Origin of the sequence: Rhizobium mulingense (assembly GCF_029194105.1) — a bacterium.
Taxonomy (GTDB): domain Bacteria; phylum Pseudomonadota; class Alphaproteobacteria; order Rhizobiales; family Rhizobiaceae; genus Rhizobium; species Rhizobium mulingense.
In genome coordinates this window covers 56038-112570 of record NZ_JARFVE010000015.1, presented here as the reverse complement: position 1 = coordinate 112570, position 56533 = coordinate 56038, and the positions used below count along the sequence as shown (strand labels likewise).

Genomic DNA, 56533 nt, shown 5'->3' with positions numbered 1-56533 from the left:
CTACTACGCCACGTCGAAGGGCGAGATGTATTCCTTCCCCTTCAACTCTTCGACCGCTCTGCTCTACTGGAACAAGGATGCCTTCACCAAGATCGGCAAGGATCATGCTCCGGCGACCTGGAAGGAAGCCGGTGAGGACTTCAAGGCTCTGAAGGACGCCGGCTATGCATGCCCGCTCGCCTTCGACATCTCCAACAACGAAGTCTGGCAGTACATCGAGCAGTTTGAAGCCATCAACGGCGAGCCGATCGCCACCAAGAAGAACGGCTTCGAAGGCCTCGACGCCGAGCTGGTCTTCAACAAGAACCCGCTTCTCGTCAGCTACATCAAGGACCTCAAGTCCTGGTACGACAACAAGCTCGCCGTCATCAAGAACAAGGCCGTCGGCCAGACCTTCGTCGAAGCCTTCGCTGCCGGCGACTGCCAGGTCATCCTGACTTCGGTCGGCGACCACGGCAATATCGGCCGCACCGCCAAGCAGGGCATGAACTGGGGCGTTGCCATGCTCCCGACCTACGGTGACGCAACCCGTCACAGCTCCTATGTCGGCGGCGCTTCGCTCTGGGTTCTGAAGGGCCATTCGGACGCCGAGTACAAGGCTGCCGCTGCATTCTTCAACTTCATCGCGAAGCCGGAAGAAGCTCTGACTTGGTCGACCGTTACTGGCTACATCCCGGTCCGCAACTCCGGCTTCGAATATCTGAAGAAGCAGGGCTTCTACGACAAAGCGCCTTACGCCGGCCGTGAACTCGCCATTCAGAGCCTGACCGCTTCCCCGGCTGGCGACGCAGCCGCAAAGGGCATCCGTCTCGGCGGACTGCTGCAGGTCCGCACCGAGATCGCCAACGGCCTGCAGGCGATCTTCGTCAACAATGCCGACGTCCAGGCCTCGCTCGACTCTGCTGCCGAACGCGGCAACCAGCTCCTGCGCCGCTTCCAGCAGACCTACAAGAACGTTCAGCTCCCCTGATTTGAGCTGCACCCGGCCCGCCTTGCGCGTGCCGGGTGCGTCTTTGTAAGTTCTCCCAATCAGTCGCGGATGCGCTGGAGCCCGCGCCTGAAGTCAAATCAGGGCGAAAACGACCACCCATGGAAAAGCGCGTCACTTTCTCCTCGACGACGATCGGCCTGCTTTTTGCATTCCCGATGCTGCTGCTGATCTTCGTCTTCTTCTACTGGCCAAGCGCGCAGGCGCTTTATTGGGCGTTCACGCTCGAGCAGCCATGGGGCGGCGGCAATGCCTGGGTCGGCCTAGACAATTTCAAACTGCTGCTCAGCGATCCGATCTATTGGGAATCGATCACCCGCAGCATAGTCTTCGGCTTCAGCTCGACGATCATTGCCATGGGCCTGGCGCTTATCCTGGCGCTTTTGACGGACCGCGAGCTGCGAGGCCACAAGATCTACCGGTCGGTCTTCATCTGGCCCTATGCGATCGCCGCGCCCGCTCTTGGGCTTGCCTTCCGCTTCATCCTGGCGCCGGAGGCCGGCCTTCTCTCGGTCATCAACCATGTCTGGCCCGGCCTCTGGAATCCCGCGCTTGACGGCAAGGACGCGATGATCGCCGTCATCGTCGCCTTCTCCTGGAAATATATCGGCTATAACTTCATCTTCTTCCTTTCGGCTCTGCAGGGCATTCCGCGCTCGCTGATCGAGGCAGCCGCCATGGACGGCTCCGGGCCGCTGCGCCGCATGTGGGATCTCCAGCTGCCGCTGCTGACGCCGACATTGTTCTTCCTGCTGGTGATCAACATCACTGAAAGCTTCCAGGATTCCTTCGGCATCGTCGACGTCATGACGCAGGGCGGCCCGGCCCGGGCGACGGAGCTGATGGTCTACAAGATCTATTTCGACGGCTTCCGGGGCCTCGATTATTCGGGCGCCGCGGCGCAATCGATCATCCTGATGCTGCTCGTCGTCATGCTCACCATCTTCCAGTTCCGCTTCATCGAGCGGCGCGTGCATTACAAGTGAGGTCGCGGACATGATCGAACGCACGCCGATATTCAATTTCATCTGCTATACGCTTCTGGCGCTCGGCATGGTCATCGCGCTCCTGCCTTTCGCCATCGTCATTATCGCCTCGACGCTGGATCTGGAGACGGTCAACCGTGTGCCGCTGCCGCTGACGCCGGGCTCGCATTTCTGGGACAACGCTCGGGAAGCCTGGGTCCGCGCCGATCTCGGCAACAAGCTGCTGCACAGCATCATTTTCGCCACGGCAGTCGCTACCGGCAAGGTCATCCTTTCCGCCATGGCAGCTTTCTCGATCGTCTACTTCCGCTTCCGCGGCCGCTATGTGATTTTCTGGATCATCTTCATCACGCTGATGCTGCCGCTCGAAGTCCGCATCGTGCCGACCTATTCGATTGCGGCCAATGCGCTGCAGCCATTCCAGACGATTCTCGATGTCACGGGCATCAGCTGGCTCGTGGCCCAGATTACGGGCATCCAGGTCAAGCTCGAATGGGGTCTGCTGAATTCCTACCCGGGCCTGGTTCTGCCGCTGGTCGCAACCGCGACCGGGACGTTCCTTTACCGGCAGTTCTACCTGACGGTTCCCGATGAGCTTGCCGAGGCTTCGAAGATGGATGGGTCGGGCCCGGTCCGGTTCTTCTGGGACATTCTACTGCCGCTGTCGCGGCCGAACATGATCGCGCTGTTCACCATCATGTTCGTCTGGGCATGGAACCAGTATCTCTGGCCGCTTCTAATCACCACCGATCCGAATTTCGGCATTGCGGTGACGCAGCTCAAAACCCTGATTCCATCCGAATTCGGCCTGCCTGACTGGAACGTCGCAATGGCGGGTACACTGATCATCATGTCGCCGCCGCTGGTCCTCGTCATCCTGATGCAGCGCTGGTTCGTGCGCGGCCTGATCTCCACCGAGAAATGAAGGAACAGTCCTGTGGCACCGATCTCAATCCGTGATGTAAAGAAGAGCTACGGCAAACATCCCGTGGTTCACGGCGTCGATCTGGAAATTAAATCCGGTGAATTCGTTGTCATCCTCGGCCCTTCCGGCTGCGGCAAGTCCACGCTCTTGCGCATGATCGCCGGCCTCGAGGAAATCAGCGGCGGTGAAATCGCGATTGACGGCCGCGTCGTCAACCAGCTGGAGCCGCGCGAGCGCGGCTGCGCGATGGTGTTCCAGAACTATGCGCTCTATCCGCATATGACCGTAGCCGAGAATATCGGTTATGCGTTGAAGGTGGCTGGCGTTGCGAAGGCTGAGCGTCAGCGACGCATCACCGAGGTCGCCAAGGCGCTTAGCCTCGAACCCTTCCTCGACCGCCGCCCGGCCGCTCTTTCCGGTGGCCAACGCCAGCGCGTCGCCATGGGCCGCGCGATGATCCGCGAGCCGAAAGTGTTCCTCTTCGACGAGCCGCTGTCGAACCTTGACGCCAAGCTGCGCATCGCCATGCGCGCCGAAATCCGCCGCCTGCACCGCCGCCTTGGCGCCACTTCGATCTTCGTCACCCATGATCAGACCGAGGCGATGACGCTGGCCGACCGGCTGGTGGTGATGAACGGCGGCAAGGTGGAGCAGGTCGGCACGCCGGAAGAGGTCTATCATCATCCGGCCTCGCGCTTCGTCGCCGGCTTCGTCGGCACGCCGGCGATGAACCTGCTCGAAGGCACGATCAACGATGAAGGTGTCTTCGTCTATGACCAGAGCCGCAAGATTGCGCTGCCGCGCGAACGCGCCGCGCCGCTGAAAGGCAAACGCGTCGTGCTCGGCATGCGCGCCGAGGCCGCCCGACTGGTGGCGCCGGATGCGCCCGGCGCCTTGATCGCGACGGCCGATTTCATCGAAGAGCTCGGCGCCAGCCGCGTCGTTCATGCCGATTTCGACGGGCTGCCTTTTGCCGTGGCGCTGACGGATGCCGTGAGAGTGAAATCCGGCGACCCGATCGGCATCGCGATCGACCACAACGCGATCCACCTCTATGCCGCCGATACCGGCCGGATCATCGAGAATTCTGCAATGAGCAGTGCCGGCGCCGTCCACGCCTGATTAATTCATCGCCGGTCGGCGTCAGCGATGGATCGGATCGATCCAGGGGACGTCTTCCGGCTTCTCGACCGGCTCGATATCGAGATTGACGACGACGGGCTCCTGGCCTGAGCGGACAAGCACGCATTCCAGCGTCTCGTCACGGCTGGCGTTGATCTCCTGATGGGGCACGTAGGGCGGGACATAGATGAAATCGCCGGGGCCGGCCTCGGCGGTAAATTCCAGATGCTCGCCCCAGCGCATGCGGGCCTTGCCCTTGACGACATAGATAATGCTTTCGAGATCGCCATGATGATGGGCACCGGTCTTGGCATTGGCATGGATCGTCACCGTGCCGGCCCAGATTTTCTCGGCGCCGGCACGCGCATTGTTGATCGCAGTTGCGCGGTTCATGCCCGGCGTCTGCGCCGTGTTGGGATCGAGCGAATTGCCGGGAATGACCTTGACGCCATGTTCCCGCCAGTCGATGTGAGAATGCTCGTGGTCGCCGCTCATGCCTTGTCTCCACCTTCGATGCAGACAATCTAGGTAGGCGCGACGCGACGGCCAAGCGGATTTATCTTCGCGCACCAGAAAGAGGCACCCGATGAGCTATCTGCCACAAATCGATTACGACACGGCTTCGGAGGAGATTCGGGCAGCGCATGACGAAGAAGTCAGGCTGCGCGGGCGGATGACCAACATGAAGCGGACGCTCTTACATTCGCCGGTCGCCCACCGCATCTATGCCGAATGGTTCACGCTGCGGGCGGAGCTGGATCCTGCCGTCAGCGACCGGGAGATCTGGGTCTTCTCGCATGCGATCTCGAAGGCGGCGAAATCGAAGATCGCCATCACCTTCTTTCGCCGGGCGCTGATCAACAAGGGCTTCAATCCCGATGCGCTGGAGCTTTCCCAGACGGAAGCGTTGCTCGACGCCTTCGGCAAGGCGATCGTCGCCGATTCCAACGCCGTTCCGGCCGAGCTATGGGCGCAGCTGAAGACGCGCTATGAGACAAAGGTGCTGGTTGATCTCGTCGCCTTCGCCGGCATCATGCTGGCGACCGCCCTCTTCAATAATGTCGTCAAAGTCGATTTCGACCCCGAACTTGAAGCCTTTGCCGAAGGTGCAAACTCGAGCTAGCCATCCAGCGAAGCAATCGCCGCCCTGATCGCGTCGGCGCCAGGTCTGATCGGCCGGTATTCGAGCCCGACGGCGCCGTCATAGCCGTTGCCGAAGATCCAGTTGAGGCGGTGGCCGAGATCGATGCCGCCGGAGCCCGGCTCGTTGCGGCCGGGATGATCGGCGACATGGACGTGGAAGACGCGGTCGAGACGGCCCTCCAGCACCTCTTCGGTGCGTTCGTCCATCACGGCCGAATGGTAGATGTCGTAGACGATGCCGATCTCGGGGCGGGCGACCTCATCGACGATATCTAGCCCTTCGCGGGTCGAAGCAAGGAAATAGCCGATATGGTCGATGCGGGTGTTGAGCGGCTCGACGCCGAGGCGCACGCCGCTGCCTTCGAGGACGTCGGCGCCGGCTTTCAGCGTTTCGGTGAGAGCCAGACGCTGCGCCTGCCGGGTGAAGCCGGGAAGATCGTCTCCCGCTTGGGCAATCAGCACCGGCGCGCCGAGACGTCTGGCGACGGCCGCGGATTCGGCCAGGCCCTCGAGCCAGGCGTGCCGGTTGGCGGCGTCGGTCAGCGCGATCATCGGTTCGGCAACGAGGCTGGTCACCGCAAGGCCGGTTTCATTAAGCACCGCCTCGATCGCACCCAGGTCCTTGTCGCTCCATCGCCAGAATTCGACCGCCGTCAGGCCGCCGGTATGGGCGCGACGGATGCGGTCGGGAAAGCGGTCGCCCGCTTCGGCAAACAGCCACTCTATGCAGGCCGAATAACGTCGCATGAAAACTCCTCCCCTGTGCGGGGCGCAGGCTGCGCCAGATCGGAGCCTGCCGCAAGGCTTGACGCCCGGATTCATTGACGGAACACTCCGCACATCAGGCCGGGATCGCCGGCGTTGCTGGAGGAAGATATGGATCTGGGATTGAAGGGAAAGACCGCGGTCATAACGGGCGCGTCGGTCGGCATCGGGCTGGCGATCGCCGAAGGGCTGGCGGCCGAGGGCGCCAGCCTCGTGCTCGCCGCGCGCGGCGGTGAGCGGCTGGAGGCGGAGGCTGCCCGTATCACTGGGAAATACGGTGTCAGCGCCACCGCCGTTGCTGCCGACGTTGCGAACGTTGCGGGAACGGAGGCGATTATTGCGGCCGCCGCGGAGAAGGGCGGCGCCGACATCCTCATCAACAATGCCGGAACCGGATCGAACGAGACGGTGATGGAGGCGCCGGACGAGAAGTGGCAGGCCTATTGGGACCTGCATGTGATGGCTGCCGTGCGGCTTGCCCGCGGTATCGCGCCGCAGATGAAGAGGCGCGGCGGCGGGGTCATCCTGCACAATGCCTCGATCTGCGCCGTCCAGCCGCTCTGGTACGAGCCGATCTACAATGTCAGCAAATCGGCGCTGATGATGTTTTCGAAGACGCTCTCGACCGAGCTCATCCCGGACAATATCCGCGTCAACTGCGTCAATGCCGGCCTGATCCTGACGCCGGACTGGATCAAGACCGCCAAGCAGCTGACGGCCGAAACCGGCGGCAACTGGGAAGGCTATCTGCAGAGCGTCGCCAATGAGCATGCTGCTTCCAAACGCTTCGGCACGCCGGAAGAACTGGCGAATGTCTTCGTCTTCCTAAGCTCGGAACGGGCAAGCTACTGCATCGGGTCGACCTATTTCGTTGACGGAGGCATGTTGAAAACAATCTGACGGATCAACGGCAAAGCGCGCTGGAGGCCGAGGACTGGCGGCACTTCTGCGGACGTTGCCGAGATAAGCTATAAATAATAGCTATTTTGTTGTATCTTCACGCTTTCGACGCTATTTGCCTGCTATTGGCAGGATAAGTATTGCGTTTTCGACAGGGCAAAGACGATGCTGACGAAAAAGGGAAAATATGGCCTGAAGGCGCTGGTCGATCTGGCGCGGCTGCCGCCGGGCGAGACCGCCTTCATCAATGACGTTGCCGCCCGCAACAATATCCCGAAGAAGTTTCTCGATACGATCCTCTTGGAGCTGCGCAATGTCGGCATCCTGCGTTCGAAGAAGGGACCCGGCGGCGGCTATTCCCTGTCGCGGCCGGCTTCCGAAATCCGCATCGGTCATGTCATCCGCACGCTCGACGGGCCCTTAGCGCCGATCCGCTGTGCCAGCCGTACGGCCTATGAGGCCTGCGACGATTGCGCCGATCCGGAAACCTGTCAGGTGCGGCGTTCGATGACCGATGTTCGGGACGCGATCGCCGCCATCCTCGACAATATGACCCTCGAGCAATTCGTTGCGGCCGGCGGCCATGTCGAGGGCGCTACGGAAGAATTTCCGATCTCTGCCGCCAGCTGAGATCTCTTCGTTTCCACATCGTCCCGCATAACGGCGGCGCCCTCTGCAATCTTTCAGTTCTCGACTTTCTGCGACACATACTCGCCTGCGCTGCGCAGCAGCCTATCCCGAGGCAGCGAAAGCGCGTGAATGCGGGCATTGCGCCAATGGCGGTCGAGATTGAGCCCGATACCGGCCGATGCCTGCCCTGCGAGTTCGAACAGCGCATTGGCGGTGGCGAGCGCCGTATCGCCGGCTATGATCGCGGCCGCCGAAGCGGAAAAATACGCGTCCGCCATCGCCGCCTCCACGGGATTGACCTGGGCAAAGTCGAGTTTTCTGCCAGCCCGTTCCAAGGCCGCCGCCGTCGCTTCGATGCCAACGGCATGTTTGCCGAGCTGAGAGAGGACGGCGGCGCGATCGCCGATCGCTTTCATCAGGTCGGCCCACGCGGCTCGCGCGATACCGAGGCTTACCCCGGCCTTGAGCAGCAGGCCAAGCGACACGCCGGTCGAATATCCAAGCGAAGGCGCCGGCACGATGGCATCGGCGTTAACATGGAGTGGACCGGCGATCGCCGTTGCCGATCCATTGGTGCGCTGGCCGAAGCCGTCCCAATCATCGACCACCTGCAGGTCTTCATCGCTGCCGGTGAGGTAGAAAGTCGCCGGGCGGTCGGGCGGAAGTGTGAGGGCGGCGGCGATCCAGTCGGCATAGAGGATACCGGCGGCCTGCCGAGTGCGGCCGCTGAGGCGATAGCCCGGGCCTTCGTCCGTCACCTCGCATCCCTCGGCGAAAGCGGCGGCCGCGAAGCGGTCGCCGAGCAGCACCCGGGCAAATAGCGAGGCCTTCAGATCCTCTCCGGCCTGAATGCGGAGTGTTTCCAGCGCGGAAAAATGACTTTCCAGAGTCTCGCCGATCGAGGCATCGGCCTCGGCAATGATCGCAACGATTTCGGCAAGTAGGGCATTCGGCACGTCGAGCCCTTCATGGTCGGGCGGAACAGTGATCGCCGTCAGTCCCGACATCGACAGCGCGTCGACTTCGGCAAACGGCAGAATGCGGTTGATATCGCGTTCGCTCGCCTCGCGCCGGAATGCGGTGGCGAGGTCACGGGCCGTGGAGATTGCCGCCTCTTCGCTCTCGATGCGCTGCGCTGGCGGTCTCAGGCGGTCACGAAACTGCGATATGGTTCCCATCGATCACTCTTTCCTCGACGGATAACAGGAGTGAGGGATTTCGCTCCGGATGATAAGAACGGTTTTTCTAGAAAAAACCGATGCTTCGAATTTTCTCACCAACTTGATCGCCTTGCCCTCGACGCTACTTATGGTTAACCGGGGCTTCCTTGATTGAGAAACATGATGAGCGACTCTCTTGCTCGCCGCAGCGAGGTTTCGAAAATGGCACGCGAGCCGAGACCGCGTCCGACGCTGGATATCGCCGATATACCAACCTATGCCATCGGCGACATTCACGGCCGGCGCGACCTGCTCGTGAAGGCCGAACAGGCTATCCTGCGCGATGCGGCACGGCTGCCCGGGCGCAAGCTGATCGTGACGCTCGGCGATTATATCGACCGCGGCCCGGAATCGGCGCAGGTCATCGCTCACCTCATGGATCCGCCGCCGCAAGGTTTCGATCGGATCTGCCTTGCCGGCAACCACGAGATCGCCATGCTCGATTATATCGACGGCTGGCTTTCCTATGACGACTGGATGCGGATGGGATCGGCGCACTCGCTGAAATCCTATGGGCTCGATCCGGAACATCTGCCGCTGGTCTTTCCCTCCGGTGCACAGCTTGACGCCTTCCTCCGTCATTCGCTGCCGCACACGCATATCGATTTCATGCGGGCGATGCCGATCATGCTGGACACGCCGAGCGTATTGTTCGTCCATGCCGGCATCGATCCGGCGCGGCCAATCGCGGCGCAGACCGACGAGGATCTGGTGCTCATCCGCCACCGATTTCTCGAAAGCAGGATCCCTTTGCCGAAACTCGTCGTCCATGGTCATACGCCGAACGACGAGCCGGAGGTTCGCGCGGGGCGGCTCAATCTCGATACGCGCGCCTATCGCAGCGGCAGGCTGACCGTCGCCCGTCTGTGGCAGGGCCAGGTGCATCTGTTTTCCACCTGACAGGCATTGTCACTGGAGTGATCAAACCGTCTCCCTTTCGGTCGGGACCGCTTCGACCGGCCTGTCAGCTGAGCGGTTGCGACGCCGGCCGCGCAGCACGACGTAGAAAACCGGCGTCAGGAACAGGCCGAAGATCGTCACGCCGAGCATGCCCGAGAAGACGGCAGTGCCGAGCGACTGGCGCATTTCGGCGCCGGGGCCGGTGGCGATGGCAAGCGGCAGCACGCCGAAGATGAAGGCGAAAGCCGTCATCAGGATCGGGCGCAGGCGAAGATGGCTGGCCTCGATCGCCGCCTCGACCGGCGATTTGCCTTCTTCTTCCGCTTGTCGCGCGAACTCGACGATCAGAATGGCGTTCTTGGCCGCAAGGCCGATCAGCACGATCAGGCCGATCTGCGTCAGGACATTGTTGTCCATGCCGCGGAGCGAGACCCCGATCAGCGCCGCCAGCACCGCGAGCGGCACGATGAGGATGATCGCCAGCGGCAGAACCCAGCTTTCATATTGCGCCGCCAGCGCCAGGAATACGAAGATCACCGACAGGGCGAAGATATAGACGGCGGTGTTGCCGGTATGGGTCTCCTGATAGGCGAGTTCCGTCCATTCGAAGGTCGTTCCCTGCGGCAGGATCTTCGCCGCCAGCGCCTCCATCTTCGCGATGGCGTCGCCCGTTGACGTGCCTGGCGTCGGATTGCCCTGAAGCGGCACCGAGACATACATGTTGTAACGCTGGACAAGCGCCGGGCCGCTGGCATCCTGAATGTCCATCAGGGTTCCAAGCGGAACCAGCGCGCCGGTCGCCGATCGAACCTTCAGGGCGAGGATATCTTCCCTATCCATGCGATACTGCCGGTCGGCCTGGGCGCGAACCTGGTAGACGCGGCCGAACGCGTTGAAATCGTTGACGTAAGCGACGCCAAGATTGATGGAGAGCGCGTTGAAGATATTGGGGATCGGCACATTGAGGAAGCGCGCCTTGTCACGGTCGATCGCCAGGAAATATTGCGGGCTTGCATCGGAGAATGTCGTAAAGACGCCGGTCAATCCCTCCGTCGTCGCTGCCGCACCCATCATCTGGCGGGCGAGGGCGAGCACCCGCGTCATATCGGCGTTTTCAAGGTCGGAAATCTGCATCTTGAAGCCGCCGGAATTGCCGACACCCCGCACGGATGGCGGCGGTATGGCGATGATGAAGGCTTCCTGGATGCTTTGCAGCTTGCCGAAAAGCTCGCCGATGATCTTGTTGGCGTTGTCTCCGCCTTCTTCGCGTTCGGCGAAGGATTTGAACGGGACGAAGACGACGCCGGCATTCGAGGCATTGGTGAATGTCGCCCCGCTGAAGCCGGCAAACTGCACGGCATTGCCGACGCCCGGCACGGTACGGGCGATATCGCCCACCTGCTTGACGACGGCGTCGGTACGCGCAAGCGAGGCGCCGTCAGGAAGTTGTATGACGATGATCGCGTAGCCTTGGTCCATGGTCGGGATGAAACCCGAGGGAACGCGCGTGCCCATGTACCAGGTTGCCCCCAGCAGGCAGACGAAGGCGACCATGGCAGCGCTCAAGCCGACCCAGCTGCTGACCAGGTGCCGAACGGTCCATGAATAGCCGGAACTCATCCGATCGAATCCACGGTTGAAGCCATCGGCAAGGCCGCGCCCCAGGCGTGTAGCCATATTGACGCGCCTGGTTTCGTGGTCATGGGGCTTGAGCAATATGCCGGCCAGGGCGGGCGAAAGCGTCAGCGAGTTCAACGCGGATATCGCGGTGGTGACGGCGATGGTGACCGCGAACTGCCGGTAGAACTGTCCCGAGATGCCTGGAATGAAGGCTGTCGGCACGAAGACGGCGATCAACACCAGCGAGATGGCGATGACGGCGGTTCCGACTTCGTCCATCGTGACGTGGGAGGCCTGTTTCGGCGTCATGCCGCGGGCGAGATTGCGCTCGACATTTTCCACCACCACGATCGCATCGTCGACGACGATGCCGATCGCCAGCACCAGGCCAAACAGGGTGAGCATGTTGAGCGAGAAGCCGAAGGCCAAGAGGACGGCGAAGGTGCCGATGAGCGAGACGGGGATGGCAATGATCGGAATGATCGCGGTTCGCCAGGATTGCAGGAAGACGAGCACGACGATCGCCACCAGGATGGCCGCCTCGACGATGGTTCGATACACTTCGGAGATCGAATCCGAGATGAATTCGGTCGTGTCGTAGACGATGCGATATTCCAGCCCTTGCGGGAAATTCTGCGACAGGTCCTTCATGATCGCCTGGACCTGATGGGCGGTATCCAGGGCATTGGTCCCCGGCCGGGCGAAGATGCCGAGCGCGACCGCGGGATCGTTGTTGAGATAGCTGTTGGTGACGTAGTCCTGTGCGCCGAGTTCGATGCGGGCGACGTCCTGCAATTGCACGAGCCGGCCGCTATCCGTCGATTTGACGATGACGTAGCGGAACTCGCGCACGTCGGAGAAGCGTCCGTCCGTCCGCACCGTATATTCGAACGCGTTCTTGCCGGTCACCGGCGGCGCGCCGATCTTGCCGCCCGACACCTGAACGTTCTGGTCTCTGAGGGCGGCGACGACGTCATCGGATGTCATGCCGTAAGCAGAGAGCTTTTCCGGGTCCAGCCAGATTCGCATCGAATACTGGCGCTCGCCGAACAGCTGCACGTCGCCGACGCCATCCAGGCGAACGAGAACGTCGCGGATGCGGTTGCGGGCGTAGTTGGAGACGTAAAGCTGGTCATAACGGTGCGTCGGCGACAGCAGGTGCACGACCATCATCAGATCCGGCGAACTTTTGTCGGTTGTCACGCCGAGCCGCTGGACTTCCTCGGGAAGGCGGGGGAGGGCGATGGAGACGCGGTTCTGGACAAGCACCTGGACCTTATCGAGGTCGGTGCCGAGCTTGAAGGTAATCGTCAGCGACATGGCGCCGTCGGCACTCGAATAGGAAGACATGTAAAGCATGTCTTCGACGCCGTTGATCTGCTGTTCGAGCGGCGTCGAAACCGTGTCGGCGATGGTCTGCGGATCGGCGCCCGGATAGGAGGTGCGCACGACGATCGTCGGCGGCGCGATCTCCGGATATTGTGATACTGGCAGCTGCGTATAGGCGATGCCGCCGACGACGAGCAGGACGATCGAGATCACGGCCGCAAAGATCGGCCGGTCCACGAAAAAATGAGCGAATCTCATTGTCCGCTCTCCGCGCCGGCGGTTTCGGGCGCCGTGTCCTGCCGCTCTTTCGGCAGTTCGGTCATCTGGGGCGTGATCTTCGAGCCGGGACGGGCGCGGATTACGCCGTTGACGACGATCGTCTCGGTGCCGTCGAGACCCTCGCGTATCACGCGGTAGCCGTAGAGCCGCGGTCCAGGTCTCACGGGCTTGGTCGAAACCGTGCCGTCGTCGGCAACGACATAGACGACGCGCTCGTTCTGATCCGAGCCGATTGCCTCGTCGGGGACAAGAATGGCCTGATAAGTGTTGGAAGCTTCGACCTGTATGCGGCCGAAGAGGCCGGGCTGCAGGACAAGGTCAGGGTTGGGGAAACGGGCCCGCAAACGAATGGTGCCACTCTGGTTGTCGACCCGGTTCTCGGCGAAATCGAGCTTTCCTTTGAAAGGTTTGGCATTGGGATCCGAGATCGTGACGGAGACATCCAGTCCGCCGCCGCCCTGCTGGAGATCCTTGCCCAATTTGCGGGCCGTGTCGGCAAAATTCAGCAGGCGGCGTTCGTCGACGTCGAAATAGAAATCGATCGGGTCGAGAGAAACGATTGTCGTGAGCACGGTCTGGTCGGTCTGCACGAGATTGCCGGCCGAGATCAGCCGGCGGTCGATACGGCCGCTGAGCGGCGCCTTGATTTCCGTATATTCCATGTCGAGCGACGCACGGTCGGCAGCGGCCCGCGCGCCGCGGACATTGGCCTCGGCCGAATCGAATTCGCGGCGGCGATCATCCAGCGTCTGCGCCGACTGACTGCCGCTCGAGGCAAGGGACTGGGCGCGCTTGTACTGCGCGTCGGCAAAGACCAGGGTGGATTGTGACGCTTCGAGGGTCGCCTTTGCCTGGTTAAGCGCCGTTATGAAGGGTCTCTGGTCGATGACGAAGAGCAGATCGCCCTGCTTGACCAGGGCGCCGTCCTGGAAATGGATTTCCTGCAGGTAACCGCCGACGCGCGAGCGAACGGAGACTTCGTCGACCGGTTCGAAGCGACCGATGAACTCGTCGCTGTCGACGACGTCACGAACAACCGGCTTGGCGACGGTGACGGGCGGGGGCGGCGGGGCGTTTTGAGCCAGCGCGGCCAGAGGCATCAACGCCGCCATGCAGCCAAACACCGCGATCTGTCGAAGCGCGTAAGTCATACCGGTCCTCCAATCTCGGCGCGCGCTTTTTGCTGCCGCCAAACCTAATATGAAGTGATGTCGTTCATGTCTTGCTGCTTGATCGGAGGCGTTCGCCCCCTTGATTTCTCCGGCGTCCAATACCCTGGAAAGGAAGGCCGGCAGGCATGCAGATCAGAAAAATCGTAACGCTATGGAATTGGACTATAAACGGCAGCGGCGAAAAATTGCAAATGCCAATTGGCGGCGCTTCCTGAATCCACAGAGACGTCGCGGAAGGGCGTCAGCTCTCGACGATTTCGTCTCTGCCGGGCGGAAGCGCGCCGAGTTCGGCCCAGTCAAGTTCCTGTTCCAGCATATGAAAGACATCGTCGTCGATCTCATCGGAGCGGCGCATCGCTGCCAGCTTGGCGCGTTTTGCGACGATGACATTGCGGCGCTGCTTATCGAGCCTGCTGACCTCGCGTGGATGTTTCCCGTCCGCGGCGATCTTGCGCTCCGAAGTGTAGACATCGCGCAGGATGCGGGTGGATTCGTCCTCGCCGCCTGTAAGCTCGGCCAGCGCTGCATCGATCAACGCCACGCGGGCTCTGGCGAGATCGCGCTCCAGGGACGTGTCCGGATCGAATTTTAGAAAACGGATCAGCGGGCCGAGCGTCAGTCCCTGGACGATAAGCGTCCCGAGGACGACGGCGAGCGCGCTGAGCAGGATGATGTCGCGATCGGGAAAGTCGATCGGCAGGGCGAGTGCCGTCGCCAGGGTGACGAGGCCCCGCATGCCGCACCAGCCGGCAAGCAGGCTGGCTGCAAACGTCGGAGCGGCCTGTATCGTGCGTCTGCGCGCTGCGAGAAATTTGATCGCCCGGTTGTAGAAGAGCACCCAGGCGAGACGGACGACGACGACGGTTCCGAAGACCGCGGCGGCGAAGCCGATCGCGAAACTCAGTCGGCCGGGATCGAGGTCGAGGACGATCTGGCGGGCCTGCAGGCCCATCAGCAGAAAGGCGAGCACATTGAGCAGGAAGACCGCAGCCTCCCACACAGAATAGGAGTGGATGCGGTGGCGGGCCGTCTGTCGTTCCGGCATGTAGCGGGCAATCACCATCGCGTAGACGACGATGGCCAGAATCGCCGAAAAATGCAGCCGCTCGGCGATTATCCACGTGCCGAAGGTGGCGACGAATTCGAGTAGCGTGCCGCCGAGCGTGCCGGCGAGCCTCAGGCCGACGACCATGTAGAGACGGCCCATGAGATAGCCGAAGACGAGGCCACCGGGGACGGCGAGAGCCAGTTCCGCCAGGGCGCCGGAAAAGAAGGCCGGACTCGCCGCGGCAGAAACCGCAGCGCTGAAGATCAGAAGCGCGACGGCATCGTTCAAAAGGCTCTCGCCCTTCAGGACGACATAGGTCTGGCGCGGCAGGGCGAAGCGATCGAGCATGGCGGTGGCGGCGGCGGCATCCGGCGGCGCGACGATGGCCCCGAGCGCGACGGCCGCGGCCAGCGGCAGGCCGGCCATTGTCACCCCGACGACGGCTACGGCTGCAGCTGTCAGGATCACGGCGATCGCGGCGAGCGAAAAGAGCGGCAGCCAGTTGCGCCTCAATGTTCTCGGCGGCAGATCATAAGCGGCGTCGAAGAGCACGGGCGCGACCAGCAACGCCAATGCAAGGTCGGGATCAATGGCAACCTCGGGAGCCCAGGGCACAGCCGCAACGATGACGCCGGCGATCGACAGCATTGTCGGATACGGAATTCGAAACTTCCTGGAGAATTGCAGAAAGACAATCGCCACCAGCAGGAGGGTCAGCATGCTTTCGAAGAACGCCATCAAGCTCCCCAAATACGCGCCTCGTGCGGAGGCGTTCCTGCCGCAGAATTAGGGCGGCGCAAGCCCGCGGCCACTGTCAAACGGGCTTGAGCCCAAGCTGCGGCATTTCAGCCGACGTTGCGGAATCTGCCGTCTGCGTCCTTGTGCTGACGGCAAGCTCAATATACATACCCATATTATAAGTATGCTTATAAATTCGGTCGCAGGTTTTCATGAGCTCTACGCCCACACTCGGTTTCCTTCTCCATGACGTTGCGCGGCTGCTGCGCAAGCGGTTCGAGCAGCGCGCGAAGTGCCTTGGGCTGACCCGGTCGCAATGGCAGACGCTTGCCTATCTCTCCAACAATGAAGGCATCCATCAGAGCGGCCTTGCCGAAATTCTCGAAGTCGAGCCGATCACGCTGGTGCGCATCCTCGACAAGCTCGCCGAACGCGGGCTGATCGAGCGCCGCCAGCACCCGACCGACCGGCGCATCTGGCTGCTCTACATGCGCGAAGCAGCCCATCCGCTGCTCGCCGAAATGCGCGAGCTCGGCGATGTGACCCGCGCCGAAGCGCTGGACGGCGTTTCGGCCGCGCAGCGCGAGCAGCTCTACCAAATCTTGTCCGCAATGAAGACGAACCTGGTGCAGGCTTGCCGAACACCAGTTGAAGAGAATGAGATGAACGATGGCTGATCAACCCAACCTCCGCGTCGTTGCCGACGCCAAGACATCTGACGAAAACGAAATCAAACAGCAGGAAACGGTAGCCGAAGCGCCTTCATCCAGTTCAGCGCCGGCTGCCGCCGTGGCTGCGCCTGGCGGCAACAAGGTCCGCCGCCGGCGCAGTCTCACACGGCCCGTCCTGTTCGCCCTGCTGCCGGTGTCGCTCGTTGTCGGCGGTTATTGTTACGTCAATGGCGGCCAGGTGATGTCGACCGACAACGCCTATATCCAGGCCGATATGGTCGGGGTCACCACCGATGTCTCGGGCATCGTCGAGCAAATCAATGTGCATGAGAACGAGGCGGTCAAGGCGGGGCAGGTGCTCTTCAGCCTCAAATCCGATTCCTTCAAGATTGCGCTCGATGGCGCCAAGGCGCAGCTCGGCGCGCAGCGCAATCAGATCATGAACCTCAAGGCAAGTTATCAGCAGTCGCTCGCCGAGATCACGCAGGCGGAAGCCGATCTGCCCTATTACCAGGATCAGTTCGATCGGCAGCAGAGCCTTGTCAACAACGGCAGCGCGACGCAATCTGCCTATGACGAGGCCAAGCACAATCTCGAGGCCGCGCGGCAGAAGGTTGCCGTCGCCAAGGCCGAAGCGGCAACGACGCTCGCCGAGCTCGGCGGCAGTGCTGACCAGCCGGTCGAGGAAAACCCGCTCTATCTGCAGGCCAAATCCCAGGTTGACAATGCGCAGCGCGAGCTTGACCACAGCGTCGTCAAGGCGCCGTTCGATGGCATCGTCACCAATGTCAACGCCTTGCAGGTGGGCTCTTATCTTCAGGCGTCGCAGCAGGCCTTCTCGCTTGTCGCCACCGACCATCTGTGGATCGCCGCCAGCCCGAAGGAGACCGAGCTGACCTACGTCAAGCCCGGGCAGACGGCGGAGATCTACGTCGACACCTATCCCGGCATGATGTGGAAGGGCAAGGTCGAGAGCATCAGTCCGGCCTCCGGCTCCAGCTTCTCGCTGCTGCCGGCGCAGAACACCACCGGCAACTGGGTGAAGGTCGTCCAGCGCATTCCGATGCGCGTCAGCATTGAGGACGCCGGAGGCAAGCCGCCGCTTCGCGTTGGCATGAGCACGGTCGTCGATGTCGAAACCGGCCATGCCCGCGGATTGCCCGACTTCGTCAACAAGCTTCTGGGCCGGTCTCAGGGCAAGGATCATGAGTAACGCTCCCGCATCTCCGGCGATCCCCGTTGCCAATCGCGGTGCGATCACCGCCTGCGTCATTCTCGCCGTCATCATGCAGGCGCTGGATACGACGATCGCCAACGTGGCGCTGCCTTATATTCAAGGCAGCGTGTCGGCCTCTGCCGACCAAATCAACTGGGTGCTGACGTCCTACATCGTCGCGGCGGCGATCATGACGCCGCCCTCCGGTTTCCTTGCCGCCAAGTTCGGCCGCAAGCGCGTGCTGCTCGTCGCCATATCAGGCTTCGTCGGCGCCTCGGTGCTCTGCGGCCTGGCGCAGTCGCTGAACCAGATCGTCGCCTTCCGCCTGCTCCAGGGCCTGTTCGGCGCATCGCTGGTGCCGCTTTCCCAGGGCATCCTGCTCGACATCTACACGGTCGAGGAGCGCGGTTCGGCCATGGCGCTCTTCGGCGTCTCGGTCATGGTCGGGCCGGTGCTCGGCCCGGTCATCGGCGGCTGGCTGACCGACAATATCAGCTGGCGCTGGGTGTTCTACATCAACGTGCCGATCGGTGCGCTGGCCTTTGCCGGTATCGTCATCTTCGTATCGGAAACGAAGAGGGATGCGCTCGCCAAGCTCGACTGGTTCGGTTTCGGCATGATGAGCCTGTTCATCGCCTCGCTGCAGCTCTTCCTCGACCGCGGTGAGCAGCTCGACTGGTTTTCTTCCGGCGAGATCATGCTCGAAGCGATCATCTGTGCTGCCGCCTTCTATCTGCTGCTGGTGCACACGCTGACGGCGGAGAAGTCCTTCGTCAATCCGAAGCTGTTTCTGGACCAGAATTTCACGATCAGCATGATCTTCATCTTCGTGATCGGCATCACCTATCTCGCCTCGCTGGCGCTGATGACGCCCTATCTGCAGACGCTGATGGGCTATCCCGTCATCACCGCTGGCATCGTCATGGGGCCACGCGGGCTCGGCACCATGCTTTGCATGTTCATCGTCGGGCGGCTGATCGGCAAGGTCGATACACGCTGGCTGCTGGGGCTCGGCCTCGGCCTGACTGCCTGGGCGATGTACGACATGACCGGCTGGACGCCCGACGTCTCGCAATGGACGATCATCTCGGTCGGTTTCATCCAGGGCGCCGGTCTCGGCTTCCTCTTCGTGCCGCTGACGACGATCGCTTTCGCCACGCTACCCGCCCATATGCGCGGCGACGGCACCGGCCTTTACAATCTATCGCGCAACATCGGCTCGTCGGTGGGCATCTCGATCGTCTCGGCGCTGATCGTCGAAAACACGCAGAGCAATCATGAATCGATCGCCGCCTATGTGACGCCGTTCAACCATGCCTTCAATGCGGCGGCGGCGCAGGGGCTCAGTCCCGTGACGGCGGCCGGGCGCGCCTCGCTCAACGAGATCATCACGCTGCAATCGACGATCATCGCCTATATGGACGATTTCAAGCTGCTGATGCTGATGTCGCTTGCGGTCATTCCGCTGGTTCTGCTGCTGCGCAAGCCGAAAGCGGCGCCCGCCGTCGACCACAGTGCCGTCATGGAATAGTCAGCCAAACGGCTTGCTGAGATGACGCGATCCCTGGATGCCGAAGCGCCATGGCGCGTCGGCATTTTTCGTGATGCCGATGCGCTTACCCGAAACGATCGGCACCGGCGCGGAGAGCGTCAGCGCATAGGGCGGGTGGTCGAGCAGCCGGTCGTTGATCTCGATGTCGATGCCGAGCGCCTGGCAGAGTTTGCCGGGGCCGCTGCAAAGCGCCGTCAACATGTCGGTGCCGCGCCGCTGCATCATCAGAGGGATTCCTGTTTCCGGCTCAAGCGCCCGGATGAGCACGGCCGAACCCGGATGGCAGACGAAGTTCAGGCACCAATACATGCCGTAAATGCGGTAGATGTAGACATTGCCGGGGCGGCCATACATGGCGCCATTGCGCCTGGTCGGGCCGCGGAAGCTGTGCGAGGCCTCGTCATCGGGGAAATAGGCTTCCGTCTCGGTGATGCGGCCGCCGACACCGTCGACTGTGAGATGGCAGCCGAGCAGAGCCCGGGCAACAGTGGCCGCATCGCGCTCGAAAAACGCCTTGAGGCTTTCGCCGGCAAGCGCGCCGGCGCCGATCGCGCCGCTTGTCATTCCACCATCGGTCATGGCCAAGGCAGATACCATTCGGTGCGCTTGGCGTCACCCTAAAAGCGTTTGACGTGACAAGCAGGTGTTACCGGCCGGCATTCGGATCGCGCATTGGGATCGAGGAGACCGTCACCGAAACCGGGTCGCTTGCCGGAAAAGAATCTTCGAGCCCCTCTTCCAGTTCTTCTTCAAGCAGGGCGGCATCCTTGCTGCGCGGGCCGTCGCCATGGGTGGGTTCGATGGCTGTCGCAAGCAGGGCCTTGGCGCGCGAGACGGCATTTTCCGAGGTTAGCTCTGGCCTGCTGCGCAACGTCACGGCAATGCTGTCTTCGCCCTCGCCGCCGAATTCGATGACGAAGCCGTCTTCCGTCTGGTAGACAGTGATGTCGCTGAGTGCCATGGCCTCCCCCGAAAAAAGCGCTTACATGCGCAAGGCGCGCCTTAATGATGCGCGCTTTCCGGATTTTGTCGAGCGAAGACCTTCACCAGCCAGTCGATGAAGACGCGCACGCGCGGTGAAAGCTGGCGGTTGCGGGGATAGAGCAGGGATACCGGCGTCGGCGTCAGCGGAAAATGCCACCCCGGCCGAAGAACTGGCCCGGGAGATCGAGCTGGCCGGCGGCAAGGCGCTGACCGCGAAAGCCGATGTCAGCAATGCGGGCGCCGTGCGCCGCATGTTCGATGCCGCGGAAGCCGCTTTCGGTGGCATCGACGTGCTCGTCAACAATGCCGGCATCATGATGCTCTCCTCGCTCGCTCAAACTGACGACGAAAACTTCGACCGCCAGATCGGCGTCAATCTCAGGGGCACCTTCAACACGTTGAGGGAAGCGGCCAGGCGCTTGCGCCACGGCGGCCGGGTCATTAACTTCTCGACCTCGATCGTCGGCTTGACGCTTGAAACCTACAGCGTCTACGCCGCGACCAAAGCGGCCGTCGAAACGCTGACGGCGATCATGGCCAAGGAAATGCGCGGCCGCAATATCACCGTCAATGCCATTGCGCCCGGTCCTGTCGCCACCGATCTTTTCCTCAACGACAAATCAGAGGAACTCGTCGCCCGCATGGCGAAGATGAACCCGCTGGAGCGCCTCGGTACGCCCGAGGACATCGCGTCGGCGGTCGCCTTCCTCGCCGGCCCGGACGGCGGCTGGATCAACGGCCAGACGCTGCGCGCCAATGGCGGCATGATCTGACGAAAGCGAGCTCATCGCGATTATGTGATCGGCGCTTGTAGGCTTTCCCTCTTACAATCTTATGGGGAGTGCCTATAACTGCTTTATCGCGAGAGAGTGGAGTTCCCTGACGCTCTCTTACGAACCTCCAGAGCCTGCCGCGCCCGCTCTGCGGCGCGACAGGTCCGATGTTCAAAATATTGCCGCCCGTCGAAGGTTCCCCTCCTTCCGGGCCGTATCTGTTTTGCCGCTCAATAGTCGTTCAGCTTGGCCTCGACCAGAAGCTTCACCAGCCAGTCGACGAAGACGCGGACCTTGTTGCTGAGGTGGCGATTCGGCGGATAGACCACATATAGCGGGATCGGATCGCGGCGCCATTCCGGCAGCACGCGGACGAGTTCGCCCCGCCGCATCGGCTCGCGCGCCATGAAGGTCGGTACCTGCGCGACACCGAGCCCCGTCAGCGCTGCTGTCAGATAGGTGCGGCTGTCGTTGACGGAGGCGATATAGCGCGGGTTGGTTTCAATCGTCTCGTTGTCCCTGCGAAATTCGAAGGGCAGCGTCCGGTTGTTCTGAGCGCGGAAATAGTTCACCGAAAAATGTGCGGCCTCCAGATCCTCAGGGCGTTCGGGCATGCCGAATTTCTGGATGTAACTTGGCGAAGCACAGGTGATGAGTTCCATCTCCGACACGCGCCGGGCGATGAGCGACTGGTCGGTAGGCGTGCCGGCCCGCAACGCGCAATCGACATTTTCGACCAGATAATCCACCGTGCGGTCGCTGACGCCGAGGTCCAGACGGATATCCGGATAACGCTGATAAAAGTCGCAAAGAGCCGGGACGACGATTGCGTCAGCAAAGGCGCCGCTCATTTCGACGCGCAGCCGCCCGCTCGGCAGGCTCTGCGAGTTGGAGAGGCTGCCGTCGAGTTCCTCCAGTTCGGAGATAAGCTGGGCGGCGCGTTCGTAATAAAGCGCGCCGTCCGTGGTCACCATGACCCGTCGCGTGGTACGGTTCAGAAGCTTGGTGCGCAGATGCGCTTCCAGGCCCTGGATGAGATTGGTCACCGTCGCCTTCGGCATAGCGAGCATGTCGGCGGCGCGGGTGAAATTGCCCGTCTCCACCACGCGGATGAAGACGCGCATTGCCGAAAGTTGATCCATCGGTTTCAAGTCCGCAGTTTGCGTTGCACCATTATTCGAGAATCGGAACAGTGTAATCGCGATATCGCTTCTTATTCCCTGTTCTGAATAACAATATCTTTTTTATGCAAAATGCAAGCGACGGCGTTTTCTGTTTGTCGCGATGCACAAAGAGACGGCAATCATGACGGTGGAATGGAAAGATATGATGCTGGATAAGGTGGCCATCGGCCCCGTTTCCGCACGCATCTACCAAGGCGCCGATTATGGCAAAGGTCCGCCGATCGTGCTTTATCTGCATGGTGGAGCGTTTCTCGACAGCGAGACGAATGTCGACCGACCGGTGGCGATCAGCCTTGCCAAGGCTGGCGCCATCGTCGCCGCCGTCGATTACAGCAGCCTATCCGGGAACCTGTTTCCGAAGGCGCTGGAAGTTTCCTTCTCGGTTTTTACCTATCTCGCCAACAAGCGCGCTGCCGGTCTCGGCGACCGCAAGTCGCTGCTCTTCGTCGCCGGCGAAGAGGCCGGCGGCAATGTCGCCGCCGGTGTGGCGCTGAAGGCGCGCGACCAACTGCCCGACGCACTCGATGGGCAGATTCTGATTTCGCCGCTGCTTGATCCCTTCATGGGCACATCCTCTATCCGCAGAGCGGAGGCCATTGGCATGCGGCAGCGCTGGACAGAGGGCTGGAGCCATTACTTGAGCGGCGGCGGCTGCCACCCTTACGCGGCGCCTTGCCTCTGTTCGCGTCTTGCGGGCGTCGCGCCGGCGCTGATCTTCACCGCCGAGGACGATCCTCTGCACGACGAAACAATTGGTTACGGTGCCCGCCTGAAGAAGGCGGGTGTCGGTGTGCGCCAGCATGTCATTCCCGCCGGGACGGGCTGGCCCTCGATTTATGGTGGGAAATCCGGGGAAGTGCCCGATTGGCAGGAACACGTCAGCCGCCATTTCGGAGATTTCCTTCAGGACGTAAGCGTCCAACCGCAATTGCATTGAAGAAGATCTGATATTTCGGCGGCTTGGGGCCGCAAGGAGAGTACCGATGACGTCCAGAAACAAGCGCTGGGCCCTGGTGGGCGCCGGCATAGGCCTTATTGCGTCGGTTTCCGGCGCTGCATTGTTTTTCGAACTGCCGATGAGCACGACCGCCACGGCCGCTTCCGCCCCGGCGCAGCCTCCCGCCGTGCCGGTGACGGTTGCCGTCGTCGCGGCGCGCGATGTGACGGCTTGGGAGAGTTTCTCCGGCCGCCTCGAAGCCGTCGACCGTGTCCAGGTTCGTTCCCGCGTCGCCGGCGCCATCCTGTCGGTGGCGTTCCGCGAAGGTGCGCTGGTCAAGCAGGGCGACCTGCTGTTCACCATCGATCCGGCTCCCTATCAGGCGAGCGTGGCGCAGGCGCAGGGCCAGGTCGCTTCGGCCGAAGCGAAGGTCAGCCTGGCGCAGACCGAGCTCGATCGCGGCCGCAGGCTTTCCGACAACCGCACGATCTCCCAGAGCGATCTCGATCAACGCCAAAGCGCGCTGGCCGAGGCGCAGGCAGGACTGCGTTCGGCGCAGGCCGCATTGCAGTCGGCCCAGCTCGATCTCGATTATACTGAGGTGCGGGCGCCGGTGTCCGGCCGTATCGGCAAGATCGAGGTGACCGCGGGTAACCTGGTTGCGGCCGGCTCGGCTTCGCCGGCGCTGACGACGCTCGTTTCGGTCGATCCGATCTATGCGAGCTTCAATGCCAGCGAAGAGATGGTGACGCGTGCCCTTGCCCAACTGCCGCAGACGGACAGCGCCTTGCCGCCGGTCGAACAGATCCCCGTCGAGGTCGGCACGCTGGCCGACAGCGGCACACCGATCAAAGGCAAGCTGCAGCTGATCGACAATGAGGTCGATGCATCAAGCGGCACGATCGGCGTGCGCGCAGTCTTCGACAATCCGGGCGGGCGCCTGATCCCCGGCCAGTTCGTGCGGGTGCGCATGGGCCAGCCGAAGGCGGAGAACAAGATCGTCATCAGCGATCGTGCCGTCGGCACCGACCAGGACAAGAAGTTCGTCTTCGTCGTCGACGGCGAGAACAAGGTGGCCTATCGGCAGGTGCAGCTCGGCACGCTGTCTGACGGTCAGCGGGTGGTCGAAAGCGGCCTGAACGCGGGCGAGAAGATCGTCGTCAACGGCCTGCAGCGCATCCGTCCGGGGGCCGTCGTCGTGCCGCAGATCGAAGAGAAGGTCGCGACCGCTCAGTAAGACTTCGCTTTCCCCGGCGGGGCAAGGCTATGCCTCGCCCGGGGAGGCCTATGCTCGAATTGATATGACCCGCCGGTGGTTCCCAAGCCGCCGGAGAGGCACTTTGCATCCATGTTCACCCCGGAGAGGGCTTTGATATGAACATCTCCAGATTCTTTGTCGACCGCCCGGTTTTTGCCGGCGTTCTTTCGGTCCTCATCGTGGTTGCCGGCCTGATCGGCCTCAGGGCGCTGCCGATTTCCGAATATCCCAACGTCGTGCCGCCGTCGGTCGTCGTGCGCGCCACCTATCCCGGCGCCAATCCGAGCGTCATTGCCGAAACGGTGGCGACACCGCTCGAGGAGCAGATCAACGGCGTCGAGGACATGCTCTACATGTCGAGCCAGGCGACGTCGGACGGCGTGCTTAATGTCACCGTCACCTTCAAGCTCGGCACCGACCCCGACAAGGCGCAGCAGCTCGTGCAGAACCGGGTCTCGCAAGCTGAGCCGCGCCTGCCGGCGGAAGTCCGCGCGCTGGGCATCACCACCGTCAAGAGCTCGCCAGACTTCATCATGGTCGTCAATCTCGTCTCCGACGGCGACAGTCACGACATCACCTATCTTCGTAACTACGCGACCCTCAACATCAAGGACCGGCTTGCCCGTATCCCGGGCGTCGGCCAGGTGCAGGTCTTCGGCGCTGGCGATTACTCGATGCGCGTTTGGGTCGATCCGCAGAAGGCGGCCGAGCATGATCTCGCTGCGAGCGACATCAGCAACGCCATCAGTTCGCAGAACGTCCAGGCGGCTGCCGGCATCATCGGTGCCTCTCCGAGCAAGCCGGGCGTTGACCTGCAGCTCAACGTGAATGCGCAGGGCCGCCTGCGCACGCCCGAGGAGTTCGGCAACATAATCGTCAAGACCGGCGCCAATGGCGAGATCACCCGCCTTCGCGACGTTGCCCGCATCGAACTCGGCGCTGCCGATTACACGCTGCGTTCGCTGCTCGACGGCAAGCCGGCGGTCGCCGTTGCCGTGCTCCAGGCGCCCGGTTCCAACGCCATCGAGATCGCCGACAATGTGCGCGCGACCATGGATCAACTGCAACTGGCCATGCCCGAGGGCGTGAAGTACGAGATTGTCTACGATACGACGAAATTCGTGCGCTCCTCGATCGAGAAGGTTATCGACACGCTGCTTGAAGCCGTGGCACTCGTCGTCCTTGTCGTCATCCTGTTCCTGCAGACATGGCGCGCCTCGATCATTCCGCTGATTGCGGTTCCGGTCTCGATCATCGGCACCTTCGCGGTCATGTATGTCTTCGGCTTCTCGATCAACGCGCTCAGCCTGTTCGGTCTGGTGCTCGCAATCGGTATCGTCGTCGACGACGCCATCGTCGTGGTCGAAAACGTCGAGCGCAACATCGAGCAGGGCCTGTCGCCGAGAGCGGCCACCTACAAGGCGATGAAGGAAGTCTCAGGCCCGATCATCGCGATCGCGCTGGTGCTCGTCGCGGTTTTCGTGCCGCTCGCATTCATTTCCGGTCTGTCGGGACAGTTCTATCGCCAGTTCGCGCTGACGATCGCCATCTCGACCGTCATCTCGGCCTTCAACTCGCTGACCCTGTCTCCGGCGCTCGCAGCTCTTCTCTTGAAGGGTCACCACGCACCGAAGGATTGGCTGACGCGGTTCATGGACGCCATCTTCGGCTGGTTCTTCCGCGGCTTCAACCGTGTATTCGGCGCCGGCTCGAACGCCTACGGCAAGGGTGTGGGCGGGCTGGTGTCGCGCAAGAGCATCGTAATGGTGGTCTATCTGGCGCTGGTCGGCGCGACCTACAGCATGTTCACGACGGTTCCCGGCGGCTTCGTGCCCTCGCAGGACAAGCAGTATCTGATCGGCTTCGCTCAGCTGCCGGATGCCGCCAGCCTCGACCGGACGGAAGACGTCATCAAGCGCATGACGGATATCGCGCTCGCCCAGCCCGGCGTCGCCAACGCAATCGCCTTCCCGGGCCTGTCGATCAACGGCTTCACCAACTCGTCGAATGCCGGCATCGTCTTCGTGACGCTCAAGGACTTCGAGGAGCGCAAGACGCCTGATCTCTCGGGCGGCGCCATCGCCATGGCGCTGAACCAGAAGTTCGGTGCCATCCAGGATGCCTTCATCGCCATGTTCCCGCCGCCGCCGGTCAACGGTCTCGGCACGACGGGCGGTTTCAAGCTGCAGATCGAGGATCGCGCCGGCTTGGGCAACCAGGCACTCGACGAGGCGACCAAGGCGGTGCTCGCCAAGGCCTACCAGACGCCTGAGCTTGCCGGGCTGTTCTCCAGCTTCCAGATCAACGTGCCGCAACTCTATGCCGATCTCGACCGCGCCAAGGCCGAGCAGCTCGGAGTTTCCGTCACCGATGTGTTTCAGACGCTGCAGATCTATCTCGGTTCGCTCTATGTGAACGACTTCAATGCTTTCGGCCGCACCTACAGCGTCCGCGTGCAGGCCGATGCCAAATTCCGCGCCCAGCCGGAAGATATCGGCCAATTAAAGGTCCGTTCGGCATCGGGCGAAATGATCCCGCTTTCGGCGCTGCTGAAGGTCGAGCCGAGCACCGGTCCGGAGCGCGCCAACCGCTACAACGGCTTCCTTGCCGCCGACATCAACGGCGGTCCGGCGCCGGGCTTCTCATCCGGCCAGGCCCAGGCGGCAATCGAGAAGATCCTTCGCGAGACCCTGCCTGCCGGCATCGACTTCGAATGGACGGATCTGACCTATCAGCAGATCCTCGCCGGCAATTCGAGCGTCGTTGTCTTCCCCCTGGCACTGCTGCTCGTCTTCCTGGTGCTGGCCGCCCAATATGAAAGCCTGACGCTCCCGCTTGCGATCATCATGATCGTGCCGATGGGTGTGCTGGCCGCGTTGACGGGCGTCTGGCTCACCGGGGGGGACAACAACATCTTCACCCAGATCGGCCTGGTCGTCCTTGTCGGTCTATCGGCGAAGAACGCGATCCTCATCGTCGAGTTCGCCCGTGAACTGGAGTTCGAAGGCAGGACGCCACGGGAAGCTGCTGTCGAGGCCAGCCGGCTGCGTCTTCGCCCGATCCTCATGACCTCCATGGCCTTCATCATGGGCGTCGTGCCGCTCGTCGTCTCGACCGGCGCCGGTGCGGAAATGCGTGCCGCCATGGGTGTCGCGGTCTTCTCCGGCATGATCGGCGTGACCTTCTTCGGCATCTTCATGACGCCGGTGTTCTACGTGCTGCTGCGCCGGATGACGGGCAACCGCCCGCTGGTCCAGCACAAGCCGGACGAGCACAAGGAGGAAGAGGCCGAGGTCATCCGGCTCGCGGCCGAATAAACGGAATTCAACCTTCCTTTGTCGAGTAAATCGGGCGGGAACTGCGGTTCTCGCCCGTATCGTTTTCGGAGACCCGACAAAAATGCGTTACGTTCATCAAAACGGTTGCAACCATGGGCGAGGGGACTATCAAAGACGGATAGCAGCTCGGAGGATCGGCGCGGGCGTTACCTATACGCAATGCGGGCAAGGCCGGAGCGCTAGCGGGAGATGATGGGATGGGCTGAAGCCCAGGCTTCTCGACTTCGAAGAGACGTATGCCCGATCGGGAGGATGGTAATGACGGACAGCCAGACGAAAAAACGCCGCCTGCGTTCGCAGGATTGGTTCGACAATCCCGATCACATCGACATGGCGGCGCTCTATCTCGAGCGTTTCATGAATTATGGCATCACGCCGGAGGAGCTGCGTTCCGGCAGGCCGATCATCGGGATTGCCCAGAGCGGCAGCGACCTTACACCCTGCAATCGGGTGCATATCGAACTCGCCAATCGCGTGCGCGACGGCATTCGCGATGCCGGCGGCATTCCGATCGAATTTCCCACGCATCCGATCTTCGAGAACTGCAAACGCCCGACGGCCGCGCTCGACCGCAATCTCGCCTATCTCGGCCTCGTCGAAATCCTCTATGGCTATCCGCTCGACGGCGTGGTGCTGACCACCGGCTGCGACAAGACCACGCCTTCGGCGATCATGGCGGCCTCGACGGTCGATATTCCGGCGATCGTGCTCTCCGGCGGGCCGATGCTGGACGGCTGGCACGAGGGGGAACTGGCGGGTTCCGGCACGGTGATCTGGCGGATGCGGCGGAAATATGCGGCCGGCGAAATCGACCGAGAGGAATTCCTGCAGGCAGCGCTCGACTCGGCTCCTTCGGTCGGCCACTGCAATACAATGGGCACTGCTTCGACGATGAACGCGCTGGCGGAAGCACTCGGCCTGTCGCTGACCGGGTGCGGCGCCATTCCGGCCGCCTACCGCGAGCGGGGGCAGATGGCCTACCGCACCGGACGGCGTGCCGTCGAGATCGTCTTCGAGGATCTGAAGCCGTCGGATATCCTGACGCGGGCGGCCTTCCTCAATGCGATCCGCACCAATTCGGCGATCGGCGGCTCGACCAATGCACAGCCGCATCTGGCTGCGATGGCCAAGCATGCCGGTGTCGAACTCTATCCCGACGACTGGCAGGTGCATGGCTTCGATATCCCGCTGCTGGCCAATGTCCAACCGGCTGGCGCCTATCTCGGTGAGCGTTATCACCGCGCCGGCGGCACGCCGGCAATCATGTGGGAGCTGCTGCAGGCCGGTAAACTCGACGGCGACTGTCGCACGGTGACAGGCAGGACGATGGCCGAGAACCTGCATGGGCGGGAGGCCGGCGACCGCGAGGTCATCCGGCCGTTCGACGACCCGCTGAAGGAGCGAGCCGGTTTCCTCGTCCTCAAGGGTAACCTCTTCGACTTCGCCATCATGAAAATGAGTGTGGTTTCAGAGGATTTTCGCCGGCGCTATCTCCAGGAGCCGGGGCGAGAAGGCGTCTTCGAGGGCAAAGCGGTCGTCTTCGACGGCTCGGAAGATTATCATCGTCGCATCAACGATCCCGCGCTCGGCATCGAGGAGAATACCATCCTCGTGATTCGCGGCGCTGGGCCACTCGGCTGGCCGGGTTCGGCCGAGGTTGTGAACATGCAGCCGCCCGACCATCTTCTGAAGCGCGGCATCCGCAGCCTGCCGACGATTGGCGACGGCCGTCAATCGGGCACGGCAGACAGCCCCTCGATCCTCAACGCTTCGCCGGAGAGCGCTGCCGGCGGCGGCCTCGCCTGGCTTCGCAGCGGCGACACGATCCGCATCGACTTCAACCACGGGCGCTGCGACATGCTGGTGGATGACGCCGAGATCGAACGGCGCAAAGGCGAGGGCATTCCGCCGGTGCCGGCGGATGCGACGCCGTGGCAGCAAATCTACCGCCGTTCCGTCACGCAGCTGGCGGACGGCGCCGTTCTGGAAGGGGCAGCGGACTTCCGCCAGATCGCGAAAAAACCACCGAGGCATAATCACTGATCGCGAAGCTGCGGCAGATCGCACGTCCGTTGATCCAAAAGGGGAAAGCCGTAACGAAGATTTCAACATTCGGTGTCGCGCCTTGCGAGCCCGGCGCTGCTCGGCAAGCTGAAAAACTCGACATTCCGCCCGGCGCAATCGTATTCGAGCTGGTCGAGACGATTTTCCTCGATGAGGCGACGACACGCTGCTCGATCATATCGATGATATCAAACAGCTGGGCATCAACATCGAAATCGACGATTTCGGATCGGGCCACGCCTCGCTCAGTCGCGCGGTCAGTTCGATCGTCGAAATCGCCAAGGCGCTCGATGTCTGGGTGATCGCCGACGGCGTCGAGACCGAGGCTCATGCCACCGTGCTGGCGCAGCTCGGCTGCGACGGCCTGCAGGCTCTTTGGCTATCCCGCGCCGGCAAACCAGGCAGCGATAGGCGGCTAATGTCGGTGAAATTGCTTACTCGCGACCGGCAGGACGATAATTGGGCGACAAGTAATTTTCTTGAGCTTGCAACGGCATTGTTTCATGGTAATGCGGAAACAAAGCTTACTGCATTGCATCGAAAATGATTATACGCGTCGTCAAGACCATCAGCGCGGCTTCTCCATAATTCGCAGCGGCGATAGGGAGTGGTGATCTGACAAATGCTTTGCCGTTGGCGGGATGGACTTGCGGGACATTCAAATCTGGGAAGGTCGCATGACTTCGGAATTTGCCGTTCGTTCGATGCGGCCCGGCGAATTGGAACTCGTGCTCGAATGGGCGCGTCAGGAGGGATGGAATCCCGGCCTCGACGATTCGCTGGCATTCCTCGAAGCTGATCCGACGGGCTTTTTCGTCGGCGCCATTGGCGAAGTCCCCGTCGGCTCGATCTCGGTCGTCAAATATGGCGACAGCTTTGCCTTTCTCGGGCTATACATCGTCCACCCCGATTTCCGCGGCAAAGGGTATGGCAAGGCGATCTGGGAAGCGGGGATCGCCACGGCGGAGGGCCGGACGATCGGTCTCGACGGCGTCGCCGCGCAGCAGCAGAACTACCGCAGGGCCGGCTTCGAACCCGCTTATCTCACCATTCGCTATGGCGGTATCGCCAGCACGCTGCCGGCCTCGACGCTCGTTGCGCATCCGGTGCTGGATTCGCGCCTGGAAGGGCTTCAGCGTTATGATTCGGCGATCTTTCCGCAGCCGCGGGAAGCTTTCCTTGCCGCCTGGTGCACCGGCCGCAAGGGACGGCGTACCGCCGTCGTACGGAAGAGCCACAAAATCCGTGGCTACGGCACGATCCGCCGCTGCTACGAGGGCTACAAGATCGGCCCACTCTTTGCCAATGATTCCGATAGCGCCGCAGCACTGCTTGCCGAACTGGTCCCGGAGGCGAAAGGGGCAACAGTCTTCATCGATATCCCCGCCGAGAACCGCGAGGCGATCGCGCTTGCCGAAGGCATGGGCCTTCAGCCGGTGTTCGAGACCATGCGCATGTATCGCGGGCCAGCGCCAGCCACGCCATTGAAGCACGTCTTCGGCGTGACGACGCTGGAGCTTGGCTAATCCACCGGTGAGGCGGACACGGTTGCAGCCGAAGCTTTCGGACGACCTTTTTCGGCGATGGCGATGCCGCCGAGCGTCAGGGCCAGCGCGACCATATGGAAGGACTGCAGCGTCTCGCCAACCAGGGCGACGGAGAGCAGGGTTCCGAATACCGGCACGAGATTGATGAACAGGCCGGCCCGGTTGGCGCCGATTGCCTCGACGCCCTTGATGTAAAGAATCTGCGCCAGCAGCGAGGGGAAGATCGCTGTGTAGAGAGTGATGCCCCAGCCGGCCTGATCGGGCCATTGCGCCGCATCCCGGCCTGCCTCCCAGAGGAGCAGCGGCAGCGATGTCAGCATGGCGGCAAAGGCTGGGAAGGCCATCAGCGTTCGCCAGTCGACCCGCGGTTTCCAGCGCAGGAAGATCGTGTAGAGCGAATATGCAACGATCGCGATCAGCATCAGCCCGTCGCCCCGATTGAGCTGCAGCTGCAGCAGCGAGGCGAGGTCGCCATGCGCCGCTGTCAGCGCCACGCCTACCAGCGTCATTCCGAAACCGAGGCATTGCGCCAGCGAAATGCCGGTGCGGAAAAAGACGAAATTCAGCAGGAAGATCAGCATGGGAATGCCGGCCTGCTCGATGGCGACATTGATCGCTGTCGTATACTGCACCGCCGAGTAAAGCATCGCGTTGAAGAGGGTGTAGCCGATGGCGCCGTAGCAAAGCAGCAGCGGCAGGTTTTTTCTGGCGACCGGCCAGTCCTTCTTGAGTTGCGGCACCGAGATCAGGGCGATCAACGCGACGGCAAGGAACCAGCGCAGGAAGGTCAGCATCATCGGGCTGACATGGCCGACCGCGAGCTTGCCGGCGACGGAATTGCCGCCCCAGCAGAGGGTGGCGATGACGAGGCAAATATAGGCCGTGGCTTGCAAGAGCGTTTCTTCCTCGTCTTTTGATGATCAACAAGCGGCGTTTTCCCAGGGGAAATAGCCTGCCGACTGCTGTTTTGTCACGTAAAAAGCCCAATCGCCTGTGACAACAGGGTCGCTTTCCCAAAAACAAAGCTTTATAGATGCGCGGGTTTGAGCAGGTGCGCGGTTCCGCGCCGGTAACAGGAAGAGTTAGATGACGAACGTAGTCGTGGTCGGTTCGCAATGGGGTGACGAAGGCAAAGGCAAGATTGTCGATTGGCTTTCGGAACGCGCGGATATCGTCGTGCGCTATCAGGGCGGCCACAATGCCGGCCATACACTCGTCATCGACGGCACCAGCTACAAGCTCTCGCTGCTGCCGTCCGGCGTCGTGCGTCCGGGCAAGATGGCGGTGATCGGCAACGGCGTCGTCGTCGACCCGCATGCGCTGATCGCCGAGATCGAAAAGCTCGCCGGCCAGGGTGTGACGATCACCCCCGACAATCTGCGCGTGGCCGACAACGCGACGCTCATCCTGTCGCTGCACCGGGAGCTGGACGCGATGCGCGAGGACGCGGCATCCAACAGCGGCACCAAGATCGGCACGACGCGCCGCGGCATCGGTCCGGCCTATGAAGACAAGGTCGGCCGCCGCGCGATCCGTGTGATGGATCTTGCCGATCTCGACAGCCTTCCCGGCAAGGTCGATCGGATCCTCACCCATCACAATGCACTTCGCCGCGGCCTCGGTGTTGCTGAAGTCAGCCACCAGACGATCATGGACGAACTGACCTCGGTCGCCGAACGGGTACTGCCGTTCCGCGATACCGTCTGGCTTTTCCTCGACAAGGAGCGCCGCAAGGGCGCCCGCATCCTCTTCGAAGGTGCACAGGGCAGCCTGCTCGATATCGACCACGGCACCTATCCTTTCGTCACCTCCTCGAACACCGTGGCTGGCCAGGCGGCGGCCGGTTCCGGCATGGGGCCGGGTTCACTGGGTTATATCCTCGGCATCACGAAGGCCTATACGACACGCGTGGGCGAAGGCCCGTTCCCGACGGAACTAAAGGATGAGATCGGAGAGTTTCTCGGGCAAAAGGGTCATGAGTTCGGCGTCGTGACAGGGCGGAAGCGCCGCTGCGGCTGGTTCGACGCCGCGCTGGTGCGCCAGTCGGTCGCCACCAACGGTATCACCGGCATCGCGCTGACCAAGCTCGATGTGCTCGACGGCCTCGAGGAACTGAAGATCTGCGTCGGCTATATGCTCGACGGCGAACAGATCGATCATCTTCCCGCAAGCCAAGGAGCGCAAGCTAGGGTCGAACCGATATATATCACGCTGGAGGGCTGGAAGGAATCGACCGTCGGCGCCCGCAGTTGGGCAGATCTTCCGGCACAGGCGATCAAATATGTTCGCCAGGTCGAAGAGCTGATTGGGGCGCCTGTCGCGCTCCTGTCCACCAGCCCGGAGCGGGACGACACCATACTTGTGACCGATCCGTTTGAGGATTAAGGTCACCGGTCACTGCGGAGGATAGGTTCGGGAGAGTACCGGACTTCTTGAGAAAGTACTGATGGCGGATTTTATTGCAGTTATTCGGCGGGCCGTCGACGGCCTGGCCGAAAATACCCCCGAGATGCGGGTAAAGGTCTACGAACGTGCTCGCGGCGCAGTGCAGCGGCAGCTCGAGAACATGAAGCCGCGTCCGCCGGAAGCCATGCTGCAACGCCAGCTCGAAAAGCTCGAGGCTGCCATCCGCGACGTGGAGGCTGAACACTCCGAGGCGCTGTCACTCGATGAGGCCGCAGACGCTGTCGCTGTGCCGGAGCCCGTCGAGGAATACGCGGCTCACGGTGAAAGCGAACCGCCTGTGTCACAGCCGGCCGTCGACGAGCCAGTCGATGAAGCCCCTACAGAACCGCTGGCGGCAGAGGCCGTCGATGAGCCCGATCACGTCGAAGCTGCCGCACCGCAGGAAGCTCAGGAAGAGGTCGTGGCCGAGAACGTCGAGCCTGCGGAACCCCAGCCTGCAGAGCCCGCGTTCGCGGAAACACCAGTATCCGCCGAGGCGGAAGCGCCCATTGAGTCATACTGGCATCCCTCGCATGAGGAGGAGGCGCCGGCCGAGGAATGGCATGCCGCCGAGGCGCGTGAGGTCGCTGACGGCTTCGAACCGCCGCCTGCCGGGCATGGCTACGCGGAAGCCGACCAGGATCGTGCCGATGAGCAGCCTCTTGCGGAAGCCGAAGAGGTCGCGGCCGAACCGGCGACCGTTGAAAGCCATGAGCCGAAGGCCGAGGCGGCTTACGAGCCCATCGAATCGTTTCAGCCGGTCACGCGTGGCATAGAGCATGCATCCAACCGGCTGGTCGAGCCGGTCGCCGATTTCGATCGTGCGCAGGAATTCGTCGAACACAGCCGCGAGGAGCCGCTGCACGCAGATGCGGCGGCGCATTTCGACCCCGTCTGGACCGAACCCGCTGCCGAAACACCGGCTCCGGCGCCGAAGGATGCCGAGACCGAATGGGCGGAAGAGGAACTCCGGCAATATTCGGAAACCGCTCCGGCCGCCGCCGACACCTCGGCGCGCGCCTTCGAAGAGGTGATATCGAGCCTCGAAAAGATAGCACCCGCGGCCGTCATGCCGGCTGCCAAGGAAAGTTTCTCCTGGGAAACGGCCGCCTTCGACGATCTGCCGCCGATCGAGGCCGGCAGCGACAAGAAGACGCCGGTTTCCTCGCATTTCGATGATGTCGATATCTTTGCTGAAGTGCACGATGGCAAGGCGGCGCCTGCTGCCGGGACGCCGAGCGAGGGATGGCGTGAAGCCAAGGCACTGCGTGGCTATGACCGCCGCGGCTCGGTCGCCGCCGACGATGACGACGCCAATCCGGCGATGGATATCGATCAGATCGTCGCCGCCAAACTGCAGGGCAAGAATTTCCGCATGGAGCCGAAGCGGCGCCGCTTCGGCATCGGCACGGTGATCACCCTGATCTTCGCGCTTATTCTGATCGGGGGCGGCGTCTATGCCGGCTGGATGAACAGAGAGGCGCTGGTGGCGATGGTCGATGGGCTTGTCAGCTCGGCACCATCGCAGTCCACGAGGAACGAGGCGGCAACGACGCCGGCGGAACCCGAGACGCCTGCTCAGCCGAGTACGCCGACGCCAGCCGAGCCAGCTACCCCGGAAGCGCAGAATACGCCGCCGGCACCGGCAGCGCCGAACCAGCAAGTGGCGTCATTGAACAGTGACGGTGCGGCGGCCAATTCGAAATTCACCCAGCGGCTGCTTTCCGATGGAAGCGAAGTCGACAGCGGCCCGGCGGCTGTGCCGGGAACGCCGACCGCCGAAGGGAAATCGGTGGCCGAGCAGAATGTCGCGGCTGCGGATACGCCGGCTGCCAGCGCCCAAGGTGATACGGCCCGGCCGGAAACGCTGACGCCGAACGGTCCCGCGGCATCGCCGCAGCAAGCCGCCCCGGTTGGGTCGTCGGAAAAGATGTTCCTCTATGAGGAGCGTATCGGCCAAAGCTCGCCGACGGCGATCGAGGGAACGGTCGTCTGGAGCGTCCAGCACGAGGCCGGCCAGGGTGGCCGGCAGGAAGCGACAGTCCAGGGCAATATCACCGTTCCCGAGCGTAATCTTTCGGCTCTCGTCACCTTCAAACGCAACTCCGATCCGTCGCTGCCGGCAAGCCATCTTGTAGAGATCGTCTTCTCGGTGCCTCCCAATTTCGAAGGTGGCAGTATCGACAGCGTCCAGCGCATCTCGATGAAGCGCACGGAACAGGATCGCGGCGACGCGCTGATTGCGGTTCCGGCCAAGATCACCGACGATTTCCACATGATCGCGCTCAACGATTATCCCGATGCGCGCAAGGCCAATCTCGACCTGATGTCGACCCGCAACTGGATCGATATCCCGATCACCTATCGCAACGGCCGCCGCGCGCTGCTGACGATGGACAAGGGCGGCACGGGAACGGATGCCTTCAATACCGCCATCAAGGAATGGACCGCGCTCGGGGATGTCTCGACCAGCCAGTGAGGTGGTAACAGGCAAGGGAGTTCCTTGCCCTTCGCTCGCGCTCACCCATCCGCCTGCCGGCAGCTTCTCCCCGTAAACGGGGCGAAGGGGGATAGCTGGCACATCTCGTTCCTCGCTGACCTCTCGCAGGGCATGTCCCCTCTACCCGTTTTTACGGGGAGAGGGGTAGGGTCAGGGGCTAATCACTATCTAGCCGGTCGCACAACCCAAACGAAAACGCCACCTCCCGCACCGGGGAGATGGCGTTGCCAATTCTAGACTTCAACTATCAGGCCGTGGCTTCGACGACGCGGACGGCTTTGGCGCGTTCCAGGGCTTCCTTGCGGACAGCGTCCTGCACCTTCTCGAAGGCGCGAACCTCGATCTGGCGGACGCGTTCGCGGCTGATGTCGAATTCGGCTGACAGGTCTTCCAGCGTCACCGGCTCCTCGGCAAGGCGGCGGGCCTCGAAGATGCGGCGCTCGCGTTCGTTCAGCACGCTCATCGCCTTGCTCAGCATACGCCGGCGGGTTTCGAGCTCGTCCTGCTCGATCAGCACGTCTTCCTGGCTGTCGTGATCGTCCACAAGCCAGTCCTGCCATTGGCCGCTGTCGCCTTCGGCCGCCTTGATCGGCGCGTTCAGCGAGGCGTCGCCGGAGAGGCGGCGGTTCATCGAAATGACCTCCTCCTCCGAGACGTTCAGCTTGGTGGCGATTTCCGATACGTGCTCCGGCTTCAAGTCGCCGTCGTCGATCGCCTGAATGCGGCCCTTCAGCCGGCGCAAGTTGAAGAACAGGCGCTTCTGGTTTGCGGTCGTACCCATCTTCACCAGCGACCACGACCGCAGGATATATTCCTGTATCGAGGCCTTGATCCACCACATGGCATAGGTCGCGAGGCGAAAGCCGCGCTCCGGATCGAATTTCTTGACCGCCTGCATCAGGCCGACATTGCCTTCGGAGACGACTTCGCCGATCGGAAGGCCGTAGCCGCGATAACCCATGGCGATCTTCGCAACGAGGCGCAGATGGCTGGTGACGAGCTTGTGGGCGGCGTCGCGGTCGCCGTGCTCGGCATAACGCTTGGCCAGCATATATTCCTGCTGCGGTTCGAGCATCGGGAATTTGCGGATTTCGTCGAGATAACGATTGAGGCCGGCTTCGCCGGCGGTAATGGACGGCAAGGTATTTCGGGCCATAGTGCACCCTCCTAAAGTGAATTCCGGTTCCCGATGAACGCGTCCCCGCGTCGAAAAGGCAAACCGGGACGTGCGGCTTTCTACCAAGCCCGCACTACGTCTATATACAGATAAGTATGGCGAAATGGCGGTTCAAGGCGCCGCTCACGCAGGTGTGAGACGGGGAAGGCGGAATTCCGCAGTCCCTTCTAACTCCGCAATGCCGCGACAAGTTCTACCATATCCTCGGGCAGCGGTACTTCGAAATGCATGAGTTCGCCGGTGCGTGGATGCTCGAATTGCAGCATGAAGGCATGCAGCGCCTGGCGGTCGAACCCGTTTACCACCTTGCGGATTTCTTCGGGCAGCAGATTGGCCTTAGTCTTGAAGCCGGCTCCGTAGACGATGTCGCCGAGCAGCGGGTGGCCGATATGAGCCATGTGCACACGGATCTGATGGGTGCGGCCGGTTTCGAGGCGGCACTCGACCAGCGAGGCGAGCGCCGTCGCGTCCGGGGTTTCATGAAAGCGCTCGATCACCTCGTAATGGGTGATCGCCTCGTCGGCGTCATGGCTGTCGGGGCGTTTGACGGCGCGCCGGGTGCGATCGCCAGTGGCGCGGCCAAGCGGCGCGTCGACCGTGCCTGTCAGTGACCGGGGCCGGCCCCAGACGATGGCCTGATAGGCCCGCTCCAGCGGCATGGTGCGGCCGTGGTCGGCGAACTGGAGCGACAGGTGGCGATGGGCAATGTCGTTCTTGGCGACGACCATGACGCCTGTCGTGTCCTTGTCGAGACGGTGGACGATGCCGGGGCGGCGAACGCCGCCGATGCCGGAGAGCGTATCGCCGCAATGATGGATCAGCGCGTTGACCAGCGTTCCGGTCCAATTGCCGGGGCTGGGATGGACGACCAGGCCGGCCGGTTTCGATATAACGATGATGTCATCGTCCTCATGAAGGATATCGAGCGGGATATCCTCGCCCTGCGGCGTCGGGTCTTCCGGTTCGGGCAGGGTGATCTCGAAACTGTCGCCGACGCGCACCTTGCGCTGCGGATCGGTGACGGGTTCGCCGCGCATGGAAACCTGGCCGTCCTTGATCAGCGCCTTGATGCGGCTGCGGGAAAAATCCTCGCCGACTTGCGCCGTCAGCCAGGCGTCAAGCCGGCCTTCCGCGGTTTCATCGGCGGTCAGGACTTTTCTAATGCCAACTGCTTGTTTAAAGGGGTCGCTCAAGACGCTTCTTCTCCGACGTATTTTTAGAACGGGACACACAGATGACAGCAATCGAGCCGGACGACCAGGAAGAGAAGCCCCTTGATCCGGCGATGGAAAGTGTCCGGCGCAAGATGGTCCGCCTGCAGATCGTTTCCGGCGCCATCATGTTCGTGAGCCTTATGGCGGTCTTCGGTGCGGTTGTCTACAAGACGATGCGCGAGCCGAAGGACACGGCTCCCGTTGCCTCCGCCTCCGCCTCCGGTGTGCCCTCGGATGCGCCGCTCGCGGCCACCGTTTCCCTGCCGCTGGGTTTCAAGGTGCGGTCGACCTCGTTTTCGGCGGGGCAGATCCTGTTTTACGGCGAGACCGTCGAAGGCCGGAACAAGGCGCTGATCTTCGATCTCCGGACCGGCCGCACCATCGCTGACCTGACCGTCACGGGCAATTGAGGCCGACATGGCCGCTCCCCCGATCGCCATCGCGAATGCCGACGATCCGCGCGTCGCGGAATTCCGCGACATTCGCGAGCGCGATCTGACCGGGCGGGAAAACCGCTTCATCGCCGAGGGTACCGTCGTGCTTAGAATGCTCGCCGAGGCGCATGCGCAAGGCCGCGGCTTTCGCGCGGAAAAGATCCTGCTGCTGCGCAATCGCGTCGAGGGCATTCTGCCGATCCTGGAGCGGTTTCCGGCCGACGTGCCGGTCTATGTCGCCGAAGCTGACGCGCTCAAGGGCATAGTCGGTTTCCATCTGCATCGCGGCGTTCTCGCGCTTGGTCGGCGGGAGGAGCGTGACGAGGCAGCGCTTCTTGACGCCCTGCCGGAACGGGCCCTGGTCCTCATCGGCTGCGGCATTTCCAATCACGACAATGCCGGCTCGATGTTCCGCAATGCAGCCGCCTTCCGGGCAGATGCAGTGCTGCTCGACGAAACCTCCTGTGATCCTCTTTATCGCAAAGCGCTGCGTGTTTCGGTCGGGTCGGTGCTGGGCGTTCCACACCGGCGCGGCGGCAAGGGACTGGACCTGCTCCTTGCACTCGCCGAACGGGGTTTTGCCATCTGGACGCTTTCGCCCCGCGGGAAAACGGACATTCGCGCCATTCCGGCTGCGGCACGCATGGCGCTCGTCGTCGGCACGGAGGGCGAGGGCTTGCCGGCGGCGCTGCTGGCCCGCTTTCAGAGCGCGCGCATCCCGCAGTCGGACGAGCTCGATAGTCTCAATGCGGCCACGGCGACGGGGATCGCGTTGTTTTCCATGGCCTCGGCCATGGGACGCATCTGAAGCACGTCGCAATCTTTGAGATTCGCTCCCCCCGCTTTAGGTCTATATTTTCCGCATGTCGTTATCGCAAAACCGCTGCACACTTTTGCGCGACATGCTTTAACGCACCGGATTGGCGATGATGGCAGCCACCCTGTCGGCAAGGCTGACGCGGTCGTTCGGGTTCTTGCTCCCGGCATCCGCCAGCAGCGTGCGGATCGGCGAGGAAGGGCCTTCGTTGAGTGCGGTCAGCGCCACCATATTGGCGGCGATCGAGGCGATTTCCTCGCGGATCGCACCATCACGTCCGGCGACGGACTTTGCCTTCTGCAGGCGTTCGGCAAGGGCGGCGCTGCGCTTGCGGACATCCTCGCTCATCCCAGCCGTTACCGCAGCGGTGTCGAGCATGGACGCGGTTGGGTCGTCGGGTGTCAGTTCGGTCGGTAATTCCGCCGCCATTTTGGCAAGGCCGGAGTCGCGCAGCACCCGGTTGATCCTGCGGATTTCGGCATTGGCGGCTTTCAACTGCTCCTTCAGCTTGACGATTTCCTGCTGACGGCGGGCGAGCAGGGTTTCCTTCTCGGCGGCGGATGCGCTCTCACGCGCGGCCTTGTCTTCCAGGCGGATCACCATATGCTGCTGCTGCGTCAGTTTCTGCTCGGCATCCTTGGCTCGCTTCTGCAGTAGGGTGACGTCCTGGCGCAACGTGTCGCGCTCGTCGCGCAACGCGTTGGCACGGAATTTCAGGCTTTCCGCCTCTGTTTCACGCGCGGCCAGATCAATCCTCAGCCCGTCGGTTTGTTCGCTGAGCTTGCTCAGCCGCGTCCGCATTGCCGCCAGTTCGCTCTCCTTGTTGGCAGCGGATTGCTCGGCGATATGCAGATTGGTCTTCAACTGGCTGATATAGTTCTCGTCCTTGCGCAGGTGCGAGCGCTGCTCGGCCGCCTCGACATGCATCTCGCCGATCTGGGCCTGCAATTCACCGATATCGGCGGCAAGCCTGCCGGCATCGACGGCAAGGGCATCGTGCCGCAGCTGAAGCGAGAGGGATTTTTCGCGTTCACGCAGAAGGTCCTGGGTGGTGCGCGCGTTTTCGGCGGCATAAAGGGCGCGCACCATATCTTTCTGGGCGCGGACCTCTTGCGGGCTCAAAGGCATCGTCGCTTTCAGCCGATTTTCGGTATACCAGACGATGCGGCGGTGTACGGCCGGCGAAATCAGAAAGACGAGGAAGGCCGCGGTCAGGAAGCCCAGTCCGAACAAGAGAGCGTATTCGATCACGGCGGGGCCATCGATTCGACGTTGATACTAAAAGAGGATTTCAGCCCAGTCGGCCAAGGTCTTAATCCCGTTCTCCGTTGGCCGGAACTTGACATCCGAAAACCGATTACGCTTTCGGCGTCCTATTCCGGGTCATCCGTGATGATTAAGCACGCATGGCGCATCGGGGCAAGGCCGCCGATGCGGTTGGCGGCAGTTTCGAACGGTCCTGCGGCTTCAGAAGGGATTCCAGGTCGGCGCCTGGGTGATCTTGAGGTAGCCGACATTGACGCCGAGTCGGGCGCCGACGCCGGTGCGGATCGGCACGACCAGCACGTCGTTGTTCTTCAGCACTGTCATGCCGAAGCCCGCAATTACATAGGCAGAGCCGCTGACGCCGCCGAAGCGGGCATAGATGCCATCGATGGAGGGCAGATCGTAGACGAGCATCATGACTCGCGAGCCCTGTCCGCCGTAATCGATGCCGAGGGAGGGCCCCTGCCAGTAGAGCGGATGCTCGCCGGCATTCTTGGTATTCAGCTGGCCTTCGCCATAGGTGAGCCCGGCGATGAAGGCGCCGCCGCCTTCCTGTCCGAGAATATAACCGTTCGGCAGGCCGTATTTCTGGAAGGCGCTTTCCACCACCTTGGCAAGGCCGCCGCTGGCGGAGCCGAAGAAGGAGTGGCCGGTATCGATGATTTCCTGCATCGTATACTGACCGTTGTTGTTCTGAGCGGCGGCCGGCCCGGCAACCATCATCGAGGAGAAGACGAGGGCCGAGAGCAACCTGCAGAAGCCGATGAATCGGTGCGGAAATCGAGGGCGCATGGTGTCATCCGTTCGTCGTTGGTCAGGAGCGGACAACCGCTCGCGTCAATTGCTGCATTTTGCGCCGATGATCTTAACAATCGGTTTACCAAATATGGTGTCATTATGGCACCGAATGCGATTGCAAACTTCGCGCAATTTAGATGACGCATATTACCGGGCGCGATGAGATTGCCGCCCCTCAGGAGACGATGATGTCCAAGAACCCGAACCTTACCTTGTCCGGCCCGGATCTAGCCGCGCTCCTCTGCAGCCGCGTTTGCCACGACGTCATCTCGCCCGTCGGCGCGATCAACAACGGTCTGGAACTTCTCGATGAAGGCGGCGCCGATTCCGATGCGATGGACCTGATCCGCACCAGTGCGCTCAATGCCTCGGTCCGGCTGAAATTCGCGCGTCTCGCCTTCGGCGCGTCCGGCTCCGTTGGCGCCTCGATCGACACCGGTGAGGCCGAGCGAGCCGCCAAGGATTTTGCGCTGGCGGAGAAGAAAACCGAGGTGATCTGGAACGGGCCGCGCGCCATCGTTGCCAAGAACCGGGTCAAGCTGCTGCTCAACCTCTTCCTCGTCGCCTATTCCTCCATTCCACGCGGCGGCGTGCTCGAGGTGACGCTCGAAAATCCCGAATTCGACGCCAGGTTCACGCTCACGGCCAAGGGCAAGATGATGCGCTTGCCGCCGAAATTCGTTGAAATATCGACTGGCACAATCGAGGAGGCAATCGACGCCCATTCGATACAGCCCTATTACGCCGTGCTGCTGGCTGAAGAGTGCGGAATGACGCTCGATCACAGCGCCAGCGCCGATGAATTGGTGTTCACGGCGGTGGTCGCTGCTGCTTGATTTCGGTGCCCAGACGGGTGTCGGCGCCCGTCCGGTAACGATTCCTTAGCCTGATGGACCTATCCTCCAGGGTTGTAAGAGGCCTCTTGTTGCGACGAATGCGGGGGCAAAGGAGCAGTCATGCAAAGGTTCATGATCACCGACAATTCGGACATCGTCCGCAAGGTCGGCAAGCGCATTCTCTCCGAACTCGACTTTCTCGTCAGCGAGGCTTCCAATGCCAGTGAGGCGCTGCAGCGCTGCCAGGCGGAACTGCCGGAATATCTGATCGTCGATTCCGGCATGGAAGGCGCCCTCGACCTCATTGCCGCCATCCGCGCCATGGACGGGGGCAAGGACGTCAAAATCTATTATTGCGTCATCGAAGCGGATCTGAAGAAACTGATGGCAGGCAAACGGGCCGGCGCCACGGATTTCCTACTGAAACCCTTCGATCGCAAGATCCTGACCGCCGTTTTCGGAAACCGCGCCATCGCTGCCTGACTGTAGGCGCATTCCGCCGACATCATCCATTCCGGAGCGTTCCGCCAAAAAAGTGCGGACGCTGGCTCATGCTGCGGCTCTCCTTCCCTCACCGAGATGAGGGACTCCAGGTCGAGCAGGGCCTCAGGCCATCTCACTCTCATTGCCGCCCAAATACGAAAAATCCCGCCGGTAGGGCGGGATTTCTTCATCCGATAAGGGGATCGGAGGATTCGGAAGCTCAGGCGGTTTCCGCATATTCAGTGCCATCCGGCTCGCGAAGAACGTAACCACGGCCCCAGACGGTTTCGATGTAGTTGGCGCCGCCGGCGGCGTTGGCGAGCTTCTTGCGCAACTTGCAGATGAAGACGTCGATGATCTTTAGTTCCGGTTCGTCCATGCCACCGTAAAGGTGGTTGAGGAACATTTCCTTGGTGAGCGTGGTGCCCTTGCGAAGCGAAAGCAGCTCCAGCATCTGGTATTCCTTGCCCGTCAGATGGACGCGCTGGCCGCCGACTTCGACGGTCTTGGCATCGAGATTGACGATCAGTTCGCCGGTCATGATCACCGACTGGGCGTGGCCCTTAGAGCGGCGGACGATGGCGTGGATGCGGGCGACGAGCTCGTCCTTGTGGAAGGGCTTGGTCATGTAGTCGTCAGCGCCGAAACCGAGGCCGCGAACCTTGTCTTCGATGCCGGCCATGCCCGACAGAATGAGGATCGGTGTCTTGACCTTCGACAGCCGGAGAGTGCGGAGCACTTCATATCCGGACATGTCGGGCAGGTTCAGATCGAGAAGGATGATATCGTAATCATACAGCTTGCCCAGATCGACGCCTTCTTCACCGAGATCGGTGGTGTAAACATTAAAACTCTCTGATTTCAGCATCAACTCGATGCTCTGCGCCGTAGCGCTGTCGTCCTCGATGAGAAGTACCCGCATAATTATCCCCTTTACCGCCGCCGAAAGGTGGTCTGGCCCCCTACACGCTACCGAACAAGCTACGTGATTTGGAAGCTGCCACGAAATGGTTAACAAATTCTGATTCACTCTGGCAAGGAGTATCGAATTTATTAAATAATTTTTCCATTTCTCTGTTTTCCAATAGGAATCTCAAAAAGGCTTTCCTCAATTTTAACATTAGGAAATAGCGCTAAGTGATTCATCCGACTCGCCAATGAAAAGGTTCGAACTTCATGCCGCGGCATTTACCGACCCTTAAATCATCGGGCCTATCATTAACGATGCCCGTAAACGAAAGGTTACCAGCGGTAGGTATTTGTTAATATCGCAGGAAATTTTTTAGCAAACCGTGTCAAAGCGGCGCGCAGGGCGGTTTCAAGTTGAGCCGGGGTCTCGCATCACGGGAGTAATGCGTATGAAGTCGCGAGAAAGTCTCGTTCGCCTGAAAGAGTTTCAGGTGAACGAAAAACGACGTCAATTGCAGCAATTGCAGATGATGATGTCCGAATTCGAACGGATGACAAAGGATCTGGAGAGCCAGATCGTCGTCGAGGAAAAGAAGTCCGGTATATCAGACCCGAATCACTTTGCTTATCCGACCTTCGCCAAGGCCGCGCGTCAGCGGGCCGACAATCTGCAGGTTTCAATCAAGGAATTGAAAATGCAGGAAGAGGCGCTGGAACTGGCGCTTGAGGAAATGCAGGCGGAATATGCAAGGGCGTCGGCGCTGGAAGAACGTGACAGCGGCGCTCGAGCACGGGCGTAAATGAAAACGACGGGCGCCGGCTTCGGCGCCCCGGGGATCGCCACAGAGAAGCCACGTATGATGGGCGCGCTGGTCCATCATACATGGCTTTTGGTGTTTGCCGTTCTCCATCTCGATATCGCCCCTTTTGGCACACCGGCCCGAAAAAATCGGAATCGCTTTTCGGAGGCCACGATGCGCGGAAGTGTTGCAGCGCCCTTTGCTCGCCTGAAAAGACGCGCGGCGCTTCAGAAATCGCAGCAGGCCAAGCCGCGGGAATCAGTTCACGACGTCGTGCCATTCCGGGTGGCGCTGCGCCTGCGCCTTGAAAAAGGGGCAGAGCGGAATGATCTTCCAGCCGCCGGTGCGGGCAGCCTCCACCGCGTGCAGCGCCAATGCCTGGCCGACGCCTTTGCCGCGCAGGGCATCGGGAACGGCGGTGTGATCGATGATGACGAGCTTCGGCGATGTGCGCGAGTAGGTCATCTCCGCCTCATGCCCTTCTACCTCGGCCGCATAACGGCCGCCGGATGCGCCTTCCTCGTTTCGAATGTCCATTGTTTTTCCTCGCAGGGGGATGGGGATATTGTCGCCGGCGACGGTGACACGGCGGCGCGATCATGCCAAGCCGGCGAGGCAATTCCTCGAGGAGACGGAGTGTTCATGAAAAAGATCGGATCGGTGCAAGGTTCGCGAACGAGGGCGCTTTCGATGATCCGCCCGGTACTGCTCGTGGCGGCGCCGTTCCTCCTTGGGCTCGGCCTCATCTTGCCGCTGGTCCGTTTCGAGACTTTGTATTTCTTCGATCAGACCCCGTCCTTTGTCGAAATCGTCGCCTCGCTCTGGCAGGGCGGGGATGGGCTGCTGGCTGCGATCGTCGCGCTGGTGTCGATCGTGCTTCCGATTCTGAAGATGGTTGGGATCGCTGCGGAAGCGACAGGTGCCGGCGGCGGGGCCGGCAGTCCATTTTATCGTCGCGTCGTGCCGCATCTGTCCAAGTGGTCAATGATGGACGTGCTGCTGGTCGCGATCGTCATTGCGGCGGCGAAGACGACGGGATTGGCGGATGCTTTCACCCAGCCTGGCCTGTGGTGCTATGCGGCCTCCTCAATGATTTCGGGCCTTCTGCACTCCCTGACGGGAGATGCATCCGGCCCGAAATAAATCGTCGATGCTGGCGTGCGATCAGTGGCGATACTGCTGAATGCGCGTGGTGCGCAGACCGGCGAGGCCATGGCTGTTGATCGACGACTGCCAGGACAGGAACTCTTCGACCGTGAGCGTGTAACGCTCGCAGGCCTCTTCCAAGCTCAACAGGCCACCGCGAACAGCCGCGACAACCTCTGCCTTCCGGCGGATCACCCAGCGCCGCGTATTGGGCGGCGGAAGGTCCGCGATGGTCAGGGGGCTGCCATCGGGGCCGATGACATATTTTACTCGGGGACGTATCATTTCGGTCATTGGACTCTCTACACAACGCAAGACCACGAGCGCCACTCTAGCTTGCCACATTTAAAAATTGCCTAAGCCCAACGTAAGACTTTGATAACAAATTTAGCCGCCCCGGAGTGGCCGATGAATGGGTGTCCGCTTCGCAGGACTTCGTCCCGAATCTCCCCTATATCGCCCAGTTCGTATGATTTCAGGCTTCCTTCCCTCGCTTGCGCAGCCAAAGGGTCTTTGTCGATACTCCGGCGCGAGCTTCTCATCGCCTGCAGCGAGGCCGAACTGAAGCCGGTCACGCGACGTCAGGATGATGAAAAAAGGCGCACTAAACTATTGACGGCTGCGCGGGAGGCGCTCGATCTTTGTCTCGGCAGTTCGACAGCGGCGGAGAAGGCACAGCTCGACGAGATGGGGAAGCTTGCAGGCTTGGATTTTGAGCTGCTTTCGGCTTCCCTTCTAGGGCGCGCACAGCTTTTATCGAAAAGCGTTAATCAGAATTGGCAGTAAAGCCTGGTCAGCTTTTACGAGGCCGCCGACCACTTTTTGCCGGTGGGGCAATGAGGCGGTCGATCCCGCCGATCGCCTATGAGGTGGGGCATCTTCGAGGAGGACGGTCGATCAGGAAAAGGCCATCTCGACACGCTCTTCCAGGATGCGGTGAAGTACACCGTCGCCTTCATGGCGCTGACCTGAAACGATACATTTTTGCCTTTTGAGGCAGCGGCCATGCCGGCAGGGCGGCAGGCAACGGTGACGTTCTACGGCCCCAGGCGCTTCTGGGCCACTATCGCGTCACAGCAATCCAGAAAGGTACTTCCGGGAAACGCTCCCCCGACGCCAAATCGGATGCCTGAAGCTACCAAAAGTGGCTGCGGCGTCGTTTGCGGCTCCGAGACGACGCGCGGCGCTGCGGTCGGTCGCCCGCAGGAGCGGAGACGAGACCGCGATCCTTCGAGGTCTCTCGTCGCATAGGATCGTGGGGATATCTAAGGAGTGCGATGGCAAGGATCGCTCAACCGCAAGCAGGCGGGAGCCCGAGCATTCCGGTACCGGCTGCTTTGAGCAGCCGGCCCTTTCTCATAAAAAGCTTAGAAGCCTTTTCCGCCGGCCAGTTCCGATAGGACGGTTCCGACAATGATGCGCATATCCATCAAGATCGAGAAGTTTCCGACGTAGTAGAGGTCGCAGGCGATGCGCGCGCGCGCTTTGGCCGGACGATCCGTCGGGCCGCGCAGGCCGCGCATCTGGGCGAGACCGGTCATGCCCGGACGCATTGCGTGGCGCTGGTGGTATTCCGGCACAAGCTCTTCGTAGAGCATGCCGCCGGCGCGCATGCCGATCGCGTGGCAGCGCGGACCGACAACGGACATGTCGCCCAACAGCACGTTCAACAGCTGCGGCAACTCGTCGATGTTCGTGCGGCGCAGGATGGCGCCGATGCGGGTGACGCGCGGGTCGTTCTTCACCGTCTGAGCAACGCCCGAGACATCGCAGAGATCGGTGCGCATGGAGCGGAACTTGTAGACTTTGATGGCCTTGCAGTTCCTGCCCCAGCGGGTCTGCTTAAACAGCACCGGTCCGGGGCTGTCCAGCTTGATCAAGAGGGCGACGAGAAGAAGTAAGGGTGCGAGGACGAGGAGGGCGCTCAACGACGAAACAATGTCGAACGCCCGCTTCAGGACGAGATCCACCCACGGCGCCTGCGGCGCATCGCTGTGGATTACAGGGGTCTGGATCTTCAGGCTCGGCTGCTGGCGGCGGCTCGGCCGGAAGGACTCTGTCGAAATAGTGTTGTTTAGTTCCGTGATGCTCAAGGATCGTACTCTGTTGTCTTCGAGGGGCGCGGCGGCAATAGGCGATCAATGGTTTACCCTGTCACCAGGGCTGCACTCAGGTGTTGGTAACCCTACTAAAACGGAAAAATGCGACAATTGTGTAATGGTGTCCAGAGAAATATCGCATCGCAATAAATCTTTCGCACTTGCGTTAAGTTGAGGCAAGCTCATGATATTTCGTTAAGAATTGGAATTTCGTCAAGGTTTTTAGGCCTTTGGCAGGGGCTTCCGGGGTGCTTCGGACGTGCCTTTTCGGCACGTACCGCATTGCCCACAAGCGCCATTTCTTAACAGAAACCGGGACGAAATTCTTTCGCGAGAACGGTCGGCTTGTTATCCAACAGTGCCAAAATGTGACAAAACCAAGGCGGGATCGACGAGCTTTTGCAGGCAGAAGGTGTGGGGACACGGGGCTATCCCGCAGAATCATCTCTGTCGCCGGCCATGCGAATCAGTTGATGACGGGCGAAGCTGAGATAATTGGCATGTCGGGGAGGGGCGACGGATGAAGAAGCACGCCCGCGGCCTTTCAGCGATCCTTGCGGGCGGTCAGGCGGGTTCGAGGACGCGTTTCCTGCCGCCCCAGGAAATGAAGTTGGGGTTGGCGAAATCGAAATCGGCCGCCGTTCCGGTCTTGCCGTAAGTCAGCGGCGCTCCGTCGAGCGTCACGGTCGAACCGCCGGCGGCGCGAAGCACTGCGTCGCCGGCCGCTGTGTCCCATTCCATCGTGCGCGTGAAACGGGGATATACGTCGGCCTTGCCTTCGGCCAGCAGACAGAATTTCAGCGACGAGCCGATGTTCGTGCACTTGGAAATCGCATGGTCGGCGAGGAAGGTTCCGGTCTCCGGGCTGTTGTGGCGAAGGCTCGCGAGCGCTAGCCTGTCGGCTGGCTGTTCGCGCACGGTGATTGCACTGCGTGCGCCGACGGTGAAATCGTCCATAACCACGAGCCTTTCGGCGTGGCCGCGTTCTCCCGAGAAGGCAAGCCCGAGCGCCGGCGCGTAGACGATTCCGGCCAGCGGAGCGCCGTTCTCGACATAAGCGATGTTGACGGTGAATTCCTGCCGCCCGTCGACGAATTCACGCGTGCCGTCGAGAGGGTCGACCAGGAAGAAGCCCCGACCGCTGATGTCGGGCACCCTGCCGGCCGCGACCGACTCTTCCGCCACGACCGGTATTTCGGGATAGTCTCGGGCGAGATGCGCGAGGATGATCCGTTCGGCCTCCTCGTCGGCGACCGTGACCGGACTTGCGTCCGCCTTCATGGCGACGGGAAAGCCTTCGCGCAAGACCGTTATAATGGCCCTGCCGGCTTCGAGCGCCGCCTTTTCGAATGTCCTCAGCATTGTCCTTGCCGTTCGCCGCGCGGTGAGCACCCCGTTGTCGCTCGTCCGCAAACCATCCCTGCCACCATAGCCAATCTTATATGGTGTTTCGCCCCGCGCTCCGCACCCCGATAGCGCAGTCTGCGATGCTACCATAAGACTTCGGTCTTGTCAGACCAAGATGGCAGGCATTCGCTGGAATGGGATTCGCCAAAGCGGCGCGCTGCGGGTCTGAATTTGCTCCATCTTCCAATTCTGTGGAATAGGTTACGCGGCAAGAGGTTCATGAAATTGACGGCGAAATCGCCGAATGGTTAATTCGACGCCAGTTTTTGGCTAAAAACAGGACGTGCTTCGCCGATTTTCTGTGGATTTTGGTGCAAAATGCGCCATTTAGCCCTGTTCGAACAAGAATCTGCCGGAGTAAATCCTTTTTGTCTTCACATTTGCAACGAAACCGCTATGCATGCGGTCATGAGGTTGCCTGAAACGGGTGACCGAAGAACCAAAAAGAGATGCAGCATATTCGGCTCGCATCCAGGGGAAAACGACATATGGAGTATTTCGTCCAGCAGCTCTTCAATGGGCTGACGCTCGGATCCATCTATGGTCTTGTGGCTATTGGCTATACGATGGTTTATGGCATTATCGGCATGATCAATTTCGCCCATGGCGACATCTTCATGCTCGGTGGTTTCGCCGCTCTTATCGTCTTCCTCGTCCTCACATCGATCTTCGCAGGTCTCCCGGTGGCAATTCTGCTGTTGGCGATGCTTGTTGTCGCGATGCTGATGACGAGTTTGTGGAATTGGACGATCGAGCGTGTCGCATACCGTCCTTTGCGCGGTTCATTCCGCCTGGCGCCGCTGATTACCGCGATCGGCATGTCGATCGTGCTGTCCAACTTCATCCAGGTAACGCAGGGTCCGCGCAACAAGCCGATCCCGCCGATGGTGAGCTCGGTCTACCAGTTCGGCAATATCTCGGTATCGCTGAAGCAGATCATCATCATCGTGATCACGGCAGTGCTGCTGACGATATTCTGGTATATCGTCAACCGCACCGCTCTCGGCAGGGCCCAGCGCGCCACGGAGCAGGATCGCAAGATGGCGGCCCTGCTTGGCGTTAATGTCGACCAGACGATCTCGATCACCTTCGTCATGGGCGCAGCACTCGCTGCCGTCGCCGGCACGATGTATCTGATGTATTATGGTGTCGCTTCGTTCGCCGACGGGTTCACGCCGGGTGTGAAAGCATTTACCGCAGCCGTCCTCGGCGGCATTGGTTCGTTACCCGGCGCGGTCTTTGGCGGTCTGCTTATCGGCCTTATCGAGTCGCTGTGGTCGGCGTACTTCACCATCGCCTACAAGGACGTCGCGACCTTTGCGATCCTGGCTTTCGTGTTGATCTTCAAGCCGACCGGCATCCTCGGTCGACCGGAAGTCGAGAAGGTATAACGTCATGGCAAACATCGCAAATTCTGCAGGCAAGCCCGATGCCGGACTTGTCCGCAAAGGCCTTACCGAAGCTCTTTTCGCGGCGGTCCTGTCGTTTGGCATGTTCGTTCTCTATGTCGGCCTCAAGACCGACCAGAACATCAGCAACGAGCTGATCATCGTCCAGCGCTGGGGCTTGCTTGCGATCTTCGTCGCGGTCGCTGCCATCGGCCGCTTCGCCATGGTGGTTTTCCTGCGACCGCATCTCGACAGCCGCAAGCTGGCAAAGGCGAGGCAGGGCGAACTCGACATCTCTACCGAGAAGAGCTTCTTTCACCGGCATTTCCTGAAGATCGCGCTGGCCGCGCTGCTGCTTTATCCCTTGGTGGTGGTGGCGCTCAAAGGCCCTCAGGGCTCGCTGACATATGTCGACAACTTCGGCATCCAGATCCTGATTTATGTGATGCTCGCCTGGGGGCTGAACATCGTCGTCGGCCTCGCCGGTCTGCTCGACCTCGGCTATGTCGCCTTCTATGCCGTCGGTGCCTATTCCTACGCGCTGCTTTCGAGCTATTTCGGCCTGTCCTTCTGGGTACTGCTGCCGCTTTCGGGCATCTTCGCGGCGCTCTGGGGCGTCATCCTCGGCTTCCCGGTGCTGCGCCTGCGCGGCGATTACCTCGCCATCGTCACGCTTGCCTTCGGTGAAATCATTCGTCTCGTCCTGATCAACTGGACCGAAGTGACGAAGGGCACGTTCGGTATCTCGAGCATCCCCAAGGTTACACTTTTCGGCATTCCCTTCGACGCGACGGCCGGCGGCTTTGCCAAGCTCTTTCACCTGCCGAGCTCCTCGGCCTACTACAAGATCTTCCTCTTTTATCTCATTCTGTTGCTCTGCATGCTGACGGCCTATGTCACCATCCGGCTGCGCCGCATGCCGATTGGACGCGCCTGGGAAGCTTTGCGCGAAGACGAGATCGCCTGCCGTTCGCTCGGCATCAACACTGTGACGACCAAGCTCACCGCCTTTGCAACGGGCGCGATGTTTGCCGGTTTCGCCGGCTCGTTCTTCGCCGCCCGCCAGGGCTTCGTCTCGCCGGAATCCTTTGTCTTCCTGGAATCGGCCGTCATTCTCGCGATCGTTGTTCTCGGCGGTATGGGTTCGTTGACCGGTATCGCGATCGCTGCCATCGTCATGGTCGGCGGCACCGAGTTGTTGCGCAACATGGGCTTCCTAAAACTCATCTTCGGGCCTGATTTTACGCCGGAACTCTATCGCATGTTGATCTTCGGCCTCGCCATGGTCGTCGTCATGCTGTTCAAGCCGCGCGGCTTCGTGGGCTCGCGTGAGCCAACAGCCTTCCTCAGAGCGCGCAAGGCGATATCTGGAAGCTTTATCAAGGAGGGCCATGGTTGATGAGCCCCGAAATGAATAAGATGTCTGGCGACACTCTGCTCAAGGTCGAGCACCTGTCGATGAAGTTCGGCGGCCTGATGGCCATCAACGATTTTTCCTTCGAGGCCAAGCGCGGCGATATCACTGCGCTAATTGGCCCGAACGGAGCCGGCAAGACCACCGTCTTCAACTGCATCACCGGTTTTTACAAGCCGACGATGGGCATGATCACGCTCAACCAGAAGAGCGGCAAGCAGTTCCTGCTGGAGCGTTTGCCGGACTTTCGCATCACCAAGGAAGCCAAGGTCGCGCGCACCTTCCAGAACATCCGGCTGTTCTCCGGCCTGACCGTTCTCGAAAACCTGCTGGTTGCCCAGCACAACAAGCTGATGAAGGCATCGGGTTATACGATCCTCGGCCTCATCGGCGTCGGCCCGTACAAGCGGGAGGCAGAAGGCGCGATCGAGCTTGCGCGTTTCTGGCTGGAGAAGGCGGATCTCATCGACCGCGCCGACGATCCAGCCGGTGATCTGCCCTATGGCGCCCAGCGCCGTCTCGAGATCGCGCGCGCCATGTGCACCGGGCCGGAGCTGCTTTGCTTGGACGAGCCGGCCGCAGGTCTCAACCCACGCGAATCGGCGGCGCTGAATGCGCTGCTTCAGAACATTCGTGCTGAAACCGGAACATCGATCCTGCTGATCGAGCATGACATGTCGGTCGTCATGGAAATCTCCGACCACGTCGTCGTTCTTGAATATGGTCAGAAGATTTCCGACGGTACGCCGGATCACGTGAAGAACGATCCGAGGGTCATTGCAGCCTATCTCGGCGTCGAGGATGAAGAAGTGGAAGAGGTGATCGCAGCCGTCGAGCAGCTCGAAGGAGGCGCAAACTGATGGGCGATGAAGTAATGACCGGTCAACCGCTCCTTCAGGTCAACGCCGTCGAAACCTATTACGGCAATATCCGGGCGCTCGCGGGCATCGATGTCCGAGTCAACAAAGGCGAGATCGTCAGCCTGATCGGCGCCAACGGCGCCGGCAAGTCGACGCTGATGATGACGATCTGCGGCAGTCCGCAGGCCCGCACCGGCTCGGTTGTCTTCGAGGGCCGCGATATCACCAAGCTGCCGACCCACGAGATCGCTCGGTTGCGCATCGCGCAATCTCCTGAGGGACGCCGCATCTTTCCGCGCATGACGGTCCTGGAAAACCTCCAGATGGGGGCCGGCCTCGACAATCTCAGATATTTCTCGGAGGACATCGAGAAGATCTTCAAGCTCTTCCCGCGTCTGAAAGAACGCCATGCCCAGCGCGGCGGTACGCTTTCGGGAGGCGAGCAGCAGATGCTGTCGATCGGCCGCGCCCTGATGGCGCGCCCGAAGCTGCTGCTGCTCGATGAACCTTCGCTCGGCCTCGCGCCGCTGATCGTTAAGGGCATTTTCGAGGCGATCCGCAAGCTCAATGAGCAGGAAGGCCTGACCGTGTTCCTGGTCGAGCAGAATGCCTTCGCGGCGCTGAGGCTTTCGCACCGCGCCTATGTGATGGTGAACGGCAAGGTGACGATGAGCGGTTCCGGCAAGGAACTGCTCGCCAATCCCGAGGTCCGCGCCGCCTATCTCGAAGGCGGAAGACACTAGCTCGAAGGGAGAGTTTGAGATGCAGGGACTTTTCTTCGAAAGCGATGACAGCGTCCGTCTCGTTATTCGCGCCCTTGTGGTGCTGATTGGTTTCTGGACGGCGTGGCGGGCCGGCAAGGCAGTCGCCGACGGCTGGAACAATTATCCGCTGGCGGTGGTCTACACCTTCCTGCTCGCCTGGGCGATGCAGTTTCTCCACCACGCCCTGTTCAATGGACCAATGCTCAGCGCCCTCTATTATGGCATCGACTTCGTGACGTTGCTGGTCTTCTCGACGGCCGGCTTCCGCTTTCGCCGCACCAATCAGATGGTCAACAACTATTACTGGCTGTACGAAAAAACTTCCGCGTTTTCGTGGAAGGACAAACATTGACAGTCCGTTGAAACTAGGCATGAATTGCCTTCAGAGTGGAACAGCTTTCCTGGCGCAGTCAATGGTGGGTAATGCGCCGGGCCTTGGACCGGAACCCGCCCAAAAATTGGGAGTAACAATATGAAGAAGTCTCTTCTGTCGGCGGTGGCTCTGACGGCGATGGTCGCCTTCAGCGGCAATGCCTGGGCCGACGTCCTCATCGCTGTCGCTGGTCCGCTGACCGGCCCGAACGCTGCTTTCGGCGCGCAGCTTCAGAAGGGCGCCGAGCAGGCGGCCGCCGACATCAACGCTGCCGGCGGCATCAACGGCGAGCAGATCAAGATCGAGCTCGGCGACGACGTCTCCGACCCGAAGCAGGGCATTTCGGTCGCCAACAAATTCGTCGCTGACGGCGTCAAGTTCGTCATCGGCCACTTTAACTCGGGCGTTTCCATCCCGGCTTCGGAAGTTTATGCCGAAAACGGCATTCTCGAAATCACCCCGGCCGCGACCAACCCGAAGTTCACCGAGCGCGGTCTCTGGAACACGTTCCGCACCTGCGGCCGTGACGACCAGCAGGGCGCCATCGCCGGCAAGTATCTTGCCGACCACTTCAAGGACGCCAAGATCGCCGTCGTTCACGACAAGACACCCTACGGTCAGGGTCTTGCCGACGAAACCAAGAAGGCGATGAATGCAGCCGGCGTGACCGAAGTCATGTACGAAGGCATCAATGTCGGCGACAAGGACTTCTCGGCCCTCATCGCCAAGATGAAGGAAGCCGGCGTTTCGATCATCTATTGGGGCGGTCTGCACACCGAAGCCGGTCTCATCATCCGTCAGGCCGCCGACCAAGGCCTGAAGGCAACGCTGGTTTCGGGCGACGGTATCGTTTCGAACGAACTGGCCTCGATCGCCGGCGACGCCGTTGCCGGGACCCTGAACACCTTCGGTCCTGATCCGACGCTGAACCCGGCCAACAAGGAACTCGTCGAAAAGTTCAAGGCCGCCGGTTTCAACCCGGAAGCCTACACGCTTTATTCCTACGCTGCGATGCAGGCGATCGCCGGTGCGGCCAAGGCTGCCGGCTCGGTGGATCCTGAAGCCGTCGCCACCGCCATGAAGGAAAAGGGTCCGTTCCCGACGGTTCTCGGCGACATTTCGTTCGATGAAAAGGGCGACCCGAAGATTCCTGGTTACATCATGTACGAATGGAAGAAGGGCGCGGACGGCAAGTACACCTACGTCCCGCAGGGCATGTAAGCATAACTTCCCTTTTGGGGATGTGAGATTGAAGCCCGGTTCCGACCGGGCTTCTTTGTTTTCCGAAGATTTCAATTTCTGTTCGCCGCAGTGCCACGTACGGGTTGTCGACAGGTCCGCCCGATTCCGGCGGCCGGGAAAATCCTCGGTAATTTCGGCGGCAGCGATGCCATGCCTCCGACTATCGCTCACATCTCGTGCAGCACATGCGTCGCCTTCACGGCGGCCGATGCTCGGTTTTCGACGCCGAGCTTCACGTAGATCTGTTCGAGATGCTTGTTCACCGTGCGTGCCGACAATCCCAGAATTTCGCCAATGTCGCGGTTGGCCTTGCCCTTGGCGATCCAGAGCAGCACTTCGGATTCGCGCTGGGTGAGAGAGAAGCGCTGGCGCAGCATCTCGTCGTCGCTGCGCTGATTGGCAGCGGTGAGGCGAAAAAGATATTCGTCAGGGCCGATCGCGCCGAGGAAGGCGAGCTGCAGCGCCGCCTGGCCGGCATGGGCGATCGAGACGATGCCGTCGCGCGCAGCACTTGCGCGGTCGCGCATCCAGCCGGCGATATGGCGGACGACGATTTCCATGCCGTCGTCACTGCCCATGGCGGCATTGACAAGGCGCGTTGCCTGCGGCGTCGACCAATGGATCGCACCGTCGCCCTTGACTGCCAGCAGATGCCGCCCGGCGGCGTCGAGGGCGACGCGGGCGCTCTGGGTCGAGCGGGCATTTCTGAGATGGACGCGAATGCGGGCGCGCAACTCGTCGATATTGATCGGTTTGCTGAGGTAATCGACACCGCCGGATTCCAGCGCATGCACGACATGTTCGGTCTCGGTCAGACCGGTCATGAAGATAACAGGCACCTGCGCCACAGCGACATTCGCCTTCAGCCTGCG

Annotated in this window: 52 protein-coding genes and 2 pseudogenes (2 of these 54 running past the window's edge); 33 read left to right on the top strand and 21 right to left on the bottom strand. The window is 61.4% G+C overall.

Features of this window, described 5'->3' with window-relative positions; all coding sequences use genetic code 11:
• The 4 genes from PYR71_RS27160 to PYR71_RS27145 form a co-directional block, all read left to right on the top strand.
• A protein-coding gene (locus tag PYR71_RS27160) for an extracellular solute-binding protein (protein ID WP_183911897.1) crosses the window boundary here: on the top strand, positions 1-970 show its 3' portion. The gene continues 386 nt to the left of window position 1, outside the view; the window shows 970 of its 1356 coding nt (coding positions 387-1356); its start codon lies off the left edge, out of view; its stop codon occupies positions 968-970.
• Between the two features lie 119 nt (positions 971-1089).
• Complete coding sequence (locus PYR71_RS27155; RefSeq protein ID WP_183911898.1) at positions 1090-1974, top strand: carbohydrate ABC transporter permease; 885 nt, start codon at positions 1090-1092, stop codon at positions 1972-1974.
• Positions 1975-1984: 10 nt separating this feature from the next.
• Positions 1985-2899 carry an ABC transporter permease subunit gene (locus PYR71_RS27150; protein WP_183911901.1) on the top strand — a complete coding sequence of 305 codons (915 nt, stop codon included), beginning with the start codon at positions 1985-1987 and terminating at the stop codon, positions 2897-2899.
• 12 nt (positions 2900-2911) lie between these two features.
• On the top strand, positions 2912-4021 hold the full coding sequence (locus PYR71_RS27145; protein WP_183911903.1) for a sn-glycerol-3-phosphate import ATP-binding protein UgpC: 1110 nt from the start codon (positions 2912-2914) through the stop codon (positions 4019-4021).
• Positions 4022-4042: 21 nt separating this feature from the next.
• Here the strand turns inward: PYR71_RS27145 and PYR71_RS27140 are convergent, their stop codons facing one another.
• Complete coding sequence (locus PYR71_RS27140; RefSeq protein ID WP_009994847.1) at positions 4043-4516, bottom strand: cupin domain-containing protein; 474 nt, start codon at positions 4514-4516, stop codon at positions 4043-4045.
• 91 nt (positions 4517-4607) lie between these two features.
• On the opposite strand from PYR71_RS27140, the gene PYR71_RS27135 reads away from it, so the two are divergent.
• On the top strand, positions 4608-5144 hold the full coding sequence (locus PYR71_RS27135; protein ID WP_275621583.1) for a carboxymuconolactone decarboxylase family protein: 537 nt from the start codon (positions 4608-4610) through the stop codon (positions 5142-5144).
• Here PYR71_RS27135 and PYR71_RS27130 read toward each other — a convergent pair.
• Positions 5141-5911, bottom strand: coding sequence for a TIM barrel protein (locus tag PYR71_RS27130; RefSeq protein WP_275621582.1), 771 nt, complete (start codon positions 5909-5911; stop codon positions 5141-5143). The genes PYR71_RS27135 and PYR71_RS27130 overlap by 4 nt on opposite strands.
• A 129-nt stretch (positions 5912-6040) precedes the next feature.
• Here PYR71_RS27130 and PYR71_RS27125 point away from each other — a divergent pair, with 129 nt between their 5' ends.
• Together PYR71_RS27125 and PYR71_RS27120 are read left to right on the top strand one after the other, a co-directional pair.
• Positions 6041-6829: an SDR family NAD(P)-dependent oxidoreductase gene (locus PYR71_RS27125; protein WP_275621581.1), complete on the top strand. Its 789-nt coding sequence runs from the start codon at positions 6041-6043 to the stop codon at positions 6827-6829.
• Positions 6830-6994: 165 nt separating this feature from the next.
• The gene (locus tag PYR71_RS27120) at positions 6995-7459 is read left to right on the top strand and encodes an RrF2 family transcriptional regulator (protein WP_097582028.1); all 465 of its coding nucleotides are present in this window, start codon (positions 6995-6997) and stop codon (positions 7457-7459) included.
• A gap of 53 nt (positions 7460-7512) precedes the next feature.
• Here PYR71_RS27120 and PYR71_RS27115 read toward each other — a convergent pair whose 3' ends face one another.
• Positions 7513-8637 carry an acyl-CoA dehydrogenase gene (locus tag PYR71_RS27115; RefSeq protein ID WP_275621580.1) on the bottom strand — a complete coding sequence of 375 codons (1125 nt, stop codon included), beginning with the start codon at positions 8635-8637 and terminating at the stop codon, positions 7513-7515.
• A gap of 165 nt (positions 8638-8802) precedes the next feature.
• On the opposite strand from PYR71_RS27115, the gene PYR71_RS27110 reads away from it, so the two are divergent.
• Positions 8803-9579 carry a metallophosphoesterase gene (locus PYR71_RS27110; RefSeq protein WP_275621579.1) on the top strand — a complete coding sequence of 259 codons (777 nt, stop codon included), beginning with the start codon at positions 8803-8805 and terminating at the stop codon, positions 9577-9579.
• A gap of 21 nt (positions 9580-9600) precedes the next feature.
• On the opposite strand, the gene PYR71_RS27105 is transcribed toward PYR71_RS27110, so the two are convergent.
• The 3 genes from PYR71_RS27105 to PYR71_RS27095 all read right to left on the bottom strand — a co-directional run bounded on the left by PYR71_RS27105 (position 9601) and on the right by PYR71_RS27095 (position 15765).
• Positions 9601-12786 carry an efflux RND transporter permease subunit gene (locus PYR71_RS27105; protein ID WP_275621578.1) on the bottom strand — a complete coding sequence of 1062 codons (3186 nt, stop codon included), beginning with the start codon at positions 12784-12786 and terminating at the stop codon, positions 9601-9603.
• On the bottom strand, positions 12783-13958 hold the full coding sequence (locus PYR71_RS27100; protein ID WP_275621577.1) for an efflux RND transporter periplasmic adaptor subunit: 1176 nt from the start codon (positions 13956-13958) through the stop codon (positions 12783-12785). The genes PYR71_RS27105 and PYR71_RS27100 overlap by 4 nt, the downstream gene beginning before the upstream one ends.
• Positions 13959-14220: 262 nt before the next feature.
• A complete protein-coding gene (locus PYR71_RS27095; RefSeq protein WP_275621576.1) occupies positions 14221-15765 on the bottom strand; it encodes a cation:proton antiporter in 1545 nt (514 codons plus the stop codon).
• Between the two features lie 212 nt (positions 15766-15977).
• On the opposite strand from PYR71_RS27095, the gene PYR71_RS27090 reads away from it, so the two are divergent.
• From PYR71_RS27090 to PYR71_RS27080, 3 genes are read left to right on the top strand one after another with little or no spacing between them, the layout of a single operon-like run.
• A complete protein-coding gene (locus PYR71_RS27090; protein WP_275621575.1) occupies positions 15978-16442 on the top strand; it encodes a MarR family winged helix-turn-helix transcriptional regulator in 465 nt (154 codons plus the stop codon).
• On the top strand, positions 16435-17649 hold the full coding sequence (locus tag PYR71_RS27085) for an HlyD family secretion protein (RefSeq protein WP_275621574.1): 1215 nt from the start codon (positions 16435-16437) through the stop codon (positions 17647-17649). The genes PYR71_RS27090 and PYR71_RS27085 overlap by 8 nt, the downstream gene beginning before the upstream one ends.
• On the top strand, positions 17642-19183 hold the full coding sequence (locus PYR71_RS27080; protein ID WP_183911925.1) for a DHA2 family efflux MFS transporter permease subunit: 1542 nt from the start codon (positions 17642-17644) through the stop codon (positions 19181-19183). The genes PYR71_RS27085 and PYR71_RS27080 overlap by 8 nt, the downstream gene beginning before the upstream one ends.
• Here the strand turns inward: PYR71_RS27080 and PYR71_RS27075 are convergent, their stop codons facing one another.
• The 3 genes and pseudogenes from PYR71_RS27075 to PYR71_RS27065 form a co-directional block, all read right to left on the bottom strand.
• Positions 19184-19801: a DNA-3-methyladenine glycosylase gene (locus PYR71_RS27075; RefSeq protein WP_275621573.1), complete on the bottom strand. Its 618-nt coding sequence runs from the start codon at positions 19799-19801 to the stop codon at positions 19184-19186.
• 49 nt (positions 19802-19850) lie between these two features.
• A complete protein-coding gene (locus PYR71_RS27070; RefSeq protein WP_183911927.1) occupies positions 19851-20165 on the bottom strand; it encodes a hypothetical protein in 315 nt (104 codons plus the stop codon).
• A 41-nt stretch (positions 20166-20206) separates the two neighbouring features.
• Positions 20207-20338, bottom strand: a pseudogene (locus PYR71_RS27065) (LysR family transcriptional regulator); the annotation flags it as partial.
• Between PYR71_RS27065 and PYR71_RS27060 the strand changes: the two are divergent.
• Positions 20281-20961, top strand: coding sequence for an SDR family oxidoreductase (locus tag PYR71_RS27060; RefSeq protein ID WP_323115749.1), 681 nt, complete (start codon positions 20281-20283; stop codon positions 20959-20961). The pseudogene PYR71_RS27065 and the gene PYR71_RS27060 sit on opposite strands and share 58 nt — an antisense overlap.
• 230 nt (positions 20962-21191) lie before the next feature.
• On the opposite strand, the gene PYR71_RS27055 is transcribed toward PYR71_RS27060, so the two are convergent.
• Positions 21192-22103, bottom strand: coding sequence for a LysR family transcriptional regulator (locus tag PYR71_RS27055; protein WP_275621572.1), 912 nt, complete (start codon positions 22101-22103; stop codon positions 21192-21194).
• A 163-nt stretch (positions 22104-22266) separates the two neighbouring features.
• Between PYR71_RS27055 and PYR71_RS27050 the strand changes: the two genes are divergently transcribed.
• From PYR71_RS27050 to PYR71_RS27025, 6 genes and pseudogenes are all read left to right on the top strand, one after another.
• Positions 22267-23082: an alpha/beta hydrolase fold domain-containing protein gene (locus PYR71_RS27050; RefSeq protein ID WP_183911931.1), complete on the top strand. Its 816-nt coding sequence runs from the start codon at positions 22267-22269 to the stop codon at positions 23080-23082.
• A 46-nt stretch (positions 23083-23128) separates the two neighbouring features.
• A complete protein-coding gene (locus PYR71_RS27045; protein ID WP_275621571.1) occupies positions 23129-24319 on the top strand; it encodes an efflux RND transporter periplasmic adaptor subunit in 1191 nt (396 codons plus the stop codon).
• A 137-nt stretch (positions 24320-24456) separates the two neighbouring features.
• On the top strand, positions 24457-27657 hold the full coding sequence (locus tag PYR71_RS27040; protein WP_183911935.1) for an efflux RND transporter permease subunit: 3201 nt from the start codon (positions 24457-24459) through the stop codon (positions 27655-27657).
• Between the two features lie 279 nt (positions 27658-27936).
• Entirely contained in the window at positions 27937-29721 is a 1785-nt protein-coding gene (locus PYR71_RS27035) for an IlvD/Edd family dehydratase (protein ID WP_275621570.1), read from the top strand.
• Between the two features lie 69 nt (positions 29722-29790).
• Positions 29791-30161 (top strand): annotated as a pseudogene (locus PYR71_RS27030) (EAL domain-containing protein); the annotation flags it as partial.
• Between the two features lie 258 nt (positions 30162-30419).
• A complete protein-coding gene (locus tag PYR71_RS27025; RefSeq protein ID WP_183911939.1) occupies positions 30420-31268 on the top strand; it encodes a GNAT family N-acetyltransferase in 849 nt (282 codons plus the stop codon).
• Here the strand turns inward: PYR71_RS27025 and PYR71_RS27020 are convergent.
• Positions 31265-32182 (bottom strand): DMT family transporter, encoded by a 918-nt coding sequence (locus PYR71_RS27020; protein ID WP_275621569.1) that lies wholly within the window; start codon positions 32180-32182, stop codon positions 31265-31267. The genes PYR71_RS27025 and PYR71_RS27020 overlap by 4 nt on opposite strands.
• A gap of 193 nt (positions 32183-32375) precedes the next feature.
• On the opposite strand from PYR71_RS27020, the gene PYR71_RS27015 reads away from it, so the two are divergent.
• Both PYR71_RS27015 and PYR71_RS27010 read left to right on the top strand, forming a co-directional pair.
• Positions 32376-33674, top strand: a complete 1299-nt coding sequence (locus PYR71_RS27015; protein ID WP_097604164.1) for an adenylosuccinate synthase — start codon at positions 32376-32378, stop codon at positions 33672-33674.
• 61 nt (positions 33675-33735) lie between these two features.
• Complete coding sequence (locus PYR71_RS27010; protein WP_275621568.1) at positions 33736-36213, top strand: hypothetical protein; 2478 nt, start codon at positions 33736-33738, stop codon at positions 36211-36213.
• Between the two features lie 268 nt (positions 36214-36481).
• Here PYR71_RS27010 and rpoH read toward each other — a convergent pair whose 3' ends face one another.
• Both rpoH and PYR71_RS27000 read right to left on the bottom strand, forming a co-directional pair.
• Complete coding sequence (gene rpoH, locus PYR71_RS27005; protein ID WP_012484996.1) at positions 36482-37390, bottom strand: RNA polymerase sigma factor RpoH; 909 nt, start codon at positions 37388-37390, stop codon at positions 36482-36484.
• Between the two features lie 188 nt (positions 37391-37578).
• Positions 37579-38604, bottom strand: a complete 1026-nt coding sequence (locus tag PYR71_RS27000) for an RluA family pseudouridine synthase (RefSeq protein ID WP_275621567.1) — start codon at positions 38602-38604, stop codon at positions 37579-37581.
• Between the two features lie 41 nt (positions 38605-38645).
• On the opposite strand from PYR71_RS27000, the gene PYR71_RS26995 reads away from it, so the two are divergent.
• Together PYR71_RS26995 and PYR71_RS26990 are read left to right on the top strand one after the other, a co-directional pair.
• A complete protein-coding gene (locus tag PYR71_RS26995) occupies positions 38646-39035 on the top strand; it encodes a hypothetical protein (RefSeq protein ID WP_275621566.1) in 390 nt (129 codons plus the stop codon).
• A 7-nt stretch (positions 39036-39042) separates the two neighbouring features.
• Positions 39043-39867, top strand: coding sequence for a TrmH family RNA methyltransferase (locus PYR71_RS26990; protein WP_275621565.1), 825 nt, complete (start codon positions 39043-39045; stop codon positions 39865-39867).
• Between the two features lie 99 nt (positions 39868-39966).
• Here PYR71_RS26990 and PYR71_RS26985 read toward each other — a convergent pair whose 3' ends face one another.
• Together PYR71_RS26985 and PYR71_RS26980 are read right to left on the bottom strand one after the other, a co-directional pair.
• The gene (locus tag PYR71_RS26985) at positions 39967-41127 is read right to left on the bottom strand and encodes a coiled-coil domain-containing protein (protein ID WP_275621564.1); all 1161 of its coding nucleotides are present in this window, start codon (positions 41125-41127) and stop codon (positions 39967-39969) included.
• 216 nt (positions 41128-41343) lie between these two features.
• Complete coding sequence (locus tag PYR71_RS26980) at positions 41344-41934, bottom strand: DUF1134 domain-containing protein (protein ID WP_064684799.1); 591 nt, start codon at positions 41932-41934, stop codon at positions 41344-41346.
• Positions 41935-42128: 194 nt separating this feature from the next.
• Here PYR71_RS26980 and chpT point away from each other — a divergent pair, with 194 nt between their 5' ends.
• Both chpT and PYR71_RS26970 read left to right on the top strand, forming a co-directional pair.
• Entirely contained in the window at positions 42129-42776 is a 648-nt protein-coding gene (gene chpT, locus PYR71_RS26975) for a histidine phosphotransferase ChpT (RefSeq protein ID WP_275621621.1), read from the top strand.
• Between the two features lie 120 nt (positions 42777-42896).
• Positions 42897-43259 (top strand): response regulator, encoded by a 363-nt coding sequence (locus PYR71_RS26970; protein ID WP_004675721.1) that lies wholly within the window; start codon positions 42897-42899, stop codon positions 43257-43259.
• 220 nt (positions 43260-43479) lie between these two features.
• On the opposite strand, the gene ctrA is transcribed toward PYR71_RS26970, so the two are convergent.
• On the bottom strand, positions 43480-44181 hold the full coding sequence (ctrA, locus tag PYR71_RS26965) for a response regulator transcription factor CtrA (RefSeq protein WP_007533606.1): 702 nt from the start codon (positions 44179-44181) through the stop codon (positions 43480-43482).
• Positions 44182-44617: 436 nt separating this feature from the next.
• On the opposite strand from ctrA, the gene PYR71_RS26960 reads away from it, so the two are divergent.
• On the top strand, positions 44618-44968 hold the full coding sequence (locus PYR71_RS26960; RefSeq protein ID WP_009991379.1) for a hypothetical protein: 351 nt from the start codon (positions 44618-44620) through the stop codon (positions 44966-44968).
• A 258-nt stretch (positions 44969-45226) separates the two neighbouring features.
• Here the strand turns inward: PYR71_RS26960 and PYR71_RS26955 are convergent, their stop codons facing one another.
• Positions 45227-45505, bottom strand: coding sequence for a GNAT family N-acetyltransferase (locus PYR71_RS26955; RefSeq protein ID WP_183844294.1), 279 nt, complete (start codon positions 45503-45505; stop codon positions 45227-45229).
• 105 nt (positions 45506-45610) lie between these two features.
• Here PYR71_RS26955 and PYR71_RS26950 point away from each other — a divergent pair, with 105 nt between their 5' ends.
• Positions 45611-46111 (top strand): paraquat-inducible protein A, encoded by a 501-nt coding sequence (locus PYR71_RS26950; RefSeq protein WP_275621563.1) that lies wholly within the window; start codon positions 45611-45613, stop codon positions 46109-46111.
• Between the two features lie 21 nt (positions 46112-46132).
• Here PYR71_RS26950 and sciP read toward each other — a convergent pair whose 3' ends face one another.
• Positions 46133-46408 carry a CtrA inhibitor SciP gene (sciP, locus tag PYR71_RS26945; protein WP_007533628.1) on the bottom strand — a complete coding sequence of 92 codons (276 nt, stop codon included), beginning with the start codon at positions 46406-46408 and terminating at the stop codon, positions 46133-46135.
• A gap of 219 nt (positions 46409-46627) precedes the next feature.
• Between sciP and PYR71_RS26940 the strand changes: the two genes are divergently transcribed.
• Positions 46628-46900, top strand: a complete 273-nt coding sequence (locus PYR71_RS26940) for a hypothetical protein (RefSeq protein ID WP_275621562.1) — start codon at positions 46628-46630, stop codon at positions 46898-46900.
• Positions 46901-47481: 581 nt separating this feature from the next.
• Here the strand turns inward: PYR71_RS26940 and PYR71_RS26935 are convergent.
• Entirely contained in the window at positions 47482-48207 is a 726-nt protein-coding gene (locus PYR71_RS26935) for a sugar transferase (RefSeq protein WP_183911959.1), read from the bottom strand.
• Between the two features lie 570 nt (positions 48208-48777).
• Positions 48778-49575, bottom strand: coding sequence for a 3'(2'),5'-bisphosphate nucleotidase CysQ (cysQ, locus tag PYR71_RS26930; RefSeq protein ID WP_275621561.1), 798 nt, complete (start codon positions 49573-49575; stop codon positions 48778-48780).
• A gap of 533 nt (positions 49576-50108) precedes the next feature.
• Between cysQ and PYR71_RS26925 the strand changes: the two genes are divergently transcribed.
• From PYR71_RS26925 to PYR71_RS26900, 6 genes are all read left to right on the top strand, one after another.
• On the top strand, positions 50109-51011 hold the full coding sequence (locus PYR71_RS26925) for a branched-chain amino acid ABC transporter permease (protein WP_183911963.1): 903 nt from the start codon (positions 50109-50111) through the stop codon (positions 51009-51011).
• A 4-nt stretch (positions 51012-51015) separates the two neighbouring features.
• The gene (gene livM, locus PYR71_RS26920; RefSeq protein ID WP_183911965.1) at positions 51016-52407 is read left to right on the top strand and encodes a high-affinity branched-chain amino acid ABC transporter permease LivM; all 1392 of its coding nucleotides are present in this window, start codon (positions 51016-51018) and stop codon (positions 52405-52407) included.
• Positions 52407-53282 (top strand): ABC transporter ATP-binding protein, encoded by an 876-nt coding sequence (locus PYR71_RS26915; RefSeq protein ID WP_183911966.1) that lies wholly within the window; start codon positions 52407-52409, stop codon positions 53280-53282. Before livM ends, PYR71_RS26915 begins: the two co-directional genes overlap by 1 nt.
• Positions 53282-54025 carry an ABC transporter ATP-binding protein gene (locus PYR71_RS26910; RefSeq protein ID WP_275621560.1) on the top strand — a complete coding sequence of 248 codons (744 nt, stop codon included), beginning with the start codon at positions 53282-53284 and terminating at the stop codon, positions 54023-54025. Before PYR71_RS26915 ends, PYR71_RS26910 begins: the two co-directional genes overlap by 1 nt.
• A gap of 19 nt (positions 54026-54044) precedes the next feature.
• Positions 54045-54398: a DUF6867 family protein gene (locus PYR71_RS26905; protein ID WP_037141013.1), complete on the top strand. Its 354-nt coding sequence runs from the start codon at positions 54045-54047 to the stop codon at positions 54396-54398.
• A gap of 120 nt (positions 54399-54518) precedes the next feature.
• Positions 54519-55640 carry a branched-chain amino acid ABC transporter substrate-binding protein gene (locus tag PYR71_RS26900; RefSeq protein WP_038690865.1) on the top strand — a complete coding sequence of 374 codons (1122 nt, stop codon included), beginning with the start codon at positions 54519-54521 and terminating at the stop codon, positions 55638-55640.
• 188 nt (positions 55641-55828) lie between these two features.
• Here the strand turns inward: PYR71_RS26900 and PYR71_RS26895 are convergent, their stop codons facing one another.
• On the bottom strand, positions 55829-56533 hold the 3' portion of the coding sequence (locus PYR71_RS26895) for a response regulator transcription factor (RefSeq protein WP_275621559.1). It continues 213 nt past the right edge of the window; 705 of the gene's 918 nt are visible here — the last part of the coding sequence; its start codon lies off the right edge, out of view; the stop codon is at positions 55829-55831.

Bases quoted from the DNA above. Each gene is read 5' to 3' on its own strand.
- PYR71_RS27085 (WP_275621574.1), top strand. From the start codon at position 16,435: ATGGCTGATCAACCCAACCTCCGCGTCGTTGCCGACGCCAAGACATCT.
- livM (WP_183911965.1), top strand. From the start codon at position 51,016: ATGGCAAACATCGCAAATTCTGCAGGCAAGCCCGATGCCGGACTTGTC.
- PYR71_RS27155 (WP_183911898.1), top strand. From the start codon at position 1,090: ATGGAAAAGCGCGTCACTTTCTCCTCGACGACGATCGGCCTGCTTTTT.
- sciP (WP_007533628.1), bottom strand. From the start codon at position 46,408: ATGACCGAAATGATACGTCCCCGAGTAAAATATGTCATCGGCCCCGAT.
- PYR71_RS27105 (WP_275621578.1), bottom strand. From the start codon at position 12,786: ATGAGATTCGCTCATTTTTTCGTGGACCGGCCGATCTTTGCGGCCGTG.
- PYR71_RS27100 (WP_275621577.1), bottom strand. From the start codon at position 13,958: ATGACTTACGCGCTTCGACAGATCGCGGTGTTTGGCTGCATGGCGGCG.
- PYR71_RS27110 (WP_275621579.1), top strand. From the start codon at position 8,803: ATGAGCGACTCTCTTGCTCGCCGCAGCGAGGTTTCGAAAATGGCACGC.
- PYR71_RS27010 (WP_275621568.1), top strand. From the start codon at position 33,736: ATGGCGGATTTTATTGCAGTTATTCGGCGGGCCGTCGACGGCCTGGCC.
- PYR71_RS27070 (WP_183911927.1), bottom strand. From the start codon at position 20,165: ATGGCACTCAGCGACATCACTGTCTACCAGACGGAAGACGGCTTCGTC.
- PYR71_RS27015 (WP_097604164.1), top strand. From the start codon at position 32,376: ATGACGAACGTAGTCGTGGTCGGTTCGCAATGGGGTGACGAAGGCAAA.
- PYR71_RS27150 (WP_183911901.1), top strand. From the start codon at position 1,985: ATGATCGAACGCACGCCGATATTCAATTTCATCTGCTATACGCTTCTG.
- PYR71_RS27045 (WP_275621571.1), top strand. From the start codon at position 23,129: ATGACGTCCAGAAACAAGCGCTGGGCCCTGGTGGGCGCCGGCATAGGC.
- PYR71_RS26915 (WP_183911966.1), top strand. From the start codon at position 52,407: ATGAGCCCCGAAATGAATAAGATGTCTGGCGACACTCTGCTCAAGGTC.
- PYR71_RS27040 (WP_183911935.1), top strand. From the start codon at position 24,457: ATGAACATCTCCAGATTCTTTGTCGACCGCCCGGTTTTTGCCGGCGTT.
- PYR71_RS26900 (WP_038690865.1), top strand. From the start codon at position 54,519: ATGAAGAAGTCTCTTCTGTCGGCGGTGGCTCTGACGGCGATGGTCGCC.
- PYR71_RS27035 (WP_275621570.1), top strand. From the start codon at position 27,937: ATGACGGACAGCCAGACGAAAAAACGCCGCCTGCGTTCGCAGGATTGG.
- PYR71_RS27115 (WP_275621580.1), bottom strand. From the start codon at position 8,637: ATGGGAACCATATCGCAGTTTCGTGACCGCCTGAGACCGCCAGCGCAG.
- PYR71_RS26970 (WP_004675721.1), top strand. From the start codon at position 42,897: ATGCAAAGGTTCATGATCACCGACAATTCGGACATCGTCCGCAAGGTC.
- PYR71_RS26905 (WP_037141013.1), top strand. From the start codon at position 54,045: ATGCAGGGACTTTTCTTCGAAAGCGATGACAGCGTCCGTCTCGTTATT.
- PYR71_RS27025 (WP_183911939.1), top strand. From the start codon at position 30,420: ATGACTTCGGAATTTGCCGTTCGTTCGATGCGGCCCGGCGAATTGGAA.
- PYR71_RS26980 (WP_064684799.1), bottom strand. From the start codon at position 41,934: ATGCGCCCTCGATTTCCGCACCGATTCATCGGCTTCTGCAGGTTGCTC.
- PYR71_RS27140 (WP_009994847.1), bottom strand. From the start codon at position 4,516: ATGAGCGGCGACCACGAGCATTCTCACATCGACTGGCGGGAACATGGC.
- PYR71_RS27050 (WP_183911931.1), top strand. From the start codon at position 22,267: ATGACGGTGGAATGGAAAGATATGATGCTGGATAAGGTGGCCATCGGC.
- PYR71_RS26950 (WP_275621563.1), top strand. From the start codon at position 45,611: ATGAAAAAGATCGGATCGGTGCAAGGTTCGCGAACGAGGGCGCTTTCG.
- PYR71_RS26955 (WP_183844294.1), bottom strand. From the start codon at position 45,505: ATGGACATTCGAAACGAGGAAGGCGCATCCGGCGGCCGTTATGCGGCC.
- PYR71_RS27055 (WP_275621572.1), bottom strand. From the start codon at position 22,103: ATGGATCAACTTTCGGCAATGCGCGTCTTCATCCGCGTGGTGGAGACG.
- PYR71_RS26910 (WP_275621560.1), top strand. From the start codon at position 53,282: ATGGGCGATGAAGTAATGACCGGTCAACCGCTCCTTCAGGTCAACGCC.
- rpoH (WP_012484996.1), bottom strand. From the start codon at position 37,390: ATGGCCCGAAATACCTTGCCGTCCATTACCGCCGGCGAAGCCGGCCTC.
- PYR71_RS26960 (WP_009991379.1), top strand. From the start codon at position 44,618: ATGAAGTCGCGAGAAAGTCTCGTTCGCCTGAAAGAGTTTCAGGTGAAC.
- PYR71_RS26995 (WP_275621566.1), top strand. From the start codon at position 38,646: ATGACAGCAATCGAGCCGGACGACCAGGAAGAGAAGCCCCTTGATCCG.
- PYR71_RS27080 (WP_183911925.1), top strand. From the start codon at position 17,642: ATGAGTAACGCTCCCGCATCTCCGGCGATCCCCGTTGCCAATCGCGGT.
- PYR71_RS27095 (WP_275621576.1), bottom strand. From the start codon at position 15,765: ATGGCGTTCTTCGAAAGCATGCTGACCCTCCTGCTGGTGGCGATTGTC.
- PYR71_RS27075 (WP_275621573.1), bottom strand. From the start codon at position 19,801: ATGGTATCTGCCTTGGCCATGACCGATGGTGGAATGACAAGCGGCGCG.
- ctrA (WP_007533606.1), bottom strand. From the start codon at position 44,181: ATGCGGGTACTTCTCATCGAGGACGACAGCGCTACGGCGCAGAGCATC.
- PYR71_RS26925 (WP_183911963.1), top strand. From the start codon at position 50,109: ATGGAGTATTTCGTCCAGCAGCTCTTCAATGGGCTGACGCTCGGATCC.
- chpT (WP_275621621.1), top strand. From the start codon at position 42,129: ATGTCCAAGAACCCGAACCTTACCTTGTCCGGCCCGGATCTAGCCGCG.
- PYR71_RS27125 (WP_275621581.1), top strand. From the start codon at position 6,041: ATGGATCTGGGATTGAAGGGAAAGACCGCGGTCATAACGGGCGCGTCG.
- PYR71_RS27130 (WP_275621582.1), bottom strand. From the start codon at position 5,911: ATGCGACGTTATTCGGCCTGCATAGAGTGGCTGTTTGCCGAAGCGGGC.
- PYR71_RS27090 (WP_275621575.1), top strand. From the start codon at position 15,978: ATGAGCTCTACGCCCACACTCGGTTTCCTTCTCCATGACGTTGCGCGG.
- cysQ (WP_275621561.1), bottom strand. From the start codon at position 49,575: ATGCTGAGGACATTCGAAAAGGCGGCGCTCGAAGCCGGCAGGGCCATT.
- PYR71_RS27135 (WP_275621583.1), top strand. From the start codon at position 4,608: ATGAGCTATCTGCCACAAATCGATTACGACACGGCTTCGGAGGAGATT.
- PYR71_RS27120 (WP_097582028.1), top strand. From the start codon at position 6,995: ATGCTGACGAAAAAGGGAAAATATGGCCTGAAGGCGCTGGTCGATCTG.
- PYR71_RS26990 (WP_275621565.1), top strand. From the start codon at position 39,043: ATGGCCGCTCCCCCGATCGCCATCGCGAATGCCGACGATCCGCGCGTC.